General features: G+C 60.3%; 57 protein-coding genes, 1 tRNA gene and 1 riboswitch (2 of these 59 running past the window's edge). Of the genes, 33 read left to right on the top strand and 25 right to left on the bottom strand.

The window, feature by feature from the left end:
* The 4 genes in view from GOX63_RS12405 to GOX63_RS12390 are tightly spaced (each overlapping or abutting the next) and all read right to left on the bottom strand, a layout consistent with a single transcriptional unit that may run on beyond the window.
* A protein-coding gene (locus GOX63_RS12405; protein WP_170545855.1) for a hypothetical protein crosses the window boundary here: on the bottom strand, positions 1–1,132 show its 5' portion. It extends 911 nt beyond the left edge of the window; the window shows 1,132 of its 2,043 coding nt (coding positions 1–1,132); the start codon lies at positions 1,130–1,132; its stop codon lies off the left edge, out of view.
* Positions 1,129–3,891, bottom strand: a complete 2,763-nt coding sequence (locus GOX63_RS12400; RefSeq protein ID WP_170545852.1) for a DUF4159 domain-containing protein — start codon at positions 3,889–3,891, stop codon at positions 1,129–1,131. Before GOX63_RS12400 ends, GOX63_RS12405 begins: the two co-directional genes overlap by 4 nt.
* Positions 3,888–4,763, bottom strand: a complete 876-nt coding sequence (locus GOX63_RS12395) for a DUF58 domain-containing protein (RefSeq protein ID WP_170326285.1) — start codon at positions 4,761–4,763, stop codon at positions 3,888–3,890. Before GOX63_RS12395 ends, GOX63_RS12400 begins: the two co-directional genes overlap by 4 nt.
* Entirely contained in the window at positions 4,760–5,767 is a 1,008-nt protein-coding gene (locus GOX63_RS12390; RefSeq protein WP_170326284.1) for an AAA family ATPase, read from the bottom strand. The genes GOX63_RS12395 and GOX63_RS12390 overlap by 4 nt, the downstream gene beginning before the upstream one ends.
* Positions 5,768–5,831: 64 nt before the next feature.
* Here GOX63_RS12390 and GOX63_RS12385 point away from each other — a divergent pair, with 64 nt between their 5' ends.
* On the top strand, positions 5,832–6,410 hold the full coding sequence (locus tag GOX63_RS12385) for a DUF1285 domain-containing protein (RefSeq protein ID WP_170326283.1): 579 nt from the start codon (positions 5,832–5,834) through the stop codon (positions 6,408–6,410).
* On the opposite strand, the gene GOX63_RS12380 is transcribed toward GOX63_RS12385, so the two are convergent.
* Entirely contained in the window at positions 6,407–7,342 is a 936-nt protein-coding gene (locus tag GOX63_RS12380; protein ID WP_170326282.1) for a DMT family transporter, read from the bottom strand. The genes GOX63_RS12385 and GOX63_RS12380 overlap by 4 nt on opposite strands.
* A gap of 182 nt (positions 7,343–7,524) precedes the next feature.
* Between GOX63_RS12380 and GOX63_RS12375 the strand changes: the two genes are divergently transcribed.
* A complete protein-coding gene (locus tag GOX63_RS12375) occupies positions 7,525–8,280 on the top strand; it encodes a hydroxypyruvate isomerase family protein (RefSeq protein WP_170326281.1) in 756 nt (251 codons plus the stop codon).
* A 62-nt stretch (positions 8,281–8,342) separates the two neighbouring features.
* A complete protein-coding gene (locus tag GOX63_RS12370) occupies positions 8,343–8,573 on the top strand; it encodes a DUF2798 domain-containing protein (RefSeq protein ID WP_170326280.1) in 231 nt (76 codons plus the stop codon).
* Between the two features lie 43 nt (positions 8,574–8,616).
* On the opposite strand, the gene polA is transcribed toward GOX63_RS12370, so the two are convergent.
* A complete protein-coding gene (gene polA, locus GOX63_RS12365; RefSeq protein ID WP_170545850.1) occupies positions 8,617–11,421 on the bottom strand; it encodes a DNA polymerase I in 2,805 nt (934 codons plus the stop codon).
* A 27-nt stretch (positions 11,422–11,448) separates the two neighbouring features.
* Here polA and GOX63_RS12360 point away from each other — a divergent pair, with 27 nt between their 5' ends.
* Positions 11,449–11,940, top strand: coding sequence for a hypothetical protein (locus GOX63_RS12360; RefSeq protein ID WP_170326278.1), 492 nt, complete (start codon positions 11,449–11,451; stop codon positions 11,938–11,940).
* 7 nt (positions 11,941–11,947) lie between these two features.
* Here GOX63_RS12360 and GOX63_RS12355 read toward each other — a convergent pair whose 3' ends face one another.
* Positions 11,948–12,124, bottom strand: a complete 177-nt coding sequence (locus GOX63_RS12355) for a zinc-finger domain-containing protein (RefSeq protein WP_170326277.1) — start codon at positions 12,122–12,124, stop codon at positions 11,948–11,950.
* A gap of 87 nt (positions 12,125–12,211) precedes the next feature.
* On the opposite strand from GOX63_RS12355, the gene GOX63_RS12350 reads away from it, so the two are divergent.
* Positions 12,212–13,201, top strand: a complete 990-nt coding sequence (locus GOX63_RS12350; protein WP_170326430.1) for an ABC transporter ATP-binding protein — start codon at positions 12,212–12,214, stop codon at positions 13,199–13,201.
* Here GOX63_RS12350 and GOX63_RS12345 read toward each other — a convergent pair.
* Positions 13,198–13,662, bottom strand: coding sequence for a DUF1203 domain-containing protein (locus tag GOX63_RS12345; RefSeq protein ID WP_170326276.1), 465 nt, complete (start codon positions 13,660–13,662; stop codon positions 13,198–13,200). The two genes, GOX63_RS12350 and GOX63_RS12345, sit on opposite strands and share 4 nt — an antisense overlap.
* Positions 13,663–13,773: 111 nt before the next feature.
* Here GOX63_RS12345 and GOX63_RS12340 point away from each other — a divergent pair, with 111 nt between their 5' ends.
* The 3 genes from GOX63_RS12340 (at position 13,774) to GOX63_RS12330 (ending at position 18,236) form a co-directional block, all read left to right on the top strand.
* The gene (locus GOX63_RS12340; RefSeq protein ID WP_170326275.1) at positions 13,774–16,692 is read left to right on the top strand and encodes an error-prone DNA polymerase; all 2,919 of its coding nucleotides are present in this window, start codon (positions 13,774–13,776) and stop codon (positions 16,690–16,692) included.
* Between the two features lie 49 nt (positions 16,693–16,741).
* Positions 16,742–17,155 carry a group III truncated hemoglobin gene (locus GOX63_RS12335; protein WP_170326274.1) on the top strand — a complete coding sequence of 138 codons (414 nt, stop codon included), beginning with the start codon at positions 16,742–16,744 and terminating at the stop codon, positions 17,153–17,155.
* Between the two features lie 142 nt (positions 17,156–17,297).
* Entirely contained in the window at positions 17,298–18,236 is a 939-nt protein-coding gene (locus GOX63_RS12330) for a DMT family transporter (RefSeq protein ID WP_170326273.1), read from the top strand.
* A gap of 52 nt (positions 18,237–18,288) precedes the next feature.
* Here GOX63_RS12330 and GOX63_RS12325 read toward each other — a convergent pair whose 3' ends face one another.
* Positions 18,289–19,401 carry an S-(hydroxymethyl)glutathione dehydrogenase/class III alcohol dehydrogenase gene (locus tag GOX63_RS12325; RefSeq protein WP_170326272.1) on the bottom strand — a complete coding sequence of 371 codons (1,113 nt, stop codon included), beginning with the start codon at positions 19,399–19,401 and terminating at the stop codon, positions 18,289–18,291.
* Positions 19,402–19,531: 130 nt separating this feature from the next.
* Between GOX63_RS12325 and GOX63_RS12320 the strand changes: the two genes are divergently transcribed.
* Positions 19,532–19,822, top strand: a complete 291-nt coding sequence (locus GOX63_RS12320) for an I78 family peptidase inhibitor (protein ID WP_170326271.1) — start codon at positions 19,532–19,534, stop codon at positions 19,820–19,822.
* A gap of 61 nt (positions 19,823–19,883) precedes the next feature.
* Positions 19,884–21,536, top strand: a complete 1,653-nt coding sequence (locus tag GOX63_RS12315; RefSeq protein WP_170545847.1) for a DUF6504 family protein — start codon at positions 19,884–19,886, stop codon at positions 21,534–21,536.
* 17 nt (positions 21,537–21,553) lie between these two features.
* Here the strand turns inward: GOX63_RS12315 and GOX63_RS12310 are convergent, their stop codons facing one another.
* Positions 21,554–22,279, bottom strand: coding sequence for an SDR family NAD(P)-dependent oxidoreductase (locus GOX63_RS12310; protein ID WP_170326269.1), 726 nt, complete (start codon positions 22,277–22,279; stop codon positions 21,554–21,556).
* A gap of 164 nt (positions 22,280–22,443) precedes the next feature.
* On the opposite strand from GOX63_RS12310, the gene GOX63_RS12305 reads away from it, so the two are divergent.
* Genes GOX63_RS12305 through GOX63_RS12285 form a run of 5 tightly spaced genes read left to right on the top strand, consistent with a single transcriptional unit; the run spans position 22,444 to position 26,650 of the window.
* Entirely contained in the window at positions 22,444–23,778 is a 1,335-nt protein-coding gene (locus GOX63_RS12305; protein ID WP_170326268.1) for an NAD(P)/FAD-dependent oxidoreductase, read from the top strand.
* Positions 23,729–24,274: a hypothetical protein gene (locus tag GOX63_RS12300; RefSeq protein ID WP_170326267.1), complete on the top strand. Its 546-nt coding sequence runs from the start codon at positions 23,729–23,731 to the stop codon at positions 24,272–24,274. The genes GOX63_RS12305 and GOX63_RS12300 overlap by 50 nt, the downstream gene beginning before the upstream one ends.
* Positions 24,274–25,497, top strand: coding sequence for an MFS transporter (locus GOX63_RS12295; RefSeq protein ID WP_170545844.1), 1,224 nt, complete (start codon positions 24,274–24,276; stop codon positions 25,495–25,497). Before GOX63_RS12300 ends, GOX63_RS12295 begins: the two co-directional genes overlap by 1 nt.
* Entirely contained in the window at positions 25,494–26,111 is a 618-nt protein-coding gene (locus GOX63_RS12290) for a DUF3833 domain-containing protein (protein WP_170326265.1), read from the top strand. Before GOX63_RS12295 ends, GOX63_RS12290 begins: the two co-directional genes overlap by 4 nt.
* Entirely contained in the window at positions 26,108–26,650 is a 543-nt protein-coding gene (locus tag GOX63_RS12285; protein WP_170326264.1) for a DUF3833 domain-containing protein, read from the top strand. The genes GOX63_RS12290 and GOX63_RS12285 overlap by 4 nt, the downstream gene beginning before the upstream one ends.
* 12 nt (positions 26,651–26,662) lie before the next feature.
* On the opposite strand, the gene GOX63_RS12280 is transcribed toward GOX63_RS12285, so the two are convergent.
* The 9 genes from GOX63_RS12280 to GOX63_RS12240 all read right to left on the bottom strand — a co-directional run bounded on the left by GOX63_RS12280 (position 26,663) and on the right by GOX63_RS12240 (position 32,702).
* Positions 26,663–27,823, bottom strand: coding sequence for an energy transducer TonB (locus GOX63_RS12280; protein ID WP_170326263.1), 1,161 nt, complete (start codon positions 27,821–27,823; stop codon positions 26,663–26,665).
* Complete coding sequence (locus GOX63_RS12275) at positions 27,820–28,197, bottom strand: ExbD/TolR family protein (protein ID WP_170326262.1); 378 nt, start codon at positions 28,195–28,197, stop codon at positions 27,820–27,822. Before GOX63_RS12275 ends, GOX63_RS12280 begins: the two co-directional genes overlap by 4 nt.
* Positions 28,194–28,520, bottom strand: a complete 327-nt coding sequence (locus GOX63_RS12270; protein ID WP_170326261.1) for an ExbD/TolR family protein — start codon at positions 28,518–28,520, stop codon at positions 28,194–28,196. The genes GOX63_RS12275 and GOX63_RS12270 overlap by 4 nt, the downstream gene beginning before the upstream one ends.
* A gap of 31 nt (positions 28,521–28,551) precedes the next feature.
* Positions 28,552–29,217, bottom strand: a complete 666-nt coding sequence (locus tag GOX63_RS12265) for a MotA/TolQ/ExbB proton channel family protein (RefSeq protein WP_170326260.1) — start codon at positions 29,215–29,217, stop codon at positions 28,552–28,554.
* A complete protein-coding gene (locus GOX63_RS12260; RefSeq protein ID WP_170326259.1) occupies positions 29,214–29,642 on the bottom strand; it encodes a hypothetical protein in 429 nt (142 codons plus the stop codon). Before GOX63_RS12260 ends, GOX63_RS12265 begins: the two co-directional genes overlap by 4 nt.
* 163 nt (positions 29,643–29,805) lie before the next feature.
* The gene (locus tag GOX63_RS12255; RefSeq protein ID WP_170545841.1) at positions 29,806–30,756 is read right to left on the bottom strand and encodes a glycosyltransferase family 2 protein; all 951 of its coding nucleotides are present in this window, start codon (positions 30,754–30,756) and stop codon (positions 29,806–29,808) included.
* Positions 30,746–30,976 carry a hypothetical protein gene (locus GOX63_RS12250; protein ID WP_170326257.1) on the bottom strand — a complete coding sequence of 77 codons (231 nt, stop codon included), beginning with the start codon at positions 30,974–30,976 and terminating at the stop codon, positions 30,746–30,748. Before GOX63_RS12250 ends, GOX63_RS12255 begins: the two co-directional genes overlap by 11 nt.
* A gap of 30 nt (positions 30,977–31,006) precedes the next feature.
* On the bottom strand, positions 31,007–31,702 hold the full coding sequence (locus GOX63_RS12245) for a hypothetical protein (protein ID WP_170545839.1): 696 nt from the start codon (positions 31,700–31,702) through the stop codon (positions 31,007–31,009).
* Positions 31,703–31,937: 235 nt separating this feature from the next.
* Complete coding sequence (locus tag GOX63_RS12240) at positions 31,938–32,702, bottom strand: DUF3299 domain-containing protein (protein ID WP_170545836.1); 765 nt, start codon at positions 32,700–32,702, stop codon at positions 31,938–31,940.
* A gap of 143 nt (positions 32,703–32,845) precedes the next feature.
* A riboswitch (cobalamin riboswitch) is annotated at positions 32,846–33,046 on the top strand.
* A 102-nt stretch (positions 33,047–33,148) separates the two neighbouring features.
* On the opposite strand from GOX63_RS12240, the gene GOX63_RS12235 reads away from it, so the two are divergent.
* Genes GOX63_RS12235 through GOX63_RS12220 form a run of 4 tightly spaced genes read left to right on the top strand, consistent with a single transcriptional unit; the run spans position 33,149 to position 36,269 of the window.
* Positions 33,149–33,505 carry a DUF1636 family protein gene (locus tag GOX63_RS12235; RefSeq protein ID WP_170326254.1) on the top strand — a complete coding sequence of 119 codons (357 nt, stop codon included), beginning with the start codon at positions 33,149–33,151 and terminating at the stop codon, positions 33,503–33,505.
* Positions 33,502–34,287, top strand: a complete 786-nt coding sequence (locus GOX63_RS12230) for an ABC transporter ATP-binding protein (protein ID WP_170326253.1) — start codon at positions 33,502–33,504, stop codon at positions 34,285–34,287. Before GOX63_RS12235 ends, GOX63_RS12230 begins: the two co-directional genes overlap by 4 nt.
* A 19-nt stretch (positions 34,288–34,306) precedes the next feature.
* Entirely contained in the window at positions 34,307–35,254 is a 948-nt protein-coding gene (locus tag GOX63_RS12225; RefSeq protein WP_170326252.1) for an ABC transporter substrate-binding protein, read from the top strand.
* A 1-nt stretch (position 35,255) separates the two neighbouring features.
* A complete protein-coding gene (locus GOX63_RS12220; protein WP_170326251.1) occupies positions 35,256–36,269 on the top strand; it encodes a FecCD family ABC transporter permease in 1,014 nt (337 codons plus the stop codon).
* On the opposite strand, the gene GOX63_RS12215 is transcribed toward GOX63_RS12220, so the two are convergent.
* Positions 36,244–36,852, bottom strand: a complete 609-nt coding sequence (locus GOX63_RS12215; RefSeq protein WP_367646714.1) for a UbiX family flavin prenyltransferase — start codon at positions 36,850–36,852, stop codon at positions 36,244–36,246. The two genes, GOX63_RS12220 and GOX63_RS12215, sit on opposite strands and share 26 nt — an antisense overlap.
* On the bottom strand, positions 36,849–38,357 hold the full coding sequence (locus GOX63_RS12210) for a UbiD family decarboxylase (RefSeq protein WP_170545833.1): 1,509 nt from the start codon (positions 38,355–38,357) through the stop codon (positions 36,849–36,851). The genes GOX63_RS12215 and GOX63_RS12210 overlap by 4 nt, the downstream gene beginning before the upstream one ends.
* 140 nt (positions 38,358–38,497) lie before the next feature.
* On the opposite strand from GOX63_RS12210, the gene ubiT reads away from it, so the two are divergent.
* From ubiT to GOX63_RS12155, 11 genes are all read left to right on the top strand, one after another.
* Positions 38,498–39,040 (top strand): ubiquinone anaerobic biosynthesis accessory factor UbiT, encoded by a 543-nt coding sequence (ubiT, locus tag GOX63_RS12205; RefSeq protein ID WP_254435939.1) that lies wholly within the window; start codon positions 38,498–38,500, stop codon positions 39,038–39,040.
* Positions 39,040–40,017 (top strand): ubiquinone anaerobic biosynthesis protein UbiU, encoded by a 978-nt coding sequence (gene ubiU / locus GOX63_RS12200; protein WP_170326428.1) that lies wholly within the window; start codon positions 39,040–39,042, stop codon positions 40,015–40,017. Before ubiT ends, ubiU begins: the two co-directional genes overlap by 1 nt.
* A 3-nt stretch (positions 40,018–40,020) precedes the next feature.
* Complete coding sequence (gene ubiV / locus GOX63_RS12195; RefSeq protein WP_170326248.1) at positions 40,021–40,932, top strand: ubiquinone anaerobic biosynthesis protein UbiV; 912 nt, start codon at positions 40,021–40,023, stop codon at positions 40,930–40,932.
* Complete coding sequence (locus tag GOX63_RS12190) at positions 40,929–42,149, top strand: NnrS family protein (RefSeq protein ID WP_170545831.1); 1,221 nt, start codon at positions 40,929–40,931, stop codon at positions 42,147–42,149. Before ubiV ends, GOX63_RS12190 begins: the two co-directional genes overlap by 4 nt.
* 390 nt (positions 42,150–42,539) lie before the next feature.
* The gene (locus GOX63_RS12185; RefSeq protein ID WP_174826770.1) at positions 42,540–43,061 is read left to right on the top strand and encodes an RNA 2'-phosphotransferase; all 522 of its coding nucleotides are present in this window, start codon (positions 42,540–42,542) and stop codon (positions 43,059–43,061) included.
* A 359-nt stretch (positions 43,062–43,420) separates the two neighbouring features.
* The gene (locus GOX63_RS12180; RefSeq protein ID WP_170545828.1) at positions 43,421–44,605 is read left to right on the top strand and encodes a site-specific integrase; all 1,185 of its coding nucleotides are present in this window, start codon (positions 43,421–43,423) and stop codon (positions 44,603–44,605) included.
* A gap of 811 nt (positions 44,606–45,416) precedes the next feature.
* Positions 45,417–45,782: a hypothetical protein gene (locus GOX63_RS12175; RefSeq protein ID WP_170430813.1), complete on the top strand. Its 366-nt coding sequence runs from the start codon at positions 45,417–45,419 to the stop codon at positions 45,780–45,782.
* A gap of 287 nt (positions 45,783–46,069) precedes the next feature.
* The gene (locus GOX63_RS12170; protein ID WP_170545825.1) at positions 46,070–46,738 is read left to right on the top strand and encodes a hypothetical protein; all 669 of its coding nucleotides are present in this window, start codon (positions 46,070–46,072) and stop codon (positions 46,736–46,738) included.
* Positions 46,739–46,841: 103 nt separating this feature from the next.
* Positions 46,842–47,066: a helix-turn-helix transcriptional regulator gene (locus tag GOX63_RS12165; RefSeq protein WP_170545822.1), complete on the top strand. Its 225-nt coding sequence runs from the start codon at positions 46,842–46,844 to the stop codon at positions 47,064–47,066.
* Between the two features lie 133 nt (positions 47,067–47,199).
* Complete coding sequence (locus tag GOX63_RS12160; protein WP_170545819.1) at positions 47,200–47,424, top strand: hypothetical protein; 225 nt, start codon at positions 47,200–47,202, stop codon at positions 47,422–47,424.
* A gap of 181 nt (positions 47,425–47,605) precedes the next feature.
* Positions 47,606–48,757, top strand: a complete 1,152-nt coding sequence (locus GOX63_RS12155; protein ID WP_170545816.1) for a hypothetical protein — start codon at positions 47,606–47,608, stop codon at positions 48,755–48,757.
* A 314-nt stretch (positions 48,758–49,071) separates the two neighbouring features.
* On the opposite strand, the gene GOX63_RS12150 is transcribed toward GOX63_RS12155, so the two are convergent.
* Positions 49,072–49,572, bottom strand: coding sequence for a hypothetical protein (locus GOX63_RS12150; RefSeq protein ID WP_170328717.1), 501 nt, complete (start codon positions 49,570–49,572; stop codon positions 49,072–49,074).
* Between the two features lie 657 nt (positions 49,573–50,229).
* On the opposite strand from GOX63_RS12150, the gene GOX63_RS12145 reads away from it, so the two are divergent.
* Complete coding sequence (locus GOX63_RS12145; protein ID WP_170545813.1) at positions 50,230–50,829, top strand: hypothetical protein; 600 nt, start codon at positions 50,230–50,232, stop codon at positions 50,827–50,829.
* A gap of 727 nt (positions 50,830–51,556) precedes the next feature.
* Here GOX63_RS12145 and GOX63_RS12140 read toward each other — a convergent pair.
* A tRNA-Lys gene (locus GOX63_RS12140) sits at positions 51,557–51,632 on the bottom strand.
* Between the two features lie 212 nt (positions 51,633–51,844).
* Here GOX63_RS12140 and dapF point away from each other — a divergent pair.
* Together dapF and mtaB are read left to right on the top strand one after the other, a co-directional pair.
* Complete coding sequence (gene dapF, locus GOX63_RS12135) at positions 51,845–52,687, top strand: diaminopimelate epimerase (RefSeq protein ID WP_170326239.1); 843 nt, start codon at positions 51,845–51,847, stop codon at positions 52,685–52,687.
* Positions 52,684–53,940, top strand: coding sequence for a tRNA (N(6)-L-threonylcarbamoyladenosine(37)-C(2))-methylthiotransferase MtaB (gene mtaB, locus GOX63_RS12130; protein ID WP_170326238.1), 1,257 nt, complete (start codon positions 52,684–52,686; stop codon positions 53,938–53,940). Before dapF ends, mtaB begins: the two co-directional genes overlap by 4 nt.
* A gap of 138 nt (positions 53,941–54,078) precedes the next feature.
* Here mtaB and GOX63_RS12125 read toward each other — a convergent pair whose 3' ends face one another.
* Complete coding sequence (locus GOX63_RS12125; RefSeq protein WP_170326237.1) at positions 54,079–54,864, bottom strand: cytochrome c1; 786 nt, start codon at positions 54,862–54,864, stop codon at positions 54,079–54,081.
* Positions 54,865–54,881: 17 nt separating this feature from the next.
* On the bottom strand, positions 54,882–55,932 hold the 3' portion of the coding sequence (petB, locus tag GOX63_RS12120) for a cytochrome b (protein ID WP_170326236.1). The gene runs 281 nt beyond the window's last position; only the last 1,051 of its 1,332 coding nucleotides appear in the window; its start codon lies off the right edge, out of view — the gene reads right to left on this strand; its stop codon occupies positions 54,882–54,884.

Raw genomic sequence — 55,932 nt, 5'->3', positions numbered from 1 at the left:
CAATCAGCACCGCGCCACCTTCGTTGATATAGTTGGTGACGTTGTCCAGATAGATCGCAGGCAGGATGCCGCGGCGCTTGTAGCGGTCGAAGATGATCAGATCGAAATCGTTGATCTTTTCCAGAAACAGCTCGCGCGTCGGGAAGGCGATCAGCGAAAGTTCGTCCACCGGCACGCCATCCTGTTTCTCGGGCGGGCGCAAGATGGTGAAATGCACCAGATCGACTGAACTGTCGGATTTCAACAGGTTGCGCCATGTTCGCCCGCCTGGATGCGGCTCGCCCGAGACCAGCAGCACCCGCAGCCGGTCGCGCACGCCGTTCATCTGGATCAGCGCGGTGTTGTTGCGGTCGGTCAGTTCGCCCTCGGCCTGCGGCACCGTGAACTGGATGACGTTGCGGCCGCCATGGAGCAGCGTGATCGGCAGTTCGACATCAATGCCGATGGGGATATTCAACTGCTCGGGCTCGGCTCCGTCGACCGAGAGCTCCAGCGGCGCGGTCACGGCCCCAGCAGGCACGGCCCCGCTGTCCTCGATCCGCAGGGTCAGGGTCACGGGCTCACCAATGATGGCAAAGGCGGGGGCGTTGCGAACGATCAGGCGGCGATCCCAGTCGCTGTCGCGCCCGGTCTGCAGCAAGTGCAACGGCGCGGGGAGGTCCGGGGCCTGATCGACGTCATGCACGATGCCGTCCGACACCACCAGGATACCGGCGATCCGGGCGCGCGGTTCCTCGGCCAGCGCCTCGTTCAGCGCGGCCATCACTTGCGTGCCTTCGTCACCGTTACCATCACCCACCCTGATCCGGCGCAGTTCGGTATTGTCGCGGGATTCGATCTCGACGGCCAGTTCTTCAGCCGCTAGCGCGGTCTGCTCGGCCCGGTCCGAAAGGGTCTGGCTGGCGCTTTCATCCTCGATCATCAGCACGATGTCGGTCAGCGGCGCGCGGTCTTCGACCTGATAGACCGGCCCCGCCAGCGCAGCGATCACCACCAAGGCCGCCAACCCGCGCAAGGCCCAGCCGGACAGGCCGCGCCACAGGGCCAGAATGACACCCGTAACCGCAATTACGGCAACGATAGCCAGAACCGGCCACGGGATCAGCGGATCGAATATGACGGTTCCGGTCATTGTCCCAACCTGTCCAAAAGCGCAGGCACGTGCACCTGATCGGATTTGTAATTCCCGGTCAGCACATGCATCACCAGATTGACGCCAAAGCGATTGGCCAGCTCGCGCTGACGTTCACCCGCGTAACCACGCCCCACCGGCAACAGCGCCTGCCCGTTGCGGTCCACCGCCCAGGCCGAAGCCCAGTCGTTGCCGCCGATCACCACCGGGGTCACATTGTCATTGAGATTGCGGAAGGGCATCCCTTCGATCTGTTCCGCATCCAACGGAGCGGCTTCGACCCAGACCTCAGTGCCCGCGTAACGGCCCGGGAAATCCTGCAGCAGATAGAACGCGCGGGTCAGCACGTGGTCGCGGGGAACAGGCTCTAACGAAGGAATATTCAGCGGCCCGGCCAGTTGTTGCAGCTTGCGGCCATTTGGGCTGGCAGCGCCGAACCGCGCCACATCCGCATCCCGCGTGTCGAACAAGATCATGCCGCCCGAGCGCAGATAGGCGTTGAGCTTGGCATAGGCCTCAACCGAGGGCTGCGGCTGATCCGGTGTGATCGGCCAGTAGAGCAGCGGGAAAAAGGCCAGCTCATCACGCTCCAGATCCACACCAATGGGTTCGATCGGCTCCACCGAAGTACGGTAAAACAGCGTTTGCGACAGGCCGCGCATCCCCGCGCCCGCCACATCGTCGACCTGCGCGTTGCCGGTCAGCACATGGGCCAGCACCAGTTCCTGTGTGGCGTTCAGGGCGAACTCGGTCTCTTCGGGCGTCTGCGCCTGCGCCTCGGGCACCAGTAGCACCGCACCCAGCGCAACCGCTGCCGCTTTGGCCAGACCCAGGCGGCCCGACAAGGCCAGCGAGGCGATCACGTCCACGGTCAGCAGCAGCAGCGCAAGGCTGAGCAGGATGCCTCCGATCGGCGTCTCATTGGTCACTTCCTGCCCCTTGATCGGCACATCCGAGGGCCAGGTCACCGGTGACAGCACCGCGTCCTCCGACAGGACATTCAACGCCAGCTTCTGCTTGCCGCTTTCATAGAGGCCAGGCTGCAAGTCCGGACCGATAGTGCCCGAAACCAACTCGGTGCCTTCCACCCCGGCAAGGTTACCTGCATCCGACAAGGTTCCAAAGCCATCCATGACCTGGATCGGCTCCCACGTAGTGCCCTGCAACTGAGCCTCCTGCCGGGATTTGGCCGCTGAAGCCACGGCCAGACGATCCAACATCTCAACAAACAGGCCAGACAGCGGCAGGCTGGACCATTCCGCATCCGCAGTCACGTGGAACAGCACCACCTGCCCCAGCCCCAGCGCTTTGCGCGTGACAAGAGGCGTGCCGTCCGACAGTGAGGCGATCACACGATCCGCCAGATTAGGGTCTGGTTGTGCCATAACCTGCGTGGTGACCGTGACATCACCCGGCACCTGCAAACCGTAGAAAGGCGAGTTTTCCGGGAAAGGTGCCAGCCCCTTGGCCTCACCCCAGCTCATCGCGCCGCCGACCGATCGGCCACCGCTGCGCAGGCGAACGGGCAGTAGCGTATCCTCAGCGTCTCGGCCCATATCACTGGCGGCCATGCGCGGCCCGGCAAAACGCAGCAGCAACCCGCCCTGTTCCACCCATTCGACCAGCGCGGCCTGTTCACCGTCGGACAGTTTCGCCACATCGGCCAAAACGATCACATCCGGGTTGGCGGGCAGAACCTCAAGCAACCCGCCTTCGACGAAATCCGCCGTAGGTTTCAGAACCTGCGTCAGGTAATGCAGGGGCGAGAGCAGCTCCAGCCCTTCGCGGTTCAGGGTTCCAGCGATCAGAGCGACCTCGCGCCGACGCAGGCTGTCATCGGTCAGCGTCACCGCTCCGGCAGAGCGCTGGCCTTGAATTTCGAACCGAGTGATCCGGGCGCGCAGCTCGGATGGCAGGGCCAGATCCACCTGCGCCAGGGTTTCTCCGCTGGGGAATTCCATCTCGGCGGATTGCAGAATACGCATCGCACCCGCCGGATCGCGGCCTTGCGCCAGCACGGTAATGCGGTCGGCGGGCCCCGGCGCCGCGCGTTGGGCGGTCAGCTGAATCACACCATCCTGATAGGCAGCAGGCAAAATCGCAACCACGGGTGCCGCGGATTGATACACCGTCACCGCGCCCCGCGCCTGCAGCGCCGCCAGAACCCGGTCATGGCCGTCATAGGCCAGACGGTCGCTGAACCAATGGGTATCAAACCCTCCGTCCAGTTGACCCAGCGCGGCCAGCGCCTGATCGATCTGAGTTTCTGTCGGTTGCCACGGGGTTGGCGTCAGGCCCGGCAGGCGTCCGCGCCATGCCTCGGCCGCCTGAAACACCGGCACTTCGGGTTCGGTCAGGCGCAGGATGGCCACGGTGCGCCCCGCCCGCCCGGCCTCGGACAGTTGCACGTCGATCTGATCCAGCGTCGAAGACCACCGCGTTGCCCCCGCCCAACTGGCATCCAGCACCAGCAAGAGCGGCCCCGTCCCGGTCTCATCCCTCGAAGGGTTCAGAACCGGACCGGCCAGCCCGATGATGATCGCCGCCGCAGCCAGCATCCGCAGCAGCATCAACCACCATGGGGTACGGTCCGAGACGCTTTCGTCATCCTTCAGCCCCAACAGCAGCGTCACCGCCGGGAACAGACGGCGCATCGGTGCGGGCGGCACCGCGCGCAGGATCAGCCACAGGATCGGCAAGGTCAGCAGACCCAGCAGCACCCATGGGGCGGTAAAGCCGATGCCCGCCAGAACCGTCATCGCGTTCCCCCATCCAAGGCCCGGTAGAGCCACAACAAAGCTGCTTGCGCGCTGTCACCGGTATGGTGCAGGCCCAGCTGCCAGCCCGTCGCACGACACAGTTGTGTCAGCGCATCTTTGCGTTTCGCAAGGCGCTCCAGATAGCGGTCGCGCAGGTCCCCAGCCTTGAGCGTTTCATGCCGGACCGAGCCGCCGACGCTTTCAAAGATCGTCCGACCGCGATAGGGGAAGGTCTCTTCGCCCGGATCAAGGACCTGCAGCAAAACGCCCCGCACCCCGCGGTCGGCGGCTTTGGTCAGAGCCAGCTCGACCTCGTCCAAGGGGCCAAGGAAATCGGATATGAACACGGCGCGGGCATGTGGGATCATCGCGCGGTGTTCTGGCGGGGTATAATCTGAGGCGGAATCCTCGGACCAAGCTTGTGCCAGACGGATGACCTGCGCATTGCCGCGCCGTGGTGGCAAGGTGGTTCCGGTCAGGCCGACCCGCTCGCCGCCGCGCACCAGAAGGATCGCCGTGGACAGGCCCAGCAGCCGCGCGCGGTCGGCTTTGGTGGGCAGAGACTTGTCGGACGCAAACCGCATCGACGCCCCCTGATCCACCCAAAGCATCACCGACTGCGCAATCTGCCATTCGCGTTCGCGTACAAACTGCTGATCCCCGCGCGCCGAGCGCCTGTGGTCGATCATCCGGCGGCTGTCACCGATCTGCGCCGGGCGGTATTGCCAGAAATCGTCACCAAGCCCCGAGCGTCTGCGCCCATGATCGCCCAGCAGCACGGTTCCGGCCAGATGTTCGGCCCGCGCCAAAAGGGGCGGTAGCCGGGACGCCTCGGCCTCGGATCTTTCGCGAAGGGTCAGCGCGGCATTCACGCCGCAGCCTCGGTTCGGATCAGACCGGCCGCGGTCGAGTCGATCAGATCGGCCAAGCTGTCACCACGCGCCCGTGCCGCGAAGTTCAGCGCCATCCGGTGGCTGAGCACCGGACGGGCCATGTCCAGCACGTCCTCGGCATTGGGCGCCAGCCGTCCTTGCAGCATCGCCCGTGCCCGCACCGTCATCATCAGCGCCTGCGCCGCGCGGGGACCGGGGCCCCAGGCCACGGTTTCGGCCACGCGTTCGGACACGCCCGCCTCTTCGGGACGGAAAGCGCGGACCAGATCGAGGATCAGTTCAACAACCGAATCTCCTACCGGCATCCGTCGCAGCAAGACCTGTGCGGCCAACAGTTCCTCTTTGGTGAAAATCTCATGCGCGTCATCTTCTTCGACGCCTGTGGTCGCCAACAGGATATCGCGCTCGGTCTGACGATCCGGGTAGTCCACGTCGATCTGCACCAGAAAACGGTCCAGCTGCGCCTCGGGCAGCGGATACGTGCCCTCTTGCTCAATCGGGTTCTGCGTGGCGAGAACATGGAAGGGTTCACCCAACGACCGATCCTCGCCCGCCACGGTCACGGTTCGTTCCTGCATCGCCTGCAGCAGCGCCGATTGCGTTCGCGGGCTGGCGCGGTTGATCTCATCCGCCATCAGCAGCTGACAGAATATCGGGCCGGAAATGAACCGAAAATGGCGGCTGCCGTCATCGGCGGTGTCCAGAACCTCGGACCCCAGAATATCCGCGGGCATCAGATCCGGCGTGAACTGGATACGGTTGCCGTGCAGGCCCATCACGGTCGACAACGTCTCGACCAGTCGCGTCTTACCCAGACCTGGCAGACCGATCAACAACGCGTGACCACCGCACAATAACGCGGTCAGGGTCAAATCCACGACCCTTTCCTGCCCGATAAAGCGGCGGGTGATCGAGGACTTGGCCTCTTGCAGCTTATTTTCCAGCGCTTCGATCTCGGACACGAGGTCGGCAGGTTCGGTCATGACTTTCCCTTCCGTGGACTATTATAAGTTGAGTGTATCGCGCTGAGAGGAAATGGCAAAAGCAATGAGCGGACAAAAACCTGTGACACCTTCACCTGATGGCCTGGCTGCATCAGTCAAAGCGACCAAAACCAAGGGATTGCCCCCCGTTCACCTGTGGAATCCTCCGTTTTGCGGCGATCTGGACATCCGGATCGCAAAAGATGGTACTTGGAGTTATTTAGGCTCGCCCATCAACCGGTTCGAGCTTGTGAAGCTTTTTTCCTCAATTCTTAAGAAAGAAGACGGGAAATACTATCTGGTGACTCCGGTCGAAAAGGTGGGAATCACGGTCGAGGATGCCCCCTTTGTGGCCGTCGATTTCGAGATCGAGGGCGAAGGTGAGGCGCAAAACCTGAGCTTCACCACCCATGTCGGCGACACAGCGGTGGCCGGGCCGGACCATCCGATCCGCATTGTCATCGATCCCGAAACAGGTGAGCCATCACCCTACATATTGGTTCGCGCGAACCTTGAGGCACGGATCGACCGCAAGAGCTTCTATCGCCTCGTGGACATCGCCGAACACAGTGGCGACTGGTTCGGTGTCTGGTCCGGGGGGCAGTTTTTCCCCCTGATCAAGTCAGACGACCTGCCCGATTAAGCAGACTGCGCAACCTTCCGGTCCTGCGCCAGCACAACCGCCATCGCCACGATGCCCGCGCCCAGCGCGCGGGTCCAGTTCCATTCCTCCCCCAGCACCAGCATGATCAGCATCACGTAAAACGGCGCGATGTTGATGTGGAACGAGGCCAGCGCCACACCCAGCCGTCCGACGGATGAGATGAACAGAACCTGGCTCACGCCCATCGCCACCAGCGCGTAGATCCCCAGCATTCCGATCTGCTGAACGTCGATCGGCGCGGTTGGCATGACCTCCATCCCCATTTGGCCGGCAATAAAGAACAGAAATAGCGCCGAAACCAGCGCGCCCGTAAAGGTAATAGTGCTGCGCCCGGTCTGACTGAGCTCGGGAAAATCGCGTGCGGTCGCCATGCACGCCCAGCAGAACAAGCCGGTAGACACGATGGCGCAAGCCGCCCCCAGCCCCAGTTGTGCCGGCGCCACAGCGCTGGTGGCGATCACGCCGCCAATGATCGAAACGATCACGCCCAAGGCAAAGTTCCACCGCAACCGCCGTGTTCCTGTCGCCAGCTCAATCAGCGTCGCGAACAACGGCGCGCATGAGGCGATGATCGCCACAGTCACCGGATCGGTCATCTTTTGCGCTAATATGAGCAGGAACATGCCCGCACCCAGCGTTGCACCAACAAACAGCGCATATCCCCAGCGCGCCCGCAACACGCGGTCCGACCCGTCGATCAGGAACCAGATCGGCAGCATGACCACCACCGCCACCGCCAGCCGCGCGGCAAACAACGCGACCGGGGGCCAGCTCTGCAGCAACACCTCAGCCGCCGGAAACCCGGCCGCCCATGTCAGCATCGAGGCAACCGCCAAGCCGTTGCCGGACAAGGCGGAATTGCCGCCACCAGACACAGAGAGAGTGTTCCCGCGCGCGGGGTCAGGGCTCATTGCCATGGGGTTCATACCTTCTGTTGGCACGGCGCCGTTGAAATGATTCGCCGTATTATTCGGAACGTCCCTGATTTGCGCGGGGCGTTCTGGCCGATTTTCGACAATCTGTCGTTTTTGATCCTCTTTCGCTGAAAACGCCTCGCCGCTAATCTCCGCGCAGAAACTGACCGAGACCGCCCATGCCCAGATTTGCCGCCAATATTTCCCTGCTCTTTACCGAGCTTCCCTATCTTGAGCGTTTTCAAGCAGCAGCCGAGGCCGGGTTCAAAGCGGTCGAGATTCTGTTTCCCTATGAGCTGGCCGCCAAGGAAACCCGCCGTGCGCTGCTGTCCAACGGCTTGGAATTGGTCCTGATCAACGCCCCGCCGCCCAATTACACCGGGGGTGAGCCCGGCTATGCCGCCATTCCGGGCGGCGAGGCGCGGTTCCAATCCGATATCCGCCGCGTGCTGCGCTATGCCGATATCCTGAGGCCGGGGCTGATCCACATCATGTCCGGCTATGCCTCCGGGCCGGATGCGTTGGAGAGCTTCGTGCGCAACCTACAATGGGCCGCTGATTTCGCCCCGCAGCAGCAGTTCACGATCGAGCCGCTTAACCCGGTGTCGCAGCCCGGCTACTTCCTGAACGACTATGAATTGGCGGCGCAGGTATTGGACCGGGTGGACCGCCCGAATGTCGGCCTGCAATTTGACAGTTTCCACGCCCATATGATCCACGGCAATGCGCAGGCGATCTGGGATCGTTTTCACCCTCGGGTCGCCCACGCCCAGATCGGTGCAGCCCCGGATCGCAGCGAACCGGGACGCGGTCCGACGGATTTCGCTCGCCTGTTCACCGCGATGGATGCCGCAGGCTATGCCGGTTGGGTCAGCGCCGAATACACGCCCTCAACACCCCGAACGCCCGACAGTCTTGGCTGGATGCGGGTCTAGCTCTGGCCTTTTGATTGAAAATACAGCACATCAGAAACATCTCGACCATCAGGATGCCCAAAATGATTTCTGCCCGCTATGCCCGCGCCGTGTTCAGCCTGATCATGTCCGGCCTGATGTCCTGCATCGTGACCGGCATCGCGACCGTGAAAGCCATTGGATTTGGCCCCAACACCTTCGGTGACTGGATGGCGTCCTGGGCCTTCAGCTGGCCCATCGCCTTCACCGTCATCCTGCTGTTTGGCCCATCAGTGCAACGGCTGATCAACCGCTTGGTCAGACCGCAGGACTGACCCGCTGCGAAGAGGGCCCGCCGGGCTTGATGAGCAGCGCGCCTTAGTGCGCCTCGGCCCAGTTTGCCCCCTGCCCGGCATCCACGCTCAGCTTTACATCCAGCTTCACGGCAGGATCAGAGGCGCCTTCCATGACGTCTCGCGCCACGTCGATCACCTGATCCACCGCGTCTTCGGCCACTTCGAACAGCAGTTCGTCATGCACCTGAAGCAGCATCTTGGCGGGCAACCCGTTGATGGCATCCGGCATCCGTACCATCGCGCGCCGGATCACATCCGCCGCCGTGCCCTGAATCGGCGCGTTGATCGCCGCCCGGCGCGAGAAGCCCGCATGCGGCCCCTTGGCATTGATCTCGGGCGTGTGGATTTTGCGACCGAACAGCGTCTGTACATAGCCATACTCTTTGGCGAAGGCGACCGTGTCGTCCATATAGCGGCGAATACCCGGGAACCGTTCGAAATAGCGGTCGATGAAGCCCTGCGCCTCGGCCCGTGGGATGCGCAGATTGCGCGCCAGACCAAAGCCCGAGATGCCGTAGATTACACCAAAGTTGATCGCCTTGGCCTGACGGCGGATATCGGGCGTCATCTCGTCCAGCGGCACATCGAACATCTCGGACGCGGTCATTGCGTGAATGTCCAACCCATCCGCAAAGGCCTGTTTCAGGGCGGGGATATCGGCGATATGTGCCAAAATACGCAACTCGATCTGGCTATAGTCGAGGCTGACCATCACATTGCCCGGCTCGGCAATGAACGCCTCACGAATACGTCGCCCTTCTTCGGTCCGCACCGGGATATTCTGCAGGTTCGGATCGGTCGAGGCCAGACGCCCCGTGTTCGCCCCGGTGATCGAGTAAGACGTATGCACCCGCCCCGTATCCGGGTTGATATGGGTCTGCAGCGCGTCGGTGTAGGTCGATTTCAGTTTGGAAAGCTGCCGCCAATCCAACACCCGGCGGGGCAATTCGTGCTCGGTCGCGAGGTCTTCCAGAATATCAGCGCCAGTCGAGTATTTCCCGGTCTTGCCCTTCTTGCCGCCCTCAAGCCCCATCTTGTCGAACAAGATTTCACCCAGTTGCGCGGGCGATCCGACGTTGAAGTTTTCTCCGGCCAGTTCGTGGATTTCAGCCTCTAACCCGGCCATTTTCTGGGCAAACGCGTTCGACATGCGGCTCAGCACATCGCGGTCGACCTTGATGCCGTGCATCTCCATCTCGGCCAGAACCGGGACCAGCGGGCGTTCCAGCGTTTCATAAACCGTCGTCACCTGCACCTGATGCAGTTGCGGCTTGAACAGCTTCCACAGGCGCAGGGTGATATCCGCATCCTCGGCGGCATAGGCCGCGGCTTCATCAATCGGCACCTTGTCGAAGGTGATCGCCGACTTGCCCGAGCCCAGCAGTGGTTTGATCGGGATCGGCGTGTGGCTCAGATAGCGTTCGGACAGCGTGTCCATGCCATGCCCGTGCTCACCGCCATGCATCGCGTAAGACATCAGCATCGTGTCGTCGATCGGGGCCACGTCGACGCCGTATCGCTTAAAGATCTTGGCATCGTATTTCATGTTCTGCCCGATTTTGAGGATCGACGGGTCCTCAAGCATCGGTTTCAACAGGGTTAGAGCCTCATCCAGCGGCATCTGTCCTTCGGCCAAAGCATCCGAGCCGAACAGGTCATCTGCTGCGCCATCGCGGTGTGTCAGCGGGATGTAACAGGCCTCACCAGCCTCTACACACAGCGAGACACCCACCAGATCGGCGATCATTTCGTTCAGGCCGGTGGTTTCTGTGTCCACCGCGACCCAGCCGCGCTCATAGGCCTGATCGATCCATTTCTGCAGCGCACCAGCATCGCGGACGCATTCGTACTTCGACGCATCGAAGGGCAGCGCCTCAGCTTCTTCGACCTCGGCAACCGGCGCGGGCGCGTCAGCAATCACCGGAGCTTCGGCCCCCAGCTTGTCCGCGATGCGCTTGGTGAGGGTGCGAAACTCCATATCCGCCAGAAAACCCAAGAGGGTGTCGGGATCGGGATCCTTCACCTCCAGATCGTCCAGGGTGAAATCCAGCGGTGTCTGCTCATCCAATTGCACCAGCTTCTTCGACAGCTCGATCTGCTCGCGCTTTTCGATCAGGGTCTGGCGGCGCTTGGGCTGTTTGATCTCTTCCGCGCGGTCCAGCAGCGTTTCCAGATCGCCATATTCGTTGATCAGCAGGGCGGCGGTCTTGATCCCGATCCCCGGAGCCCCCGGCACGTTGTCCACCGAATCTCCGGCCAAGGCCTGCACGTCGACCACCCGTTCGGGGCCAACGCCGAATTTCTCGAACACACCATCGCGATCAATGCGCTTGTTCTTCATCGCGTCCAGCATCTCAACACCGCCGCCGACCAGCTGCATCAGGTCCTTATCGGAGCTTACGATGGTCACGCGCCCCCCGGCCTCACGCGCCTGAACGGCCAGCGTGGCGATGATGTCGTCGGCCTCGTAACCCTCAAGCTCTTTGCAGGCGATGTTGAAAGCGCGCGTCGCTTCGCGGGTCAGCGGCATCTGCGGGCGCAGATCCTCGGGCATCGCCTCGCGGTTGGCCTTGTAGAGATCATAGAGATCGTTGCGGAACGTGTGCGAGCCCTTGTCGAAAATCACCGCCACATGGGTCGGCGCATCCGGTCCGGCGTTTCCCTCGACATATTTCTGCAGCATGTTACAGAACCCCGACACTGCACCGATCGGCAGCCCGTCCGACTTGCGCGTCAGCGGAGGCAGTGCGTGATAGGCCCTGAAAATAAAGGCCGATCCGTCGATCAGATGCAGGTGGCACCCTTTTCCGAATTCGCTCTTGCTCATGGTGGCGCGCCTCATAAGATCGTGGTCATGTTCAGTCTGCACGTTTTATCGGCCATCGCGCCTGTAACCGCAATCGCTCTTGTCGCCACCACTGCACAAGCTGGCCCGAAATTGCCCGCAGACTGCTTGGCGCATCAGGGCACATCTGCCAATTGCGTACCGATTCTGGCCTGTTTGGGCGACAGCGGGATTTACTTCACAGGCCGCGCGATCGGTTGGAGCAAGGGCACTTACGCCGGGCGCACAAGCGCAGAGTTCAGTTGCCACGGAGAGTGGCGCGCCCAGGGCCGTCTCGGGTTCGGAGAAGCCACGCTTGAATGTGACAACGGGCTGACGGGAAGCGCGTTCTTCACCTATCAGCACCCAGAGACAGGCACAGCCAGCGGCCTGGGGCGGCTCAGCAATGGTGACACATTTCACGTGTGGTCCGGCGCCAATGTGGATCAGTTTCTGATCACCAGATATGGCGATGTCGACGCGGGTGCGCTGTGCCGGACCTTTGCCAAACCCGGCACCTGACGAACAATCAGCCCTGTTCGGCACCTTTCAGGGCGTATTTGCAATCGCAATAGGGGCACTCGACCCAGCCGGTATCCTCGGGGATTTGCAGCCAGACGCGCGGATGGCCCAATGCGCCTTCGCCGCCGTCACAGGCAACTCGGGCGGTTTCCACGATCTTGGTTTCCGGCGCTTCGATTGTCACGGCTTGCGATCCTTCTTCGGTTGTCGGCCTCGCGGGCATGTAATAGGTGCGTTTATGAGCGATGAGCAAACCGGGGGCAAGGGTCACATGCGTGATGCGGCAATCAGGATCGAGGGGCTGCGCAAGACCTATCGGGGCAGCAAGGGTCAGCCTGAGAAACACGCGCTGAAAGGCATCGACCTGACGGTGCCGCGTGGCTCGGTCTTTGGCCTGCTGGGGCCGAACGGGGCCGGAAAATCGACGTTGATCAATATTCTGGCCGGGCTGGTGGTAAAATCTGCGGGCAAGGTGTCGATCTGGGGCTTCGATCAGGACCAGAACCCTCGCCAGTCCCGCGCCGCCATCGGCGTCATGCCGCAGGAGCTGAACCTGGATCCATTCTTCACCCCGCGTGGCGCGTTGGAGGTTCAGGCCGGCCTTTATGGCGTGCCCAAGGCTCAGCGCCGCAGCGATGAGATTCTGGAACTGGTCGGTCTCAGCGACAAGGCCGAGGCCTATGCCCGCACCCTGTCCGGCGGCATGCGGCGGCGTCTGCTGCTAGCCAAGGCGCTGGTACATCACCCCAAGATTCTGGTTCTGGACGAACCCACCGCGGGCGTGGATATCGAGCTGCGCCAGATGCTCTGGACCAATGTGCGCAAGCTGAATGAACAGGGCATGACCATCATCCTGACCACCCATTACCTGGAAGAAGCGCAGGAGATGTGTGACGAGATCGCCATCATCAATCACGGCGAAAAGATCGCACAGGACAGCACCGCCAATCTGCTGGGCCGCATGGACAGCCGCACCATGGTGATCGCCCCGGACAGCCCGGTCAGCGATCTGCCCGTGACCGAAGGCGTCGAGGCCACCCTGCGCGATGATGGCAGCCTTGTTCTGCAATACCGCAGCGCCCAGACCAGCGCCGAGCAGGTGCTGGAATCCGTCCGCGCCGCCAACATCCGCATCCGCGACGTTCGCACCGAAGAGGCTGACCTGGAGGATGTGTTTCTCGCGCTCACGTCCTCTCGTGCGGATGAACCTGCCGAGGATCAGGACCAACCGCGCCGGGGCATGCATCGGATCAAGCTTTAGGCCCGGTCGATCCGCACCTGATAGCAATTGTTCCGGGCCGAGCGGATATGGATATAGGCCACATCCGGCCGTGCAAAAATATCGCTGACCTTTGCGTCGATCTGATCCGTTGGTGTGATAGCTCCGGTGCCGTAAACGATCCGGTCATCCTGCCCATAGCCCTTGATCAGATAGTCCGGGGACGTGGTCAAAATCTCGGGCATCTCAGCGCCGTGATACCGCTCACATGGTGCAGCGCACAGGAATATCGGGCCGGTTTCGGCGTAGGGATGTGTCTCTAAAAAGGGGCGATGTGCCAAAATCAGCATCTCTTCGCCTTCGGGGATATTCTGCAAGCAATGGCGGCAGGGATTGCCGCCCCCCGTGGAAACGGCACGCTCTGGCGCGGCGCCATAAGCATCCGGGTGACCACCCTGAAGGGCGCGCACCTCGTCGGTTGGCAATGCGGTGATCTTGAACATATCGGGCCTCCTTTTTCGCCGACTATGCCCATCCGGCAAACCCCAAGCGACCCGTTTCCTGCGCAAAGGACTCGGAAAAAGAACAAAACGTGAATATAATATGGAATCGCCATGTATGCCGAGCTATCGATCACATCGAATTTCACCTTCCTCACCGGGGCCTCACACCCCGAGGAGTATATGGAACGTGCCGTCACCCTGGGCCTGCCCGCCATTGCGATTGCTGATGACAACTCGGTCGCCGGGATCGTGCGCGCCCATACTCAGGCGCGCGAGATCGCCCGCAAAGTTCGTGAGCGGCTGGAGTGGGAGGCGCAGAACACCTCCATCGGCCCACCCTGCCCCGATCACATCCCGAAACCGCCCTCTTACCCCATCCACACCGTGCCACGCCTGATCCCGGCCGCACGGCTGATTTTCACCGATGCACCCACCGTCACCGCCCTACCCCTGAACCGGCAGGGCTGGGCCAATCTGTGCCGTATCCTGTCGGCGGGCCGCCTGCGCGCCGAGAAAGGCGACTGTATCCTGCACCTGTCCGACCTGTTGGAGTTCTCAGACGGTCTCCACCTGCTGCTCTGGCCACAGGCGACCCACTCTCTGGGCGGCGCGGACGGATGGCGGACACAGGCGCAACAGCTGACGCGCCGCTTTGCCGGGCGGATGCATCTGTTGATGCACCCCCGGTATGATGGTGCGGACAGCGTATATTTCTCTGTGTTAGAGGCTGAATCACGGCAACTTGGCATCCCCACCCTCGCCAGCGCCACGCCGATGATGCACCACGGGGCCCGTCGTAAACTGGCCGATGTGGTGACCGCCATCCGCCTGCGCCGCAAGGTGGATGATCTGGGCCGAGACGCATTGGCCAATGGCGAACAGCGCCTGCGGTCCGAATCTGAGATGCTGCGTATCTTCAAAGGTCATGAGGGTGCCGTTGCCCGCGCGCATGAGCTCAGCGAACAGCTCACCTTTTCACTTGATGAGCTGCGTTATGAATACCCTAGCGAGGGCAGCGAGCAGGAAACCCCGACCGAACGCCTGCACCGTCTGGCGCATGAGGGGTTGAAATGGCGCTATCCGGCGGGCGCGTCGGAGAAGGCCAAGAAGATGCTGGCCCATGAGTTGACCCTGATCGGCAAGCTCAAATACGAACCCTATTTCCTGACCGTCCGCGACATCGTCAGCTTCGCCCGCTCGCGCGGCATCCTCTGCCAAGGGCGCGGCTCGGCGGCCAATTCGGTGGTCTGCTTCTGCCTCGGCATCACCGAGGTCAGCCCCGAGATGGGCACAATGGTCTTCGAACGCTTCGTTTCCGAGGCCCGCGATGAGCCGCCCGATATCGACGTCGACTTCGAACATGAACGGCGTGAAGAGGTCATCCAGCATATCTATGACCGCTATGGCCGCCACCGCGCGGGGCTGTGCGCCACCGTCATCCACTATCGCGGCAAGCGCGCCATTCGTGAGGTTGGCCGCGCCATGGGACTGACTGAGGACACCATCTCGGCCCTGTCTTCGCAGCTGTGGGGCTTTTTCTCAGCTGCCGGGCTCGAAGCCCAACGGATGCGCGAGATTGGCCTCGACCCCGAGGATCGGCGCCTGAAACAGACTCTAATGCTGGTTTATGAGATTGACGGCTTCCCCCGCCACCTGTCCCAGCATGTCGGCGGCTTCATCATCACCGAGGGGCGCCTGGACGAGCTTGTCCCCATCGAAAACGCCACGATGGAGGATCGCACGGTCATCTGCTGGGACAAGGACGATATCGACAGTCTGGGCATTCTGAAGGTCGATGTGCTCAGCCTTGGGATGCTCACCTGCATTCGCAAGGCGTTCGATCTGATCAGCCAGCACCACCAGACTAGCTATACGCTGGCCACCCTGCCACCCGAGGACCCGGCGGTTTATGACATGCTGTGCAAGGCCGACAGTATCGGCGTGTTTCAGGTGGAATCACGTGCACAGATGAACTTCCTGCCCCGGATGCGGCCCCGCAACTTCTATGATCTGGTGATTGAGGTCGCCATCATCCGCCCCGGCCCCATTCAGGGTGACATGGTCCACCCCTATATCCGCCGCCGCAACGGAGAGGAGGAGGTCAGCTTCCCCTCGGACGAATTGGGTGAGGTGCTGGGCAAAACGCTGGGCGTGCCGCTGTTTCAGGAACAGGCAATGCAGATCGCCATTGTCGGCGCGGGCTTCACCCCGGAACAGGCCGACCGGCTGCGCCGGTCACTGGCGACCTTCAAGAAACACGGCAATGTCAGCGAGTTCCGCGCATTGTTCCTGCGCGGCATGAAACGCAACGGGTATGAGGACGACTTCGCCGAACGCTGTTTCTCGCAGATCGAAGGGTTCGGTTCTTACGGCTTCCCCGAAAGCCACGCGGCCAGCTTTGCGCTGCTGGTCTATGCCAGCGCCTGGATCAAATGCCACCACCCGGGGATTTTCGCCTGCGCGCTGCTGAACTCTCAGCCGATGGGGTTCTATGCACCGGCCCAGATCGTGCGCGATGCCCGCGAACACGGCGTGCAAGTGCGCCCGGTCTGTATCAATGCCAGCTTCTGGGACAACGTGATGGAACCCGACGGCCATGGTGGGCTGGCCCTGCGGCTGGGCTTCCGCCAGATCAAGGGGCTCAGCGAAGAAGATGCCAGCTGGCTCACTGCCGCGCGCGGCAACGGCTACCATCAGGTCGACGATGTCTGGCGCCGGGCGGGGCTGGGACCGTCGGTGATCGAACGGCTGGCCGAGGCCGATGCTTTCGCCGCCTGCGACCTGACCCGGCGCGAGGCGCTGTGGCAGGCCAAGGCGATTGCGACCGCGAAACCGCTGCCGCTGTTCTCGCAGGATCTGGAGGGCGAGGCACTGGATGAACCCGAAGCCTATCTGCCGCAGATGACCTTGGGTGAGCAGGTGGTCGAGGATTACGTGGCCACCCGTCTTAGCCTGAAGGCGCATCCGGTGGCCTTGATACGGCACCTGCTGACGCCGGAGCCGCGCGACAAAACCACCCCTGTCGGGTGACGATCAAACCGAGTATTGCCCCAAAACAGAGTCGAAACCCGGAACCTTCATGACCAGACCAATCCTGCCGCCGCGCTTTCCGGCCACACCAGACCAGATCAACGCACAGGTCCGCGCCTTTTACGCCCGCGTGCGTGAGGACAAAGTCCTGGGACCGGTCTTCAACAAACATGTCCACGACTGGCCCGCGCATGAGGAAAAGATCGCCGCTTTCTGGCGCAACGCTATCCTGTTCGAGCGCAGCTATAACGGCAACCCGCAGCGGGTCCATATCGAACGACACGACGTGAAACCCGAGTTCTTCGCCCACTGGCTGGATCTGTTCGAAGAGGTCGCCACCCAGACCCTGCCTCCGGAAACTGCCATCCCGTGGGTTACTTTAGCCCGGCGCATCGGCGTGGGTATGAGGGCCGGCGTTCAGTCCGCTCGCCAACCCAAAGACGCCCCGCCGATCCTGCGTTGATCCCACGACATGGCGGCCTTGCGATGTTAGCGGTAAAATAGGGGCTATGCGGACCGGCCAAATAGGTTTACTCAAGGGCAAGACAGCCCTTTGCGCTGCGACGGCATAGCGCCACCACACCGACATCACCCGAGGCCGATCCATGAGCACTCAGAACACCACCCTCCGGGGCCTTGGCTATGCGTTTGCGGGTTTTGCCGTCTTTGCCAGCCATGACGCGCTGATCAAAGTGCTGGGCGGCACCTATTCGGTGATGCAGATCATCTTTTTCGCCACGCTGTTTTCCTTTGTGCCGATGGCGGTCACGATCCTGACCGACCGGACAACCGGAAATTTCCTGCCACATCACCCGTGGCTAGTGCTGCTGCGCTCGGCCCTGATGGTCACGTCCATGGTCTGCGCCTTCTATGCCTTCTCGGTGCTGCCGCTGGCCGAGGTCTATTCGCTGTTGTTTGCCTTCCCCCTGTTCGTCACCGTCCTGTCGATCCCGATCTTGGGAGAGATCGTGCGCGCCCAACGCTGGGCCGCTGTTGGCGTTGGCCTGATCGGTGTTCTGATCGTTCTGCGCCCCGGAGCCACGGACATCACTCTGGGCCACCTCGCCGCCCTGACAGCGGCGTTTTGCAGCGCACTAGGCTCTGTATTGGTGCGCAAGATCGGGAATGAAGAACGCTCGGCTGTTCTGATCCTCTATCCGATGCTTCTGGCCATCGTTGTGATGAGCCTTTTGCAGCCCGCGGTCTATCAACCGCCCTCGCTGCTGCATCTGGCAATGATGGCGCTGGTCGGCGTGTTCTCGGTGATCGCGCAACACCTGATCATCCTCGCCTACCGCGCTGCGCCTGCGGGGGTCGTGGCCCCCAGCCAGTACAGCCAGATCATCTGGGCCACGCTGTTCGGCATGATCTTCTTTGGTGAGCGCCCGGACGGCTGGGTCGCCGTCGGGGCCAGCATCATCATCGCATCGGGCGTGTTCGTCGTCTGGCGCGAAAGCCGGTCAAACACCACCTCGACCAACACCCCGGTTCTGCGGGTACGGTCACCGCGGTCTGACACCGGGGCATCGACCCCCGGGAAATAAGAAACGGCGCGCCAAACAGCGCGCCGTTCAGGTTTACCCTTGGTTTAGAGCCTTAGTAGACCACAACCGAGCGGATGCTCTCACCCTTGTGCATCAGGTCGAAGCCGTGGTTGATGTCGTCCAGCCCCATGGTGTGCGTGATCATCGGGTCGATCTCGATCTTTCCTTCCATGTACCAGTCGACGATCTTGGGCACGTCGGTCCGGCCACGGGCGCCACCAAAGGCTGTGCCGCGCCACGAACGTCCGGTGACCAGTTGGAACGGGCGGGTCGAAATTTCGGCTCCAGCAGGTGCCACACCGATGATGATGGACTCACCCCAACCTTTATGCGCCGCTTCCAGAGCCGTGCGCATAACGCCAACATTGCCGGTGGCGTCGAATGTATAGTCCGCGCCACCTTTGGTCAGGTTGACCAGATACGGCACCAGATCGCCCTCAACCTCGGTCGGGTTCACGAAGTCTGTCATGCCGAATTTCGTGGCCATTTCCACTTTGGCGGGGTTCAGATCAACGCCAACGATCTGGTCAGCGCCGGCAAGGCGCAGGCCCTGGATCACGTTCAGGCCAATACCGCCCAGACCGAACACGATGGCACGGCTGCCGATTTCCACCTTGGCGGTGTTGATGACTGCGCCGATCCCAGTGGTCACGCCGCAACCGATATAGCAGATCTTGTCGAACGGCGCGTCCTCACGCACCTTGGCCAGCGCGATTTCCGGCAGAACCGTGTGGTTGGCGAAGGTCGAGCAGCCCATGTAGTGCAGGATTGGCGTGCCATCCAACATCGAAAAGCGCGAGGTGCCGTCGGGCATCAGACCCTTGCCCTGCGTCTCACGGATCGCCTGACACAGGTTGGTTTTCGGGTTCAGACAGTATTCGCATTCACGGCATTCGGGGGTGTAGAGCGGGATCACGTGGTCGCCCGGTTTCAGGCTGGTGACGCCCGGGCCGACCTCGACCACGACGCCTGCGCCTTCGTGCCCCAGAATGGCCGGGAACAGGCCTTCGGGGTCGGCACCCGACAGGGTGAATTCATCGGTGTGGCAGATGCCGGTGGCCTTGATTTCCACCAGAACCTCGCCCGCCTTGGGGCCTTCAAGGTTCACATCCATCACTTCCAAAGGTTTGCCGGCCTGAACGGCGACGGCGGCACGGGTACGCATGGTGCTTGTCTCCCAGTCAAATTTGCCCCGACCCTGCGTCAATTGCAGGGTGTTTTCAACTGCCGTTTCGTGACAGATTGGCTAATGACTTGATATTGCAGAAACGACATTGCCGGAAAGAGGAACGCCAATGCGCCGTTTTATCCCGATCCTGATCCTGCTGGCCGCCTGCGCCCAGACCCCGACCGCCCCCGAGGACGCCCGTCTTGCCCCCGAAGCGGCACCGGTCGATCTGGCGTTTTGTGAGGGCGACGCCTTTGCAAGTTCCGTTGGTCAGCCCGTTTCGACCATTCAGGCCGCGCTGCCCGAACGCTCGCGGGTGCTGGGGCCCGATGGCTTGGCCACGCAGGATTACCGCATCGACCGGCTGAACGTGTTCGTCGATGAGGGTGGGATCATTCAGCGCCTGACCTGCGGGTAAGCGTGGACTCTGCAGGCGATTCTACGGTAAGAACAAAATGGGAACATTTTGATGTCTGCCGATGCCCAAACGCCGAATACTCTCACTGTGGTTCCCCCGTCTGGGGGCTGAACGGCTGGTCCGCGCCGCGCGGGGCCTGCAGGATGGGCCTTTGGCCGTGGTGGTCGAACAGTCGAACATGCAGGTCATCACCTCTCTGAATACCGAGGCCCACGCCGCCGGTCTGCGCGTCGGTCAACCGGTGCGTGACGCCCATGCCATGTGTGCGGCGCTGGTGACGCGCCCCCGCAACGCCCCGGCAGAGGCCACGTTTCTGACCGCTTTGCGCCGTTGGGCGGGCAAGTTCAGCCCATGGGTGGCCGAAGAAGCTCCGGACGGGCTGATCGTCGATCTGTCCGGCTGTGCCCATCTGTTCGGCGGCGAAGAGGCGTTGCTGAACGTGCTTGAGACCGACTGCGCCGATATGGGGCTGAGCGTGCAGATGGGTATTGCCGACACGCTGGGCGCGGCCTGGGCATTGGCGCGGTATGCGGGGCAAGAGGCTACATCGGATCGCAACGGCGACGCCATCAGCCAAGAGGCCCGCGCCACCCGCGCCCGGGCCACCAAGCGTCGGCACTGGATCAAGGGCGGGGCCGCGCCACAGGTGATGGCCTTGGGCGGCGGCGCGCGGATTGCAGCACCGGGGCAATCCTATGGCGCGCTCAGCCCGCTGCCGATCGCAGCGCTGCGGTTGGAGGATCAGGTGGTCGCGCAGTTGAACCGCCTGGGCCTGCGCCGGATCGGCGATCTGCTGGGTCAGCCGCGTGCGTCATTGGCGCGGCGGTTCGGGCGTGGGCTGGTGCTGCGGCTGGATCAGGCGATGGGCAGCGCGCCCGAGCCGGTCTCGCCCGCCCGCCCGCCGCATCACTTTGCGGTGCGGATGACCCTGCCCAACCCCATCGGTCTGACCGAGGACGTGATGGCCGCCATCGACCGGGTGCTGCCGACGCTCTGCGCCAAGCTGGAAGAGAAAGGCCGCGGGGTGCGTACCCTGCGGCTTGAGGCCCATCGCGCCGATCAGGCGGCCGAGATCATCGAGGTCGGGCTAGCCCGTCCGACCCATGACAAGCATCGCATTCGCCCCTTGTTAGAGATGAAGATCGACAAGATCGACGCAGGCTATGGCATCGACATGCTGCGGCTCGAGGCGATCCAGACCGAGCCCATCCACGCCCGCACGGTGGCAGGCCATGCCGAGGCCCGCCGCGTGGCCCGTGAGCGGCTGGAGGGCAACACCGCCGTCGATGATCTGATCGGCAAGCTGGGCGCGCGGGTGGGGTTGGAGGCGATCACTCGGCGCCATCCGGCGGCCTCACATATTCCCGAAAAAACCGCACAAACGCTGGCGGCGGCGTGGTCCGAACCGGCGCGCGACTGGCCTGCGCCTCCGCGTCCGCGCCCCTTGCAGATGTGGCAGCCTGAGCCGGTGATGGCCCCGGAAACCCCAGACGTTCCAACCGCCTTTCGCTGGCGGGGTCGCGACTGGCAACTGGCGCAGGCCACCGGCCCCGAACGCATCGCCCCGGAATGGTGGCTGGACGACCCCAACTGGCGCAGCGGCGTGCGTGATTACTGGGTGGTGGTGACCGAACAGGGGGAGCGGTTGTGGCTGTTCTACGGCCATGGCGGAACACTGTCGGCGGGCTGGTTCTGTCAGGGACAATTTGGGTAAACTGCCTTGATTAGGATCTATTTTCCACGATAGATCAGCCAATCTGGCAGATAGTCAATCAACCGGATAAACCACGAGAACGGGGCCGGGAAATCGGTGCGGAAGCGGCGGCGCGACATTGCTTTGACCACCCGTTCCGCCGCGTCCTCGGGGCTCATCAGCATCGGCATTTTAAAGTTGTTCTTCTCGGTCAGGCGGGTCTTGATAAAACCCGGATTGACGATCCGCACCGTCACCCCGGTGTCCTTCAGATCAAACCGCATGGTTTCCGCCAGAGAAATCAGCGCCGCCTTGCTGGACGCATAGCCCACCGCAGCCGGCAACCCGCGATAGCCGGATAGGGACCCGATCAGCGTGATATCCCCCCGGCCCGCGCGCACGAACCGCGGCACCGACTCTCCCAGAACCCGCAGCGCGCCGGTGTAGTTCACATCGGTCATCGCCAAGACGGCCTCAGTCTCCCAATCACTTGAGCGCATCGGCTCATAGGCTCCGGCGTTGTAGACCAGTCCATCGACCTTTCCGGCCTCGACCGCGGCGCGGCGCACAGAGTCCAGATCGGTCACGTCGCAGGGAACGGCCTGCGCATTGGGCAAAGCGGCGCAAATCTCGGCCAGACGGTCGGCATTGCGGGCAGACAGAACCAGATGCGCACCCTGACGGCTCAGCGCCTCAGCCAGTGCCCGACCCAGCCCTTCGCTGGCGCCGATGATCCAATATGTTTTTCCGTCCAAACTGCTCATGCGCCCATTCCAGTTGCGTTTGATCTGATACGGGCGGGGCAAGGGGCTGGATCACTTCACCAGACTTCACGACATAGTGCGTTCGAGAAAATTTTCTAACCCGATTGATCCACCTTCGCCCATCCTGCGTATCCTATTGTAAAATGTCGCACAAAGAGGATGACATGTTCGACGAAACTCGGGGCGCACGCAAGAAAATCGCAGTGGTAGGGGCAGGTATCGCTGGTCTATCCGCCGCTTACTATCTTTCCGAAAACCACGATGTGACCGTGTTCGAGGCCGAACCCCGCTTGGGTGGTCACGCCCGCACAGTGATGGCGGGCAAGAACGGGGATCAGCCCGTCGACACCGGGTTCATCGTGTTCAACTATGCCACCTACCCATATCTGACGCAGCTGTTTGATGAGTTGAACGTGCCGGTCATCGAATCCGAGATGAGCTTTGGCGCAACCATCGACAATGGCCGCATCGAATACGGGCTAAGCAGCCTGCGCACGCTGACGGCGCAGAAACGCAACCTCGCCCGCCCGGCCTATTACAAAATGATCGCCGACATACTGCGGTTCAGCAAAGAGGCCCCCGAAGCCGCGCGGGATGATGACACCACAATCGGCGAGTTGGTCGACCAACTGCGCTTGGGCTATTGGTTCCGCCACAACTACCTGATGCCGATGTGTGGTGCGATCTGGTCCACCCCTGTTGAGTTCGTGGATCAGTTCCCGGCGCGTTCGCTGGTGCAGTTCTTCAAAAACCATGCCCTGCTGGCCAGCGGCCGCGCCAAACAACATCAGTGGTATACGGTCAAAGGCGGCAGCATCGAATATGTCCGCCGCATCGACGCTGCCCTGCGCGCACGCGGCAGTGAAATCCGGCTGGCCTCGCCTGTAGACCACATCCAGCGCGATGAAACCGGCGTGACTGTTCACAGCCAGGGGCAGGCCGATCTGTTTGATGAGATCATCCTTGCCACCCATTCCGATCAGTCGCTGGCCATACTGGGTGAGGCCGCAACGAACGCAGAAAAAGCTGCATTAGGGTCTATTCGATATCAACCCAACACTGCCATCCTGCATTGTGATCCGCGCCAGATGCCGCGCAGGCGTGCCTGCTGGTCCAGTTGGACCTATCGCTCTCAAGCCGGGAATGTGGGTGTCACCTATTGGATGAACCGGTTGCAGAACATTCCGGACAGCGATCCGCTGTTCGTGACGCTGAACGCGTCGTCGGAAATTCCCGCGGACAAAATCTATGATCAGGTCGAGTTTGCCCATCCGGTGTTCGACAAAGCGGCCCTGAAAGCACAAGGGCAAATCCGCGAGATGCAGGGACAGAACCGAACCTGGTTTGCCGGTGCGTATAACCGGCATGGTTTTCATGAAGACGGGATTGCCAGCGCGATGCATGTTGTCGAGCGCATGAACGGCACCCCGCACACGAACGGAGCTGACAATGGCATTCCTGCAAAACAGCCGGTCCTCCCTGCCCCGGCCGAGTTTTAACATCCTGCGCCCCGCGCTGCTGTCCCTCTGCCTGCTGGTCCCCGGCGGGCTGGCAGCGTCGTCCGGCCTGACGGAACTAGACGACCCGCAACTGCGCGGCACCGCAACCTTTCGCTATCTCGGGCTGCCTCTGTATGACGCGCAGCTGTTTACTCCGGGTGGCGCGGCTTTCAGCTGGAAACAGGATTTCGGGCTGCAACTGCAATATCGCCGCAACGTGAGCCAGAAGGCGCTAGTGAATTCAACGCTGGATGAAATGCAGCGCATTGGCCGCGCCGCGCCTGTACGCGATCAGCTTCAGACCTGCTTCAAGGCGGTCAACAAGGGGGATCGCTATCTGGCGGTGTCCGAGGGGCCGAACAAGGTTTCCTTCTGGCTGAACGGACGCAAGACCTGCACGATGTCGTATCCCGGCATCAAACGCAGCTTCATGTCCGTATTCCTGGGTGAAAACACCCGCTCTGCCGCCTTCACGCAGAGATTGCGCGGGCAGTGATGCTGTATCCGAGAGTCAGTCTCTATGCGTTGATGCTGGCTGCGGCGGGTATCCCGCTGTATATCCACCTGCCGCGCTTTGCCGCCGTCAATCTGGGCATCGGGTTGGGGGTGATTGGCACCGTTCTGCTTGTGATCCGCATCGTCGATCTGGTGCAGGACCCGCTGATCGGATGGGCCATTGACCGCTGGCCGGGGGCGCAGATGCTGTTTGCCGCTGCGGCTGCAATCGGTTTGGCCAGCGGGTTTCCCTTGCTGTTTGGCCTACCTGAAGGGGCAAGTACCACCGTATTAGTGTCTGTTTTGGTACTATTGTTCTCGGCCTACAGCCTTGGCACCATCCTGCTCTATGGCCGTAGCGCGACGCTTGCCAAACAAGCTGACGCGAAAGAGCTGATGACGCTGGCGGCCTGGCGCGAGGGCGGGCAGCTAACCGGTGTGATCCTTGCCGCCAGCGCCCCCGCCCTGTTCGTGGCTTTTGGGGCCAATGCACAAGGCTACCCGGCCTTTGGGGTGTTTCTGAGCCTGCTCGCCGTTCTGACCCTGATCCTGACGATTCCGATGTGGCGTCGCACCCCGATCACCGGCCAGGGGTTGTCTTTCGCCGGGCTGGGTCAGGCAGGAGCGTTGCGCCTGCTGTTTCTGGCGCTGGTCAACAGCCTGCCGGTGGCGATCACCTCAACCCTGTTTCTTTTCTTTGTCGAGGACCGCCTGCAATTGCCCGGAAAAGCCGGACCGCTGTTGATCCTGTTCTTCCTCAGTGCCGGGGCCAGCGTACCGCTCTGGGCCAAGCTCAGCAACCGAATTGGCCCGAAACAGACCCTGATGATCGCCATGCCGCTGTCGATTGCAGGGTTTATCGGCGCGGCCACTTTGTCGGCTGGCAACCTGACTGGATTCGCGGTGATCTGCCTGACATCCGGTGCGGCGCTGGGGGCGGACATGGTGGTGCTGCCCGCCATGTTCTCGGTCGTGCTGACACGTGCCGGGCTGAATGCCTCAGCCGCCTTCGGCATCTGGTCCTTTGCGGGCAAGCTGGGCCTTGCGCTCGCGGCCTTCTTCACTCTGCCGCTGTTGGAACGCAGCGGATTCACTCCGGGGCAAGCTAACTCGGCCGAGGCGTTGCGCACACTCAACCTCGCCTATGCCGTACTGCCCTGCATCCTGAAACTCGGCGCGTTCGGGCTGGTCCTGACGCTGCCTACCGAGGTCTCAGCCAAATGACAGCCATCGCCATCCTTCTGCTCGCCATCCTTGTCCTGATCATCGCCCAGGGCCGGTTCCTGAGTTTCCGGTCGCAGGCGCCAACGGACTACACAGACACCGGACCTGCCTTCAAAATGAAAGAGAACCTGAACGGAGAGATCCTGTCCGAAGGCCTGATCTATGGGCCCAATGGCAAGATGTCGAACAGCTTTGTCGCCCGCATGGTCGGCGAATGGGACGGCAATACCGGCACGCTGGCCGAGTATTTCACCTATTCCAATGGCAAGCAGATGACCCGCAAGTGGTACCTGACGCTGGGCACCGGCAACACCTTCACAGCCACGGCGGATGATATCGTGGGCGAAGGTCACGGCACCATTTCCGGCTCGACCGTCAAGCTGACCTACCGGATCATCCTGCCCAAGGACGCGGGCGGGCACACTCTGGATGTCACCGACTGGATGTACCTGACCGAAAACGGCGTGATCATGAACCGATCCGAAATGCGCAAATTCGGCCTCAAGGTCGCCGAACTGGTCGCCACCATGCGCCCGGCGCCCGAGGCGAAGCCCGCCCATGTCAGCGGCTCAAACGGCTATGACGCCACCGCTGAGACAAGGACGTTGCAATGACCGCGCGCCGCTATCTGATCGCAGTACTCGCCCTTATCGGGCTTGCCGCGCTGGCAGCCTGTTCGGCCAAGCCGCGCGTGCCCAAGACCTTTCTGTCCGACCGTCAACTGAACCTTGAGGAGTTCTTTGAGGGCAAAACCGTCGCCTATGGTCAGTTTCAGGATGTGCTGGGCAATGTACCCCGCCGCTTTACCGTCGAGATCGACGGCACATGGGATGGGAAAACCCTGACGCTGATCGAGGATTTCGTCTATGACGACGGTGCCACCGAACAACGCATCTGGACCCTGACCAAAACCGGCGAAGATAGCTGGACCGGCACCGCGCCGGGTGTGTTGGGCACCGCCAGCGGGATCGAGCGCGGGGATACGTTCAACTGGAAATACAAGATCGACCTGCCCGTGAAAGACGGCACCATGCGGGTGAACTTCGACGACTGGATGTGGCTGCTAAGCGATGATCGACTGCTGAACCGCGCCTATGTCTCACGCTATGGCGTGCGGCTGGGCGAGGTCATCTTGTATTTCGAAAAACTGTAAATCGCCGGCGGTTCAGTTGCTGGAATAGACAAACGACAGCGACCTACTGACACCTCCAGGAGGTTTCGGGAATGGGGAGGCCGCCTGGACCTGCGCCTTGGCCGCCCGTTCCAAATCCCGTGAGCCGTTGGTGTCCACGACTTCGACATAGGCCAGGGTTCCATCCGAGTTGATCACGAAAAACACCACTGCGAAGCCCCGCGCCGACGTGTAAACGATCGGCGCACGATTCAGATGCACCAGTACCTTCCCGGCATAGTTCGTTTTGTCCGAGTTTCCGGGACCCCGCCCGCCCGAACGCGTTCCGCTGTTCCCTGATGTGAACAGATCCCTGCCCTGACGCCGATAGGTGGTCAGGGGCGACTCGACCTCTTGCGTCGGATATTGCAGGTCACTGAAATCCCGTGCCCCGCGCAAAGTGGCCGGAGGCTCTGGCTGCGCACGCCGGTCCGGCAGGCGTGGCCTGATCGACGACGTCAGCGGCTGTTCCGGTTCCTCACTGTTTACATCAGCGTCAGGCACAGGCTCAACCGGAGTGGCAGGGATATCGGCCTCGATCGTCTCACTTTCAGAGGGCACGACCGGCGCCACCGACGGCACTGGGTTTTCCGCTGGCTCGGGCAGAGCCGCAATCTGCTCGGCCTCGGTGGGCTCGGGTGCCGTCGGGGTTTCTTCTACCGGTTCCGTGGCTTCGGGACTGCCTTCTGGTGCTTCGGCAACCTCGGCTGCCTCGGCCGGCGGAGTCTCCTCGACCTCATCGCTGGCGGATTTGTCGCCATCCGTGGTGTCCCGCGTTTCGGGGGCCTCGGCCTCGACCGGATCGGGCGCGACCGGTTGCAGGATTTCGGACGTGCCAGTGTCAGGGGAAAAGGTTTTCTGCGGATCGTCCGAGGCCACATGCACCTCGCTGGTCGGAATCTCGGCCGGTTCCGGAGCGGGATCCGGGGGCTCTTCCACCGGGGGTTCCGGTGCCTCGGGCGGTTCGGGTTCCACCGGTTCGGCGACCGTGTCCACAAGATCCTCGAAACTGTTGCTCAGCTCAACCGAGTCACTCCGGCCTGCGGCATCCGGCTGCTGTACCAGTCTGGGTGCGGTCAGGCCCAGCCCCATCAGGTGCAGCAACAGAGACAGCAGCGCGGCAAGGGCCGCGATAACGATCGAGCCCCGGATCATTCCAGCGCCTTTTCGGTCACGACAAAGACGGAATCCGCCCCCAGGCGGCGCAATTCGCCAGTGACCTCGATCAGCCGCACGCCCGAGGCTTCGCGATCCGGCACAATCCGCACCGGCCCGGATTCGCGCCCAGCCATATAGGCTTCCGGTTCTATAAGCGCACCGCGAAAGCTGAGCGTGCCGTCCCGGTGCAGCACCAGCGCGTCCGGCGGCTCGCGCCCCTCTAGTTCGGAGGTGTCGACCAGATTCAGATCAGGGTCCAGCGGCGTGGCCACCGTGCCCGCGATCAGAAAGAAGATCAGCATCAGGAACACGACGTTGATCAGCGCGATGGTCGAATCGCGTTTGCGGCGGGGGTGGCTATGGCGGATCATTCCAGCACCAGCACGCTCAAGCCCTCACGCCCGCGCAGCAGGACCAGCAAATCCACCAGTCGCTGCGCCGTTGTGTTCGGATCAAGGCTGACCAGTACCTGCCCGGTGGTCACTTGTGTCGTCAATTCGTCCAACGTGACAGGCGTACCGTTCAACACCAGCCCATCTTCGCTCAACTGGACAAAGGCGCGGTCTTGTGGCGCCTCCGTCGATGCGCCCCCCGTCGTGGCGTTGCTCAGCTCAATCTCGCCGTACTTCGAAAAGGTCGAGGTCAGCATGAAGAACAGCAACAGCAGGAAAATCACGTCGATGAGCGGCGTCATCGCCATGGGCCGCCTGACAAAGGGGGCAGGGTTACGCATGTCCGGGCGTGGCCGCCATGGGTTGCGCATCCTCGGCCAGCGGAACGGCTTGTCCCGGCACCAGTACCGTGCGCAGGGCCTTGTCGGCAAACACCCGTTCGCGCGCGGTGCGGCTCTCGAACCACGACAATACCATCGAGGTCGGCATCGCCACCGCCAAACCCACAGCCGTGGTCACCAGGGCCACCCAGATACCGCCCGCCAGCAGCGACGGATCAACCGAAGAGCCAGCGGATTGCAGGCTGCGAAACGCCTCGATCATGCCCAAAACGGTGCCGAACAGACCCAAAAGAGGCGCGAGCTGCGCCACCGTGTCCAGCAGGCGGAAACCGCGTTCCAGACCGGCCAGCGCCAGCCCGGCCTCGGCATCCAGTCTCTTGTCCAAACCCGGTGCATCCGGTGCGTCCATCGCGACCCCGACTAGCGGCGCTAGGTAACTGTGGCTTTTGGCCAGACGCGCGCGGGCGGTCTGTTCGTCGCCCGCGTCCCAGGCCTCCAATGCTTGCGACAACACCCGGTGCCGCCCGACACCCGAAGCGGCGAATTGCCAGAGCTTGTACAGCGTCACCGCCAGCGTCACCACGGACATGGCGATCAGGATGGCGACCACCGGCCCGCCAAGGGCCAGGATTTCGCGCAGGGCGTCAAGAATACTCATCCCAAAAGCTCCACTTCTGTTCGGCTGTTCAAGGTTGGTGTCTGGTCGCAGATATCGCTTTCAGCGCCGCCGACGGTGCAGCTGCTGACACCATTGATCAGAACACGCCCGATGTTTTCGCAGGTGGTGCCCCGGATATCAAACTGACGCACCCGAGGGCGCTCTGCCGGCAGGTCCCGAAATCCGAAAAGCGTGATCCGTTCGAATACACCTGCGGCATCGAAAATCACCACCTGATAACTGGCACTGTCGATCGAGGTTGAGGTTTGATTTTCAACCAGAAAGGTCAGGCGGCAGGCCCCTTCGACCTCTTCCACCGCATTCAGTTCGACCATCAGGCCCGGCGCATCTTGCGGGGTTTCGGCCAAAGCAGCAAAAGGCAGCGCGCAGAGGATGGCGGCAAGGGCCGGACGGCGAAACTTCATAGATGCGCTCCCGATTGTTCAACGCAGGCAGGGTTTTGGCGGTACCACTCCCGTCATATCCAAGACCGTTGGGGCGCGAAAGGCTTGCCGACACCATTGTGATAAAGGGCGATTTGCGGCCTGTTCAACCCTGCCGCCGCGTGAGCTCCATCGTGGGTACGCGCTACTGCGAGGGCTCAGGGCTGGGCTGATTGACCAACGCACAGGCCACCAGCCACTCCAAAGCGTTGGACTTGATCCCATGTTCGGCGCAGATCGCGATGCTTCGGCTTTCGAATATCTGCGCATAGATAGGCCAGTGATCCTGCTCGGCCGGGAACATTGCGTCGGCTGTTTTGCGCTGCTCCCATTGGTGCATCTTGCCGCCCGCCACGCCAAAGCTGATCTGCCCCGGGATCGGAATGTCCTCGACCCGATCCTGCAACAGCGGGTCCGAGAAATCCCGGTGCCCCAATCCCTGAACGAAACTGGTATTGGACGGGTTGCAGCCCAGCCCGAACCACATCCCTTCGTTTACGGCATCCACCATCTGTGGAGGCAACTCGCCGTTTACTGCCCGATACAGCGCGAAGTTGCCGGCCCGCCAGTTCGACCCGGGCCCAAACCGCAGCCATCCGCGCCCCCAGGGGTAGGTGTCGGTGCTGTGCAGGCCGTAATCGGCCCCCATCCGATCGCGCTTGGCGCGGTAGCCAATCCAGCCTTCGATGGCCGCGACAATCTCGGGGTCTGTCAGCCTGCCATCCCGCGCGGCCAGCACGTATTCGGCAGAAGCGTGCGGGTAGTGCCCCTTTTTGATCCCCTGCGCCAGCGTGTCGGATCGCGGCACAAAAGCGTTGTGGCCTTCAAACACGTCGCGGGCCGCCACGATGCCGCGTTCGGATTCGGTCACGTAGATCAACGGCCAGCGGGACAGTTGTTGGATGTCGCCCAGACTGGCCGCAGCAGAGGCATCGGGCGCGTTATCGGCAATCACCAGTGTCACGTGCACCTGATCCGGCCCCAGCGTCTGAGCGTTGAGGCTTTCGATCAAAGACCACAGCCCTTGGGGGCGCAGATATGTGGCAACGCAGATGGCAATACGCGGCCCGGAACTCATGGCACGATCACCGCTCATACCCGGCAAGGTCCAGTGCGCGTCCGGCCAGCTTGTCGAACCGCGCCTTTTGCGCATCCGACCACGCGGCCCAACGCTTGACCGGGTTGAAATTGGAGGGCTTGGCCTGCGGCTGCCAGCGCGCTTCGTTCGACGCGGATGACCGTGACGACCCGCGCACCGGCATATGGTCAACCTGATCCCAGGGGAAGGTTTCCGGTTTTGAGGTTGAAGATTGCATTCGCCACGTGCCCCGAAAGGCCTTTCTCGATCAGAAAGGTCTCATGGCCATCGCAGAACGCCTGCGCTGCCGGTTGCGCGGCAATGTCAGAGCCATAGACCAGCGCGATGACCGCCGGGCATGGGCTGCGATCCCGCCTGCGGTCAGGCTATCCATCTCATCCGGAACTATACCCGGCAATCCGTCCAGCGCGCGCTGCAAGCCGCGACAGGCAGGGGGGTGGTGCCCGGTCCATTCGATCACTGAGGCGTCCTCCTCAAGCAGCACCCGGTTTTCGGCGATGGGCAAATCCTCAGCCACAAGGGTCAGAACATGGCGGTTGGTCCACTTGCCTGGATCCTCGCGGATATTGGGGGGCGCGTTCGAGCTTTCGATCAGCACCGCTGCCACCTCGGACCAGTCTATGTCGTGATAGAAATGGTAACCGTGGCCGATTTCTGACGTACCGCCAAAATAGTTCTTAGCGTGGCCGTGTCGACTGGGACGGATTATGAGGGCTCTGCGTGCAGGTACCGCCCCAGCGCGGATGAGGTAACGCCCGACCGCAGCTGGATCGCCGCTTTGAAAAGCGCGTTGGCGCCCGGCGCAAACACGGTGCCTCCGACCGTGATCTCTTGCCCGTCCGGCCCGCCAGCCATCGCGAAGCTGCGCCTCATGCGGGTGGATTCCGCCCTTTTCAACGATGAGAATATCCAAATCCTGCGGCAGGGCGTGCGCAAAGAACATAGATGCGAAGCTGCTGCCGACAAGCACCACGTCCCATTAACGGGCGGCTGCCTCTGCAAGGTCAATGCGTTCCAAATATTCACCCTTGGCCTCAGAAGCGGCTCAAACAGACAACACTGATACACTCAAATAAGATACCTCAGCGCACCCCGAAACAGCAGTTTGTCAAATCGCCAAAGACGACCTGCTCCAAACGGCAAGGTTGTCCGGGGGTATTGCTGATCCAGCGGCAACCTCACTCTGACGCCTTGCTCCCGCCGGTTTTGCGGTTGCCTGCGGCACGAATACGATCGGCAATGCCTTGCGTCCACTCCAGCCGTTCGCCCTGAGTTTCCAGGGTTTCGACGCTGTCGGTGTCCAATAGGAACGTCGCGCGCATGGGCAAAAACCCGTCCACCACCATCATGTTCTGTTCGGACGGATCGATGGTCAGCTTTCCGGTCAGTCGAACGGGCTCGTGGACATAGCTGGGCGTCCAGTCCTCATTCAGCCGCACCCGGATCATCTGATTGGGCGGCGGAGGCGGCATGTGGCTGCACATCCCACGCTGAGGCACCAGATAAGCTATGGCATTGCCGTCCGCATCCGGTGGTGCCGGAATGGCAAACCCTGCCAGCGTCACAGTCTGACCATCGAATTCGGGGTTTCCTGCAGTCCCGGCCCGCTCTCGGTTCTGGGCCACGACATTCCGCTGGTCCAGCAGCCAGTCGATATCGATTCCATCCGACGCCAGGGCGTCCTCAGTCTCAATCAGAAGCTCCTGCCATTTCAGCCGTTCTTCGGGGCTGCCCACATCCTGATGCAGCCTGCCGCGCAGGCGTACGGCGAAAAGCACGTCGTCGAACTGTTCGGGGCTGAGATCGCGATACGGGTCGTCGAAGACCTGGACGGACGGATCCGGCAGATCGGACCAGTCCAGCGCAACCCCCTGGGCTACAGCTGCAGACGGGCCGCACAGAGCCAACGCCAGAATCGTCATAAGAGGAAACCAATATCGCATGATCGGACTTTATCGCCCTGCCCGGATCATTCCAGTGGGTTTCTGCAGATGTCGTCTTTGCAAGGCGCTCGGTCGCTGTAGGGCTGCGCCGGAAAACAAACCTCCAAGAATCAAATTTATGATTGACGCATCGGACCATCTCGGGCAGTCAATCTGGTGATGGTTCCCCCAAAAAGGGGATGAAAAGGGAATACGGTGCGGCCCTGTCAATTGGCCAACTCCGTGACTGCCCCCGCAACTGTAAGCGGTGAGTGACGCCATACACCCACTGGCCTTTTGGGCCGGGAAGGATGGCCTAGCATCGACCCGCAAGTCAGGAGACCTGCCATCATATGTTCAACCAACCCGGGGCGGGGCGTCCTGGAAGGAGGCTATGATGACACGTCTGACACGTGTTCCTATGATTGGCACCTTCTCTGCGCGTTTGAAAACGAGCGGAGCGGGCAATGCCGGAAACACCTGATCATTTCCTACTGATCTGCGAGACCTGCAAGGGGCCAGAGAATGCTGATGCCTTGCGCACCGCGTTGGAGGGCAATCTGCCTGCGGGCTTTGCGGTGAGGACTGTCGATTGCATGGCGGGATGCGAAAGGCCGACAACTGTTGGATTTCAGGCCGTTGGCAAAGCGCAGTACCTGTTCGGTGATATTCAATCAGAACGCGACATCAACGCAGTGACCGAGTTTGCACGGCAATTCCACGACAGAGCCGACGGCTGGACCAATGCCACCGACCGTCCGCGCGCATTGTTCACCAAAACCTTGGCCCGTATGCCCTGCCTGAACGTGGAGGAGCACCCATGACAAACCCCGCGTTTCTGGTCGCACGTGACCTAGAGTACTTTGCGCTCAACGGCGATGTCCTGCTGCAGGGTGCATCATTTGAACTGGACAAGGGCGCAATCCTGGCCATTGCCGGGCCAAACGGGGCCGGAAAAACAACGCTTCTGAACCTTCTGTGCGGTGCCGCTGAGATGGTTCTGGGTGATGTCCTGATCAACGGGCGTAGCCTGAAACAGATGTCCGCATCAGAACGTGCGCGCATGATCGCCGTGGTCAGCCAGCAGGAGTTTCCGGACGGTCGGTTGCTGCTGCGCGATTACGTTGCGCTGGGTCAGATTCCGATCCGCTCCGACCGATCTGCTGACGCTCACGCGGCTGAGCTTGACCGGATACTGGACCTGACCGGGCTGGGCGCGTTGGCAGGCAAGCGGATGGCCCTGCTGTCCGGCGGCGAACGTCAGCGGGCCCATATCGCGCGGGCGCTGGCGCAGAACCCGTCGCTGCTGTTCCTAGATGAGCCCACCAACCATCTGGACCCGGACGCCAAGGGCCGGATGCTGTCGCTGGTGGCCGAGCTGGGCATTACGGTGGTGATGATCGTGCATGATCTGGTCATGATCCCCGAATTCGCCACCCATGTGGCACTGATGAAATCCACGCGCCTGACCAGCTTTGGCCCCGTGGCCGAGGTTCTGACGCCCGCGCATGTGCGCGACACGTTCGGTGTCGACTACCTGTGTTTCCAGCACGAAGGCCGGGTGATCCCGGCGCTGGATATTCGAAAAACACCCGTTTCAAACTAAAGCAAGGAAACTCCCCCCAATGAAACAAATCTGGTCTGCGGCCCTGATCACCGCCTTCGCAGGCGGCGCCTTTGCACATGAGGTGACGGTCGACAATTGCGGCGCGCCACTGGTTTTCGAAACTCAGCCCGAGCGGCTGGTCGTGCATGACATGAACATGACCGACATGGCCTTTGCGCTGGGTCTGCAGGACAAGATCGTGGGCCTGACAGGCATCACCGGCTGGTACAAGACCAGCCCCGAATTCGACACCCTGCGCGGTGACATCCCCGAGCTTGCGCCGAAATACCCGACCGTTGAAAACCTCGTCGCGGTTGAACCCGACCTGTTCTTTGCCGGTTGGTATTACGGCATGAAACCCGGCGGCGACGTGACGCCGGATACGCTTGAGCCCTTTGGCATCAAGACCATGATCCTGACCGAAAGCTGCGTGCATCTGGACAAGGAACGCCCCGAGGCCAGCATGGATCTGCTGTTCGACGACGTGCTGCGTCTGGGCAAGGTGATGCATGTCGACGACAAGGCCGAAGCGCTGGTGGACAGCTGGAAAGACGAATTGGCAGCCATCGAAGCCCAGACCGCCGATCTGGCCAAACCCCGTGTCTTCCTTCTGGACGGCCCGGCGGACGCGCCCTTCACCGCTGGTAAATTCGCTATCCCCGACGCGATGATCGCAGCTGCGGGCGGCGAGAACGTCACCCATGACATGGACACCAGCTGGGGCCGCACCTCGTGGGAGGCCGTTGCCGCATCCAACCCGGAGTTCCTGGTGCTGCTGGACTATCAGACCGGCAATGGCGCAGCGGATACGTTCAAGTTCCTGCAGGACCATCCGGTGATGTCGCAGACGGACGCTGTCAAGAACGAGCGCTGGATCGGCCTGCGCTACGAGGAGCTGACCCCCGGACCGGCAAATATCGAGGCTATCTCGAAAATGGCTCAGGCCATGCACCCAGGCCTCAACTGAAATGGGCCGATTGGGCCTTGTGCTGATATTGGGGGCGGTCATTCTGGCCGCCCTCTTACTGATTTCGACTGTTTACGGCACCACGCCCATCCCTGCGCGGGATGCGTTTGACGCTGTGTTGCTGGGCACTGGCCTGACGGATGGGGACATGTCCCCCCTGCACCGGATCGTCTTCGACCTGCGCCTGCCCCGCGCCCTGTTCGCGGCTGTCATTGGCGCCGGGCTGGGTATTGTTGGCGTGGTTCTGCAAACCACGACGCGCAACGATCTGGCTGACCCTTTTCTTTTCGGCCTGTCCTCGGGCGCAGCCGCCGGAGCCGTATTCGTCATCACTGTGACCGGAGACATTCTGGGGTTCTGGACCCTGCCACTGGCGGCGTTTTGCGGTGGCCTTGTGGCCTCGGGCATCGTGCTGGCTCTGGTGCATGGGCTGCGCACAAGCGCGCCGGAAAAACTGATCCTGGCCGGTTTGGCAGTGTCATTCCTGTTCTCGGCCATTACCAATTACCTGATCTTCGCAGGCGACAGCCGCGCCGCGCATTCGGTCATCTTCTGGATGCTGGGCGGGCTGGGTCTGGCCCGGTGGGAAACCTTCCCGCTGGTCTGCGCCGGACTGCTGCTGATCCTGTCCTATTCGCTGTATCGCAGCCGCTGGCTGGATGCCCTGCTGACCGGAGACCTGACCGCCGCAACGCTGGGCGTACCTGTCCAGGGCCTGCGGTTCAGCATGTTCTTCACGGCGGCCCTTGCAACCGCCGTTTTTGTCTCGGTCGCGGGGGTGATTGGCTTTGTCGGCCTGATGGTGCCGCATATCGCCCGCGGTATCGCTGGACCGCTGCACAACCGGCTACTGCCCACCGCTGCGATTGTAGGCGCTGCCTTGCTGACGGGGTCGGACATCCTCAGCAGGCTTCTTCTGGCACCACAGGAATTGCCGGTGGGGATCGTGACGACCTCGATCGGTTCGGTGTTTGTGTTTCTGCTGCTATTCAGAACCGCACGGGCACGGCACTAGAGCCAGACATCAACCCCTCTTCGGCCCATTGTCTTGCCACCGGGGCAGAAACCCCCAACAGATCGATCGCACGACCTGCAATCTGAGTGACGATATCCGACACGCATTGCGGCTTCAGATAGAAGGCCGGGACCGGCGGCAGAACAATTGCGCCCATCTCGGTCACGGTTGTCATGTTCCGAAGATGCACCAGTGTTAGCGGCGCCTCGCGGGTCAGCAGGACCAGCCGCCTGCGCTCCTTGAGTTGCACGCTGGCGGCGCGGGTCAGCAGGTTGTCATCCAGGCCATGCGCAATGGCTGCCAAAGATCGCATAGAACACGGCGCGACGATCATTCCGGAGACCGGGACCGACCCTGAGGCGATACTGGCACCAATGTTGCTGATGGAATGATGGCGGGTGGCCAATCCCCTGAGGGTGTCAAACGCATCGCCCCCACATTCTTCAAGCAGCGTGCGCCTTGCCGCGTCGCTGGTGACAAGGTCGATCTCAACACCCAGATCCGACAACTGCCGGGCCACCGACAGCCCGAGCGCTGCACCCGACGCTCCGGCCACGCCCAATATCACACGGTGTTGGCTCACGACGCTGCTCCCCCCATCAGGCGCGAAACAAGATTGGCGGCAAACTCCGCGTCCTTGTCTGCCGTTTTCATCACGGTTCCCCATTCCCGGCTGGTTTCGCTTTCGATCTTGGTCGTAGCATCGATGCCCATTTTTCCGGACAGCCCCGGTTGCGGAGAGGCAAAATCCAGATAGTCCATCGGCGTGTTTTCCAGCGTCATCACATCCCGCCCCGGGTCCATGCGCGTGGCAAGCGCCCAGGCGATGTCATCCCAGTTTGCGGGGTCGATATCGTCATCCACGACCACGATCATCTTGGTATAGCTGAATTGCGGCAGCATCCCCCACAGCGCCATCATCACCCGCCGCGCCTGACCGGGATAGCGTTTGTCGATGCTGACAACGGCCATGCGGTACGAGCACGCGGCGGGCGGCAGCCACAGATCGCGGACCTCGGGTATCTGAGCGCGAATGGTGGGCAGCGCGAGGCGGTTGAAAACCTCGCCAACGATCGCGGGCTCGTCCGGCGGGCGGCCGGTATAGGTGGACAGGTACAGCGGGTCCTGCCGATGGGTCACGGCCGTGACTTGCATGACCGGGAAAGGCTCGGCCCTATTGTAGTATCCGGTGTGATCCCCGAACGGCCCCTCGGGTGCGGTTTCGGTGGGGGAAACCCAACCTTCAAGGATGATCTCGGCCTCGGCCGGAACCATCAGGGGCACCGACTTGGCGGCCACCATGCGGGGCCGGGCGCCGTTGAGCGCGCCGGCAAAGGTCATTTCCGAAACGGTCTCGGGCAAAGGCAGCGCGGCCGACAACAGCGTGGCCGGGTCCGCCCCCAGAACAACTGCGACCGGGGTCTTTTCCCCTTGTTTGGCCCAACTTCGGTGATGGGCCGCGCCACCACGATGGGGCAGCCATCGCATGATCAGCTTGTCCCGGTCCAAGACCTGTGCGCGGTAGATGCCCGCATTATAGGATGTGACATTGCCCGCCTCAGACCCATGCGGTCGGGTGATGACCACCGGCCAGGTCACAAGCGGCGCCGCATCGCCCGGCCAATGCGTTTGCACCGGGATGGCGGCCAGATCGATATCCGACCCTTCCAGCACGACCTGCTGGCTGGGGCCGGACTTGGTGATTTTGGGCCGCGTCGCCAGAGCGGCCTTCAACATTGGCCAGCGCGACAGGGCATCCCGCAACCCGTCCGGAGGCGTCGGGGTTTTGAGCGCGGCAAGAAACGCGCCCATCTCGTCCAGCTCCTCCGGTTTGATCCCAAGCCCGGCGCACACGCGTTCGGTGGTCCCGAACAGGTTCGCGACAACCGGCATTTTTGAAGTTATACCTCCGTCCAACACCGGAAAATCGAACCGCAACACCGGGCCAGCCCGTTCCAGCACGTTGCGGTGAACCGCCGTCATCTGGTGAAGAACAGAGACGGGTTCCGATACTGTCAGCAACTGATTGGTGTCCCCGCACCAGTCAAGGAAACTGCGCAGGCTGGGGAAAGAGGGCAACGATCGCACGAGAGATCCTGTTCAAGAAAGCCCGGCCTGCCTATCAGCGAAAATCCACCTCGAAATTGACAATCGTCAACTTGCGACAGCGTGCAACCCCTTATGTCTGCCCGGCAAGAGACATGTCGACCGTGCCAAAGGAGCCCTGCTTGTCCCAATCGCCCGCTATGATTCCGCGCTTTCCGCAGGTGGCCACCTTTCCGTTGCGCGTTTTGCCGTTCACCCCCTTGTCGGCCATCCTGTCCGCCTTTTCCCGCAAAATCGCTCAAAAGCACCCGGGCATGTTCCGTCGGCTAGGTGAGTATGATCACACGCGATTTATCCTTGATCCGACCGACCTGCCTTTTGTGATCTGTCTTGATCCGAACGGCGGCAACCCGCGGGTGACGGTCACGCGCGGCCGCGGCGACGGTGCTGCACGGATCGCCGGACCGCTGGCCGCCCTTTTGGGGCTTGTTCACGGCGCCTATGACGGCGACGCGCTGTTCTTTTCGCGCGATCTGGTGATCGAAGGCGATACGGCCGCAGCGCTGGCCCTGCGCAACGCCGTCGATGATGCCGAGCTGGACTTCGCCCAGGAACTCTCGGACCTGTCCGGCCCATTGGCGCATTCCATGCAGAGGGTTCTTGCACTGATCGAGCGAAGAACCGGCGTTAACCTGAGCAGACCTGAAGAGGCAGAACTATGGTAATGGAAATTGTCTGCCCCGCCGGCACCCCCGCCGCGTTGCGTGCGGCAGTAAAGGCGGGCGCGCATACGATTTACTGCGGCTTTGCCGATGAAACCAACGCCCGGAACTTTCCCGGCCTGAACTTCGACCGCGCGGAAATGCGCGAGGGCGTAGCCTTTGCCCATCAGCACGGAGCCAAGGTTCTGGTCGCCATCAACACATTTCCGCGCGCCGGGCACGAGGCCATCTGGCACAGCGCCGTGGCGGATGCGGAAACCTGCGGCGCCGATGCGGTGATCCTGGCCGATGCCGGCCTTCTGGCCCACACTGCACGCCATCATCCCACCCTGCGCCGTCACCTCTCGGTACAGGCCGCCGCCGCCAATGCGGATGTCATCAACTACTATGCCGAGACCTTTGGCGTGAAACGTGTGGTGCTGCCGCGCGTGCTCTCGGTGCCGGAAATCGCCGCGATCAACGCCGAAACCGAGGTCGAAACCGAGGTGTTCGTCTTTGGCGGCCTGTGTGTGATGGCCGAGGGCCGCTGTTCACTCTCGTCTTATGCCACCGGCAAATCGCCCAACATGAACGGCGTCTGCTCTCCGGCCAGCCATGTGGAATACCGTGAGGAAAACGGGGTGCTGGATGCGCGGCTGGGCGGCTACATCATTCACCGCGTCAACAAAGGCGAAGCCGCCCCCTATCCGACCCTTTGCAAAGGCTGCTTCAGCGCTGGTGAGAAAACCGGCCACCTGTTCGAAGACCCGGTCAGCCTGAACGCTGAAAAGCTGATCCCGCAGTTGCAAAAGGCAGGCGTCACCGCGCTCAAGATTGAAGGCCGCCAGCGGTCGCGTTCCTACGTCGCGCAGGTGGTGCGCAACTTCCGCGCCGCCGTGGATGCGCTGGATGCAGGCCGCCCGCTGCCCGAGGGCATGTTGGCCCGTCTGTCCGAGGGTCAGGCCATGACCACCGGCGCCTACAAGAAAACCTGGAGATAAGCCATGGATCTCACCGCTGGGCCGACCCAGTTCTTCTGGTCCAAAGACCGTTGGCTGGAGTTTCACACCTCACTGGCCGATACGCCCGTTGCCCGCGTCGTTCTGGGTGAACTGGTCTGTTCCAAACGCCTGCCGTTTTATCAGGAGCATATCGCCGAGGCGATCGAAACGCTGCAAAACGCAGGCAAAGAGGTGGCCCTGACCAGCCTTGCACTGGTCACCCTGAAGCGCGAGCGCAAGCTGACCGCCGATCTTGTCGAAATGGGACTGCCGGTCGAGGTCAACGACCTGTCTGCCCTGCCCCATCTTTCCAAGGGCACGCCGTTCTGGGTTGGTCCGCTGGTCAATGTCTACAACGAAGGCACGCTGACATGGCTGGCCTCGCTGGGTGCCACTCGGGTCTGCCTGCCCCCCGAACTGCCATTGGAAAGCGTTGAGGTGCTGGCTAAAACCGCCACAGATCTTGGCGTTGCTGTCGAGGTCTGGGGGCATGGCCGCCTGCCCCTAGCGATCTCGGGCCGCTGCTATCACGCACGCATGCACGGTCGTACCAAAGACAACTGTCAATTTGCCTGCGAAGACGATCCGGACGGGCTGGAGGTTAAAACACTGGAAGGTCAGCCGTTCATGACCATGAATGGTGTGCAGACCCTGTCGGATACACATGCAACTTCCGTTTACCAGGCCGACACGCTGGCGCGCGCAGGCGTCACCGCCCTGCGCCTTTCACCGCAATCACAGGGTTTCCCTGCCATCTGCGCAGCCTATCACGCTCTTCTGCAAGGAGACACCACAGCGGAAATGACGGCGGCAGAGCTTCAATCCCTCACGCCGGGTGCCCGCTTTTCCGATGGGTTCCTGCAAGGCGCATGTGGTGCGGACTGGTCCGCCGACCGGGCCGTCCCGGCAGAGTGACCTCGCAATCGTTCTGGGCCGCGCCCTATCGCCCAATGTTCAGCGGCGCGGCGCTTTGGGCGCTGATCTGTATGGGGTGGTGGCCTTTGGGCGTGCGTCTGGGCCTGCCCGCCCCGGCGTTCGAGCCAAGCGTGCTGTGGCATGTGCATGAGCTGCTGTTCGGCTTTGCCGCGTTGGCTGTCGGCGGCTACCTGCTGACCGCCCTGCCCAACTGGGTGGCCAAGCCCCCCGAACAGGGTCTGATTTTGAAACTACTGATGGGGTTCTGGGTCTTGGGCCGTCTCACAACGGCCATGGCTGATCGCCTCCCCCTCAGCCTGATCCTGATCTGTAACGGGCTCTATTTCATCGCGTTGTTTGGCCTGTTGATATGGCGCATCGCGACCGCAGGCGCCTATGTCAAAGCTCCGTTTGCCTTCGCAATGCTGGCTCTGGGTCTGGTCGAAGCCACTTACATGACCCTTGCCGATTCCGGTGATATCGCCGCCAGCCTATCCCTTGCGCGCGCAGTGCTGATCGGCTTTGCCATCCTGATTGCCACTATCGGCGTTCGTGCCGTTCCGGCTTTCACCAACACCTGGCGTCAACACCAAAACCTGCCCGTGCTGGACTTGCCCTACAACGAAGGGCTGCGCGTGATCACCATCGCCACGTTGTGCTGCAGCGCAATTGCCTTGTTTCTGGACGCTGCCGATTTCGCAAATGTCTTGTTGATCCTCGCCGCCCTTTCCCTGCTTGCCGCGATGCCCCGCTGGCGCAGCTTCGGCACATGGCGAAACCCGTTGCTCTTCGGGCTACACGGGGCCTTTCTCTGGCTTCCCCTCGGGCTTTTGCTGATGGGATCACTGTGGTTTTATCCAGCGGCCTACCCCATGCAAGACGCCCTGCACGCCCTCACCATTGGGGCGATTTCTGGCATGATCATGGCCTTCACCGGCCGCGCCGCCTCCCACACATCAGAGGGTTCGCTACGCGCGCCGCGCAGCCTGACCTGCGCCATGATGTTACTGTGGTGCGCCATCGCAACCCGCCTTACCGCACCGCTTACCGCCCATGGCGAATACCTGGAAAACTCCGCGGCCCTGTTCTGGTGCATCAGCTGGATGTGTTACTTGATCGCCCTGCGTCCTGCTCTCTTGGGTCCAGCGGTCCGACCTGTGCTCAGCGGCAAAAGCCCCAAGACCCGGATCACGCCGACACACGGGGCAAGAGGATAGACAGGGGCCCCTGTGGGGGCCTTTGGAAAACACAAATTGAGTTCGCCTTGCAGCCAACCTTTGATGATCAAAAAGCCCAAAACCGACAGCGGCTCGGTCATTGCTCGTCAATTGCGCAGCAGGAGCCGTAGTATCGTCCACGACGCCAAAAACTACAGCGCCGGGAATTTTTTCATACGACGTCAGTCTCAACGCATCATCAAAGGGGCTACGTCTCGCCGGTCGAATGCGCGGGCGAGAGAACTCTCCAATCAATACGAGTCCGCCTTTCATAGCGGCTCAAAGACTTTTCTGGGTTTCATCGAGATTTCGTACTGGCAGGCTCCATAATAAGCGTTTTATAAATCAAATTTTGTGAGAAGTTCATTTGTGAGTAGAGAGAGTAAATTCTTGAGTTTGGTGCTTCGGCACAAACCCGAAGAGATCGGTCTTCGGCTGGATCAGCATGGCTGGGCTCGAGTTGATGACCTGCTGAAGAACTTGAAAAAAGCCAACCGAAAGCTTAGCCGCGATGAACTTTTTCAACTGGTTGAGAGCAGCGACAAAAAACGCTTCACTCTGTCTGAGGGTCGCCTACATATCCGAGCAGCTCAAGGTCACTCAATTGACGTGGATCTGGGTCTGGAAGCCCAATGCCCGCCCGACGAACTCTACCATGGAACGGCCAGCGCAAATCTGGACTCGATTTTCTCTGACGGGCTGAATCCAGGGCGTCGTCGCCAAGTTCACTTTTCTTTGGATCCCGACACGGCCGAGAGCGTTGGCCAGCGGCACGGAAAACCAGTCGTCTTGCGCGTCGATGCGCTGAAAATGTTCAAGGACGGCTTTGATTTTTTCCAGGCCGACAACAGTGTTTGGCTCACGAACAAAGTACCAGCAGTCTACTTGGGGTTCGGCATTACCGCTGAGTGATGAGCAGTAAATCAAAACTCAATGATCCAAGGTTCGAACATGGACCTTTTCAAGTGGTCACTGAGCAAAAACCAGACCTGCAGACCTATGCTCCAAATCTGTATTCTTTTGCTTCATTCGCAGTACTAAAAGGTGGTGAGCCGTGCAGGATTCGAACCTGCGACCCACTGATTAAAAGAACGGCCAGAGCCATTTCTCCGCATTTCGCCAGATTTCGCCACATTGACAAAAATGAAGTGAAAACAGTAATTTAAGTTGACCTTCGTTGCGCCTTGAATTCATGAATTACTCCAGAGTTCGCCGCCATTTGCTTCCGTATAGCTTCCGGAAGCAGGCCGGAAGCAAGGAGTGTTCTGGGTATGTTCAAGCTGACCAAGCGCGCCGTTGAGGGGCTTGCCGTTGAGGCCAAGGAATACCTTGTCTGGGACCGGGACATGCGCGGCTTTGGGCTGCGGGTCTATCCGTCCGGCAAGAAGACCTATCTGGTTCAGTACCGGGCCGGACGCCGGACGCGACGGATCACCATCGGTCAGCACGGCGTTCTAACCGCTGAGGAAGCGCGGACGCAGGCGAAGCAGCTTTTGGGCGATGTCGCGCGTGGGTCGGACCCTTCTGCCGAGAGACAGGCCAAAAGGCGCGCGCCAACCGTGGCGGGTCTTTGTGACCGGTTCCTAGAGGAATATGTCGACCAGCATTGCAAGCCGACCACCGCGCGCGACTATCACAGTGTCATTCGCCGGTTCATCCGTCCCAAACTTGGCCCAATCCCGATTGCTGAGGTGACTAGCGCCGATGTGGTCACCTTTCATCACGGGCTGCGGGAAACGCCCTATCAGGCCAACCGGGCGGCGGCGATGTTGTCGAAGCTGTTCAATTTGGCCGAGGATTGGGGATTGCGGCAACCGGGATCGAACCCCGCGCGCCGGATCAAGAAATTCCGCGAAGAAGAGAAGAAACGTTACCTATCGGACGCTGAACAGATACGGCTTGGTGAAGTGCTGGCAGAGGCGCTGGAAGAGGGCTCGGAGACTGTCTACGTGGTCTCAGCTCTCCTGCTGCTGATTTACACTGGATGCCGCCTCAGCGAGATTCTGACGCTGCGCTGGGACTATGTAACCTCGCATCATCTGGAATTGCCAGACAGTAAGACTGGTCGCCGCCGTATTCCCCTGCCGAGGGAAGCCTATGACATCCTGATGGACCTCCCCCGCCAACCGGGCAATCCCTATGTCATATTGGGCGAGTCCGAGACCGGACCGCTCAACAACCTGCAAAAACCGTGGCGACGAATACGTAAGTCTGCGGGTCTGGACGATGTCCGTATACACGATCTCAGGCACACTTATGCCTCAGTGGCGATGAAAGACGGGATCGACCCGTTCACCCTTAAGGAGATTATGGGTCACAAGAACCTGACCACGACCCTGCGCTATGCACATCTCGCAGATGATGCCGTACAACGGGCAGCGGGATCGGTTGCAGCCCGTCTAGCACGTGCCGTGCGTAAAGAGGTACGGACCACCCCTTTGCGGGTTGTTCAATAGCCTCACATTGCTGGGACCCGCTGCGTTAGCGGTAAAGTCGCAAGGTGAGACTTGCTGACGGGTATTAGGCTCAGGTGCCGCTAGGTAAGGTTGTACACCGAATCTCCCGGCCTCATGCGCGTTGCCAAAAAACAACGCGCAACAGCCGTGTTCCTTTTTGACGCGAGAAAAAAAGGCGCAAAAAGTCTTTGTAAAACAAACATGAAATTTGCCGCTTAAATTTTAGGCAAACAGAGCGAAACCTTTAGTTTTTAAGATGAAACGCGTACTCAACACCAAATTATCCGCGTACTTATCCACAAAAGCCGTGGATGTCTTACGTGTTGATTGAAGTCAGCAGCCATGTAAAACAGGTGATTCCAAGAATTTGGGTTACCGCCCTGCATGATTCATCGTTGGACCTCCCCCGCAAATTACCGGAAGTGAACTTGGCTCGGCTTGCTGGTTTCAGCGCCAATTGAATCTGCGGTTCGTGTGAAGCAAAGCACGCAGGGCGTCGTGATGATTTGCGCTCCTTGAACTCCGCGCCCCCACTACACCACCAAGGGTTGTTGTGTTCAGCTACATTACATAGGAACCAACTCAGGAGCCGCGACGCCCTACATATAGGTATACCTGATTAGTTGATGGCTCCAACTCGGTCGCGGCGAATCTTTCGACCCTGCGTGGGTTAGCCAGGCAAAAACTGATATGAATCAGTGCCTGCTAGAAAATTCAAATCGGACACCGAAAAAGTCTCAGGTTGCCACTGTTAAGCCTCATTTTCGTAGTCAGTCCGAGCCATAACCGCATGTATGTAAAGGAGTATTTCATGCGCAGGTTTTTCACTGCCGTTGCCCTGTTGCCTTTCGTTGCTGCCTGCGCGCAGTCGCCGGATAAGGTCGGTGCCACGTATGTCAGCCCAGCTATCTTCGATGGGCGTTCGTGCCAGCAGTTGCACGCCGAACGCAACCAGATTGCAAGCAACGTTAACAAGTTGACGGCAGACCAAAAGAAAGCGGCAACGGATGACGCGGTTATCACAGGCGTGACACTGGTTCTGTTCTGGCCTGCCGCGTTGGCTATGGCTGCGACACAGGATCATGCTGACCAATTGGCGGCAGCCAAAGGGAACTACGACGCCATCACGCAGGCCATGCAGACGAAGAATTGCCCCCAAATCGGTGTGACTGGCTAAAGCTTCCAAACAACAACAAGGAAAGGGGAGCATGAAGGTGTGTTCCCTTTTCTTACGGCGCTGTGCCACCATCTACTTCTTGAGCAATGCGGCACGCCTCAAGGGCCGTGCCCAAGAAGCTCAGTGTTCGCTGCCTAAAGTAAGAGAACCTCAGTTCTGCGGGTTGTTCAGTAACGTTACCTTACATAGGGAAAGCAGCAAGGGATTAAGCGCCCTACGTATAGGTTACGTTACATAGGGCACCACACATCAACCATACGTTAAATAACAATACAGGCTCAGGGTTTATGCTGGATAACCAGGACGAGAAAAGCGAATTGGATTTCGAAAACATGTGGAAGCAGATGCAACTCCCCTTACCAATCGCGGAAGGGTTTGTTGCGGACATTGGTTGGATTGCTCAGCACTACCACCCCAAAGACCGGCGCATAACACCACTGCCCGCGAAAGAGCGCAAAGCGATCTACAGCAAATTGGACAAGACCATCAGTTCTTTGCTGGAGCAGCTTTCCAACCTGCCACCTTCCATCCAATGGGAATTTGACGAGGTGGGTATGGGTAACGAGCCGGAAAACTACTTTGAAGACTCTTTGGGTTCTGGTCACGAAGGTCTTGGCTACAGCGAACATCTCGTAGATGCGGTTCAAGAGAAATTGCCGAACATTCAATTCCTGATCGGCGAGGCACTGGAACAGCACAAGCGTCCGCGTGCCAGACCGAAGCAAAATGAAAATCTAGAAGATACAATTCAAAGGCTCGCGCAGGTTTTCCAGCACTATACTGGCCGGGATCCGATGGAGAAGCACCGCTACGACGAAACCGACGCTGACCAACCTTACAAAAGCGATTTCTTCAGTCTCCTATATGCTTTCTTCTGGGTTGATCCCAGCCACAGGTTCCCGACATCGCAAGCCATCGGCAACGCGGCATTGCGCGTGTTTGGCCTTAAAAAATAGGGGATGTCATAAATGGACAAGTTTTGAGCCATATATGACATTAGAATAATCCGCGCCTACGCTGCATTCTGGTTGCAACGAAACGAAATGCAGCGAGGCGACCATGCAAGCACAGATTGATCCTGACTACTTAGACCGGCTTATCGACGAAAAAGAGGCCGCCAGTTACCTTTGCTACTCCGTTCGTGCCTTGCAGAACTGGCGGGTGCGTGGCGGTGGACCATTGTTCGTAAAAGTGTCCGGTCGCTCTGTCCGATACACGCGCCGCGATCTGCAAAAGTGGATTGCCGAAAAGCGCGTCGCCAACACCAGCACCGCACCTTCCTAACATTCGAGTTTTGCCCGCTCAGAGTTGGCAGCGCTGAGCGGGATTTTGGGGCCGGATGGCTCTCAGGGGCGTGGGGTGTCGCCACCCTGCGCCCCTTCTGTGTCTGCCAAACAATTCAAGCAAGGAGTTCACCATGACACAGCAATCCACCTTCAAATTTAAAATCGGGCTTATCACAGCAACGATCTGGGACAATGACGGTTTCTTCTCTGTCGATATCTCACGGTCCTACAAGAACGGGGAAGGCGACTGGCGCACCACCAGCGCGTTTTCTCACAATGATCTACTGAACGTCGCCAAATGCGCTGAACGAGCAGAGAATTGGATTTCTCGGAAGCAGGCCGCAGCCAGCCAATGAAATCCGCCGGGCGTCCAGCCCGGCCCCAAAACAATAGCTGCCCCGCCGGAGGCACTATCGAAGGGCGCGTAGCGCCCGCCCCTTTTCCAAACCTCAACCAAATCGCGCGGCATTCGCCGAAAGAGGGGGGTGATTGTAGCACCCCCCTCTGGAAATACCGGAACCCAAGGAGACCCCAATAATGCACGTTGTACATCGCGGATTCGATACCATCGCACTTTCGATTCAGGCGAATATCTCTCAGGAACTGTTCGACTTACTGAACACCGAACGGGAACGAGCCGAGGAAGAGCGGCATCCCGTTCCGTTCAGCTATGGTGGCGCGGACTTTGATTTGTTGCCTCACGGTGGCAACGGATATCGCTTTATCCTCAAAGGCGGGCCCCTGGACGTCACTTGGTTTTTCAAGAAACCAAATGCACGCGACCCGTGGGGTATCCGAATTTCCGTAGGCTCAACACTTCTTGCGACACAAGGGCTTGGGTACGCGCGCTCCTATGTTGACAAGACCCTAACAAGGCTAGGAATTCGATTCGAGGCGCATCAAGTCAGTATCGGTCGAGCCGATTTCTGCGTTGATATCCTTGCGCCAGAGTTTGAACTCGTTCCTGAAAACTTCGTCATTCACAGCCACACGAACCGCACCGACTATCTTACTGCTCAAGATGATATGCGCAGCAATGGCAAGTCAGGTCAGTTTACCTCAGTCACTGTCGGCAAAATGCCGGGGCGGCAAGTTATCATCTATGATAAACGCCGCGAAGTGATTGATAAGAAGAAACCGCTCTGGTGGGACATCTGGAACGCCAACCTAGAGCGGGCTGGTAAACCCCCTATGGACCATTCTGATGCGTCTCAGAGCCGCGTCTGGCGTGTTGAGGTACGGGCCGGGAAGGACTTGCTCAAGGACCGTTGGCAGATCAGGACATGGCCGCAATTCGATGCTCTGTTCGGCGATGTCATTGCAGAGGCGCTAAAGAAGATACGATATTGCGAACCTGATCACGGGGATGGAAACCGGGCGCGATGGCCCAATCATGAAATTTGGAATTTGGTTACTGGATCGTCAGAGGACGACTTATTGGAAATGCGCAGCCACGTCGCCGCAACAAGCGTTAAGCACGTACACCGCGCCGAACAAATTAGGTTGATTTCGGCGCAAATGGCAGGCCTCGGGATCACGCTTGCTGCACTAGAAGATACTCACGAAAGTGAGTTGAGTGATTTCATGGATAGTGTTGGAGACAGGCTCGCAGAGAACATAAGAGCGGACCCTGAGCGCGCCGCAAACAAGCTGCATGAAGCCAAGAACAGATATCGGTTCATTGCGTAAACCACTGACGAGCACCCGCCTTCTTTTGTGCCGTGTCCATTTGGGCAGTTTGAGCCCTTAGCTGCCTTTAATCCCATTCCAGGTTTTCGCTCATGCAGTGGGCTACGAACCGCGCATTCCGGACGTTTAGAACGAGGTGGCAAAAAGCAGGTGAGCGGACATAAGGTGAATTCGCCGCGCTTGCGCCAATGGCGGCATTACTTGCCCAGTTGATAGCGCAGTTCCGAGTATCTCACCAGTTATTGGAAACAGAACAGCATGCTCAATCGACGCTGGATTCAGAGCTACTGGTAAGGGCCTGACCGAGCGGGACGCTAGTCGATGTCCGGATCATACTGGCACCAGCATCCATCGTCGTCACACCAGCCAGTGCCATTCAACCCCCCAAGACAAACATCGGCAAAGACATCGCAACCGCCCGGGTCGTCATTGTCCCAATCACACTTGTCCAGACCGTCGTCAACCGGATACTCGGCGTCCCCAGGTATGTGCGCGACCAATATCTGCGGAAAGAACCGAATAGGAGGCAACCCTTCCTGACCGCTGCAATAACGCATGAGTTTCTCGCGGTTGTGCATTGCTTTGTGAGTGTAGGCATTTCGCTCAAGTTCCGCGCACATGCTTTTCAAGTACCAGCGTTGGAGCGCTTCATTTTCTATATACTCGCGGTCATCCGGCTTCTCCTCAGCAGTGACAGAAGAGGCACTGAAGATTGCAACTGTGACACAAACTGTTGTTAGAATTGCAGAGGCGCGCTGAGGTCGAACATTCGCCAATATACCTCGCAAAATCCCTATCGGTATTTGTTTGAACATTTTAAAGAACCTCAAAACTTATGTGTTTAGAATATCAGAAACGTTGTCGATTCTCAAATAGTTGGCTGATGGTGCCGAGGTTCCTCTCAGCCTATCAAACGACAGTGTCTGAGAGCCGCTTTCCTGACCACATGTGTTCAATGGCACTGGAGGGATATGCCCCAAACGACTTCGGGCGGGGGGGCGAGTCGTTTGGATACTCTGATACGAAGGTTCGTCACTCTGGGCATCTTTGTCGGCCTATTGTGCATGATCCAAGCGTTCTGCGGTAGCGAAGCTGACGTTCGTGGCTGCCGCAGCATTCGGCAAGATGGGCTCGTAGCGGTCGTTTTCTGCGGTGAGACAGAACAGGTCCTTTTGAGCCCTGAGCGGACCTTGACCGATGTTTTGAGCTTGGCTCGTGCAGCAAGTCGCGAATGACGCAAACCGGACATTGGACGAACTGCATAATAACGGCGAGTTTGCGGACGTAGCGTTCTCGTCATCTATTGGCTATGAGTCCTGAGCCTAGGCGGCCCGACCTATGCGGTCGGGCTTTCTTTGTTTTGCCGGTGATTATTGTCTGATGCTCAAAGGACGCACGGCAAATCCGCAAATATTGTAAAAATATGGTATAATTCCAAAGTCTGAATTTTCTTCAAAAATAGGAGTTAAGTCATGACCATAACAAATACTCTTAAAAGTATAGCTTCGATCTTTGCCCTCTACGCTTTCGTTTTTGGCAATGCGTCGACCTCTCAAGCAGCGGAGTTTGTTGATGGTGACAATGAGCCACCGACTCAACAAAACGGAATGCATAGCTGCCCTCCAGGGTTCCTGGTTGCCGGAGTGCACGTTGATCAGAACTTATTGCTATGTACAGGGCCTCTGGAATGGGCGCTGGATTTTCCGGCACGTCAAAGTTGGGGTATCAGGACGGACAATCAGTTCGCGTTTCCTGGCGGCTCGATGCATTGGTGCGGTCCAAGTGAAGCAGTAGTGGGTGTTCACGTCGATGGAAATGGGTTCAACTGTCAGTCTTATGATGTTGTCACACAGTCCTATTTTGGCGATTTCGGCACACCGGAAATCGACACTTCAACCCAAAGAAGCGGTATGCATGCTTGCCCGATCGGGAAAGTACTCGTAGGAGCGCATTTTGACTCGAATACATTCTTGTGCGCAGAGTTGAATGTTTGCGTTCAGGATATTCACTGTGTGAGCGGGAAAAGCTGCGTGTTTCGCACACCCAACTCCATTCTGGGTCGCTGCGAATAATTGCGATTTGGTTAATGCCGTCTTTTATTGAGTGGTCTTCGTAAGTTCCACACTACGATTTTCCGTATGAGTGTCCGTTGGATAGTAACGTCTAAACGCCAAGGATGTTGAAGATCACGAAGGACGACGCGCCATCCACATTGGCCCCTTGGGGAAGAATTAGGTCATAAAAATAAGGCGCGTCGCCCCATTTCATCAGGATGACACTGTTTCACCCTGAGGGCGAATCCCCATTGGTGGAAACACTGTTTACCTTTTGGAAACAGATCCGCAACCATTTGAAGAGCCTTAGAGTTTGGTGTGCCTCACCGCTAGGCGAAAGGAATACCGGCAAGAAGGCCAACTGATACATACGCCAAAGAAATTGAAAATGTCATCAAATAGTCTCGCACCCGGCTCTCCGAACCTACGCGTTGTCTGCTTGTCGCGGCATCGCCGCCACTACGACACATTTCCACCATAATGCTGCCGTTCGATGTGCTGGGTGCTGCAGCCGCAGTGAACGACAGCTGTGTGGCCTTATATGACCTGTCCGGAATGTTGTGTCCCTGCGTTCCAAAGGTTGCGTCCGGCTACTACCACTGCCAATAGCCGCGCCGCGTCATAGTGATCCAATAGGCACACTTAAATCTTTGTCACAGTGCTTCCGTATTGCTTCCGGCAAGCCGTACGCCACGATACGCGCTCTAAACGAATCCTCGTAAGTGCTTGTTATTAATGAAAAAAGTGGTGAGCCGTGCAGGATTCGAACCTGCGACCCACTGATTAAAAGTCAGTTGCTCTACCAACTGAGCTAACGGCCCACTCTTTTGTCTGGATCTTGTCGATCCGTGGCGCTCTCTAAGGCATTTTCCCGACCGGGTGCAAGTCCTTATTTTGCGCCTCGTTTCGCCTTCACTTAACTTGTTTCCGGCGACCCGATAGGCGGCCTAATTAGGCAGGTGGCGCGGGGGGGTCAACCCCTTTTTTCAGGAATCTTCACCACAGGGTGGATTCCTTTCCAACGCAGGGTTATATGCGCGCCATGCAACGAATACTGACCTCCGGTTTGCCCTTCATGAAGATGCACGGGCTGGGCAATGACTTTGTCATTGTGGATGCGCGCGCGCATAGCGTTGAGATTACGCCTGACCTGGCAAGAGGAATCGGGCACCGGCAGTTTGGTGTCGGGTTCGATCAGTTGGCGGTGATCGAAAACGGCGAATCGGATGCGCATCTGGTGTTCTACAACGCTGACGGATCGACCTCGGCCGCATGTGGGAATGCGACGCGCTGCATTGCGCGTTTCCTGATGGAGGAAACCGGCAAGTCCGACCTGACGCTGACCACCGAACGCGGCACGCTGTACGCACGCGATGCGGGCGACGGGCTGACCTCGGTTAACATGGGGCCGCCGCAGCTGGACTGGCACGAGATTCCGCTGGCCGAAGAGGCGGACACACTCGAGCTGCCGATCGAGGGCGGGCCAACCGCCACTGGGATGGGCAATCCGCACTGCACTTTCTTTGTCGAGGACGCCGAAGCCATCCCTCTGACAGAATTTGGCGCGCGCTATGAATACCACCCGCTGTATCCCGAACGTACCAATGTGCAGGTGGCACAGGTCATAGGCCCCGACCACATCCGGATGCGTGTGTGGGAGCGGGGCGTGGGCATCACGCTGGCCTCGGGATCATCCTCCTGCGCAACCGCCGTGGCCGCTGCACGGCGCGGCCTGACTGGGCGCAAGGTGCAGATCGATCTGGACGGCGGCACCATCTGGATCGACTGGCGCGAGGATGGCGTGTGGATGACCGGACCCACCTGCCACGTATTCTCAGGTACTCTGACGCCGGAATTCCTGAGGACACTGGGATGAGCGCGCCGAAATTCACCACGCTGGGCTGCCGCCTGAACGCCTATGAGACCGAGGCGATGAAGGAACTGTCGCAACAGGCGGGCCTGACCGACGCGGTTGTGGTGAACACCTGCGCAGTCACGGCTGAGGCGGTGCGCAAGGCACGGCAGGAGATTCGCAAGCTGCGCCGTGAAAATCCCAATGCACGGCTGATCGTGACGGGATGCGCAGCACAGACCGAACCCGAAACCTTTGCCGGAATGGAAGAGGTTGATGCGGTCATCGGAAATACCGAGAAGATGCAGCCTGACACCTGGAAAGGCATGGCGGCGGATTTCATCGGCCAGACCGAAGCCGTACAGGTCGATGACATCATGTCGGTTACCGAAACCGCCGGTCACCTGATCGACGGGTTTGGCACCCGTTCCCGCGCTTATGTGCAGGTCCAAAATGGCTGTGATCACCGCTGCACCTTCTGCATCATTCCTTATGGCCGCGGTAACTCTCGCAGCGTCCCTGCAGGAGTTGTAGTAGACCAGATCAAGCGGCTGGTGGACCGGGGTTATAACGAAGTGGTTCTGACCGGCGTTGACCTGACCTCGTGGGGCGCGGACCTGCCTGCTCAGCCCAAGCTGGGCGATCTGGTGATGCGCATTCTCAAACTAGTGCCCGATCTGCCGCGCCTGCGGATCAGCTCAATCGACTCGATCGAGGTGGACGAGAACCTGATGCAGGCCATCGCGACCGAGCCGCGCCTGATGCCGCATCTGCACCTGTCACTGCAGCACGGGGACGACCTGATCCTGAAACGGATGAAACGCCGCCACCTACGCGACGACGCCATCCGCTTCACTGAAGAAGCCCGCAAGCTGCGCCCCGAGATGACCTTTGGCGCTGACATCATCGCGGGCTTTCCCACCGAGTCCGAGGCGCATTTCGAGAACTCGCTGAAACTTGTCACCGACTGCGATCTAACCTGGCTGCACGTCTTCCCCTATTCCAAGCGCGAAGGCACCCCGGCGGCCCGCATACCGCAGCAGATCAACGGCACCATCATCAAGGACCGCGCCGCCCGGCTGCGCACTGCGGGCGAGGCTCAGGTCGTCAAACATCTGAGCGACCAGATCGGCAAAACCCATCACATCCTGATGGAAAACCCGCATATGGGCCGTACCGAGCAATTCACCGAGGTGTCGTTCGGAACCCCTCAGACCGAAGGGCAGATCGTGACCGCCACCATCACTGGCGCAACCGAAACCCAACTCACAGCCTGATCCACTCTTCATCTGGCCCAAAATACCTCAAGGTTGATTTGGTCGCAGGCCAAGAAGGGGCTGGCCACTTCACCCCCCAAACAAAAAACCCCCGCAGCCAGTGGCGCGGGGGTTCTTTATTCTAAGGAAGATCAGCGCTTAGTGCTTCTTCTTCCCCTTTACAGCGGCCCACAGGCGTTTGTTGACGAGGTACAGCAGCACCGACAATAGCGACAGGAAGATCACGCCGACGAAGCCCGAGTATTTGCGCTCCATCATCTTCGGTTCGGCCGTCCACATCAGGAAGGCAGCGACATCCTCGGACATGGCCTCAACCGTGGCCGGGTGGCCATCGGCAAATTCAACCTGATCGTCGGACAGCGGCGGTGCCATCGAAATCCAGCCACCGGGGAAGGCGGTGTTTTCGTACAAGACCGCGCCGGCCTCTTCCTTTTCATGGCCGGTATAGCCATCCAGCAGCGAGGCGATGTATTCCGCGCCGCCCATGCCTTTGAACAGCTGGTTGATACCCAGACCGTAGGGGCCGTGGAAACCGGCGCGGGCCTTGGCCATCAGGCTCAGGTCCGGCGCGCCAACACCGTTATTGGCCGGGAAGTGATCGGTCGGGATGGCCGGGCGGAAATCATCCAGCTCGGGATCGAACACTTCGAAGTTGCCCGCCGCATAGGCGATAACTTCTTCTTCCGAATAGCCCAGGTCTTCCAGCGTCCGCAGCGGCACGTATTGCAGGCCGTGGCAGGCTGCGCAGACCTCGGTATAGATCTGCAGACCGCGCTGCAGCTGGCCCTTGTCCCAGGTGCCAAACGGCCCCTCGAACGAGAAGTCGAAATCCTCGATATGCTGCTCGCCGCCGCCTGCTGCGAAAGACGCAGCAGGAGCAAGGGCCAGAGCAAACGCGGCACCGATTGCAAGTTTCTTGAACATGTTTCCGGTCCCTCTTCTTACTCGGCCGGCGTGGCGTCGGCGTCAGCCTTGCCATAATGCGCGTTGAAGTCTTCTTCGATGGTCTCGGGCTGTGCCAGAGGCTTCTCGATCACGCCGAGGATCGGCAGGATCACGAAGAAATAAGCGAACCAGTAGGCAGACGCGATCAGCGAGAAGGTCGCATAGGGCTCTTCCGCGGGCATCGCACCCAGCCACATCAGGGCAAAGAAGTCGATGACCAGCAGGTAGAACCACCATTTGAACATCGGACGGTACTTGCCCGAACGCACGCTCGAGGTGTCCAGCCAGGGCGCCAGGGCCATGGCCAGGATCGCACCGAACATCGCGATCACACCAAAGAACTTGGCGTCGACGATGCCACCGGTAATGAAGCTGGCGAACTGAACAACCCAGACCTCACCGGTGAAGGCACGCAGGATCGCGTAGAACGGCAGGAAGTACCATTCGGGCACGATGTGTGCAGGTGTCACCAGCGGGTTGGCTTCGATGTAGTTGTCCGGGTGGCCCAGATAGTTCGGCATGAAGCCGACAACCGCCCAGAACACAACCAGGATCACGGCCAGCGCGAACAGGTCCTTGATCACGAAGTAGGGCCAGAATGGCAGCGTGTCTTTCTCGGCCTCGGCTTTCGAGCCACGGCGCACTTCAACACCCGTGGGGTTGTTGTTGCCGGTGGTGTGGAAGGCCCAGATGTGCACGATTACCAGCGCCGCGATAACGAACGGCAGCAGGTAGTGCAGCGAGAAGAAGCGGTTCAGCGTGGCATTGTCCACCGCGGGTCCGCCCAGCAGCCAGGTCTGGATCGCGTCACCCACAAACGGGATCGCGCCAAACAGGCCGGTGATCACGGTCGCACCCCAGAAGGACATCTGACCCCAGGGCAGAACGTAGCCCATGAAGGCGGTGCCCATCATCATCAGGTAGATCAGCATCCCGATGATCCACGTGATCTCACGCGGGGCTTTGTACGAGCCGTAGAACAGGCCGCGGAAGATGTGGATGTAAACCGCAACAAAGAACAGCGACGCGCCGTTCATGTGCAGGTAG

The sequence above is a fragment of the Ruegeria arenilitoris genome (assembly GCF_013031355.1).
Lineage (GTDB): Bacteria > Pseudomonadota > Alphaproteobacteria > Rhodobacterales > Rhodobacteraceae > Ruegeria > Ruegeria arenilitoris_C.
The sequence above is the reverse complement of the archived record's forward strand: the minus strand, read 5'-3'. Positions and strand labels throughout refer to the sequence as shown.

What these genes read in the sequence shown, in the direction of transcription:
- GOX63_RS12400 (WP_170545852.1), bottom strand. Translation starts at nt 3,891, where the DNA reads ATGACGGTTCTGGCGGGCATCGGCTTTACCGCCCCATGGGTGCTGCTG.
- GOX63_RS12390 (WP_170326284.1), bottom strand. Translation starts at nt 5,767, where the DNA reads ATGACCGAACCTGCCGACCTCGTGTCCGAGATCGAAGCGCTGGAAAAT.
- GOX63_RS12385 (WP_170326283.1), top strand. Translation starts at nt 5,832, where the DNA reads ATGAGCGGACAAAAACCTGTGACACCTTCACCTGATGGCCTGGCTGCA.
- GOX63_RS12380 (WP_170326282.1), bottom strand. Translation starts at nt 7,342, where the DNA reads ATGAGCCCTGACCCCGCGCGCGGGAACACTCTCTCTGTGTCTGGTGGC.
- GOX63_RS12375 (WP_170326281.1), top strand. Translation starts at nt 7,525, where the DNA reads ATGCCCAGATTTGCCGCCAATATTTCCCTGCTCTTTACCGAGCTTCCC.
- GOX63_RS12370 (WP_170326280.1), top strand. Translation starts at nt 8,343, where the DNA reads ATGATTTCTGCCCGCTATGCCCGCGCCGTGTTCAGCCTGATCATGTCC.
- polA (WP_170545850.1), bottom strand. Translation starts at nt 11,421, where the DNA reads ATGAGCAAGAGCGAATTCGGAAAAGGGTGCCACCTGCATCTGATCGAC.
- GOX63_RS12360 (WP_170326278.1), top strand. Translation starts at nt 11,449, where the DNA reads ATGTTCAGTCTGCACGTTTTATCGGCCATCGCGCCTGTAACCGCAATC.
- GOX63_RS12350 (WP_170326430.1), top strand. Translation starts at nt 12,212, where the DNA reads ATGCGTGATGCGGCAATCAGGATCGAGGGGCTGCGCAAGACCTATCGG.
- GOX63_RS12345 (WP_170326276.1), bottom strand. Translation starts at nt 13,662, where the DNA reads ATGTTCAAGATCACCGCATTGCCAACCGACGAGGTGCGCGCCCTTCAG.
- GOX63_RS12340 (WP_170326275.1), top strand. Translation starts at nt 13,774, where the DNA reads ATGTATGCCGAGCTATCGATCACATCGAATTTCACCTTCCTCACCGGG.
- GOX63_RS12335 (WP_170326274.1), top strand. Translation starts at nt 16,742, where the DNA reads ATGACCAGACCAATCCTGCCGCCGCGCTTTCCGGCCACACCAGACCAG.
- GOX63_RS12330 (WP_170326273.1), top strand. Translation starts at nt 17,298, where the DNA reads ATGAGCACTCAGAACACCACCCTCCGGGGCCTTGGCTATGCGTTTGCG.
- GOX63_RS12325 (WP_170326272.1), bottom strand. Translation starts at nt 19,401, where the DNA reads ATGCGTACCCGTGCCGCCGTCGCCGTTCAGGCCGGCAAACCTTTGGAA.
- GOX63_RS12320 (WP_170326271.1), top strand. Translation starts at nt 19,532, where the DNA reads ATGCGCCGTTTTATCCCGATCCTGATCCTGCTGGCCGCCTGCGCCCAG.
- GOX63_RS12315 (WP_170545847.1), top strand. Translation starts at nt 19,884, where the DNA reads ATGCCCAAACGCCGAATACTCTCACTGTGGTTCCCCCGTCTGGGGGCT.
- GOX63_RS12310 (WP_170326269.1), bottom strand. Translation starts at nt 22,279, where the DNA reads ATGAGCAGTTTGGACGGAAAAACATATTGGATCATCGGCGCCAGCGAA.
- GOX63_RS12305 (WP_170326268.1), top strand. Translation starts at nt 22,444, where the DNA reads ATGTTCGACGAAACTCGGGGCGCACGCAAGAAAATCGCAGTGGTAGGG.
- GOX63_RS12300 (WP_170326267.1), top strand. Translation starts at nt 23,729, where the DNA reads ATGGCATTCCTGCAAAACAGCCGGTCCTCCCTGCCCCGGCCGAGTTTT.
- GOX63_RS12295 (WP_170545844.1), top strand. Translation starts at nt 24,274, where the DNA reads ATGCTGTATCCGAGAGTCAGTCTCTATGCGTTGATGCTGGCTGCGGCG.
- GOX63_RS12290 (WP_170326265.1), top strand. Translation starts at nt 25,494, where the DNA reads ATGACAGCCATCGCCATCCTTCTGCTCGCCATCCTTGTCCTGATCATC.
- GOX63_RS12285 (WP_170326264.1), top strand. Translation starts at nt 26,108, where the DNA reads ATGACCGCGCGCCGCTATCTGATCGCAGTACTCGCCCTTATCGGGCTT.
- GOX63_RS12280 (WP_170326263.1), bottom strand. Translation starts at nt 27,823, where the DNA reads ATGATCCGGGGCTCGATCGTTATCGCGGCCCTTGCCGCGCTGCTGTCT.
- GOX63_RS12275 (WP_170326262.1), bottom strand. Translation starts at nt 28,197, where the DNA reads ATGATCCGCCATAGCCACCCCCGCCGCAAACGCGATTCGACCATCGCG.
- GOX63_RS12270 (WP_170326261.1), bottom strand. Translation starts at nt 28,520, where the DNA reads ATGACGCCGCTCATCGACGTGATTTTCCTGCTGTTGCTGTTCTTCATG.
- GOX63_RS12265 (WP_170326260.1), bottom strand. Translation starts at nt 29,217, where the DNA reads ATGAGTATTCTTGACGCCCTGCGCGAAATCCTGGCCCTTGGCGGGCCG.
- GOX63_RS12260 (WP_170326259.1), bottom strand. Translation starts at nt 29,642, where the DNA reads ATGAAGTTTCGCCGTCCGGCCCTTGCCGCCATCCTCTGCGCGCTGCCT.
- GOX63_RS12255 (WP_170545841.1), bottom strand. Translation starts at nt 30,756, where the DNA reads ATGAGCGGTGATCGTGCCATGAGTTCCGGGCCGCGTATTGCCATCTGC.
- GOX63_RS12250 (WP_170326257.1), bottom strand. Translation starts at nt 30,976, where the DNA reads ATGCAATCTTCAACCTCAAAACCGGAAACCTTCCCCTGGGATCAGGTT.
- GOX63_RS12245 (WP_170545839.1), bottom strand. Translation starts at nt 31,702, where the DNA reads ATGTTCTTTGCGCACGCCCTGCCGCAGGATTTGGATATTCTCATCGTT.
- GOX63_RS12240 (WP_170545836.1), bottom strand. Translation starts at nt 32,702, where the DNA reads ATGCGATATTGGTTTCCTCTTATGACGATTCTGGCGTTGGCTCTGTGC.
- GOX63_RS12235 (WP_170326254.1), top strand. Translation starts at nt 33,149, where the DNA reads ATGCCGGAAACACCTGATCATTTCCTACTGATCTGCGAGACCTGCAAG.
- GOX63_RS12230 (WP_170326253.1), top strand. Translation starts at nt 33,502, where the DNA reads ATGACAAACCCCGCGTTTCTGGTCGCACGTGACCTAGAGTACTTTGCG.
- GOX63_RS12225 (WP_170326252.1), top strand. Translation starts at nt 34,307, where the DNA reads ATGAAACAAATCTGGTCTGCGGCCCTGATCACCGCCTTCGCAGGCGGC.
- GOX63_RS12220 (WP_170326251.1), top strand. Translation starts at nt 35,256, where the DNA reads ATGGGCCGATTGGGCCTTGTGCTGATATTGGGGGCGGTCATTCTGGCC.
- ubiU (WP_170326428.1), top strand. Translation starts at nt 39,040, where the DNA reads ATGGAAATTGTCTGCCCCGCCGGCACCCCCGCCGCGTTGCGTGCGGCA.
- ubiV (WP_170326248.1), top strand. Translation starts at nt 40,021, where the DNA reads ATGGATCTCACCGCTGGGCCGACCCAGTTCTTCTGGTCCAAAGACCGT.
- GOX63_RS12180 (WP_170545828.1), top strand. Translation starts at nt 43,421, where the DNA reads ATGTTCAAGCTGACCAAGCGCGCCGTTGAGGGGCTTGCCGTTGAGGCC.
- GOX63_RS12175 (WP_170430813.1), top strand. Translation starts at nt 45,417, where the DNA reads ATGCGCAGGTTTTTCACTGCCGTTGCCCTGTTGCCTTTCGTTGCTGCC.
- GOX63_RS12170 (WP_170545825.1), top strand. Translation starts at nt 46,070, where the DNA reads ATGCTGGATAACCAGGACGAGAAAAGCGAATTGGATTTCGAAAACATG.
- GOX63_RS12165 (WP_170545822.1), top strand. Translation starts at nt 46,842, where the DNA reads ATGCAAGCACAGATTGATCCTGACTACTTAGACCGGCTTATCGACGAA.
- GOX63_RS12160 (WP_170545819.1), top strand. Translation starts at nt 47,200, where the DNA reads ATGACACAGCAATCCACCTTCAAATTTAAAATCGGGCTTATCACAGCA.
- GOX63_RS12155 (WP_170545816.1), top strand. Translation starts at nt 47,606, where the DNA reads ATGCACGTTGTACATCGCGGATTCGATACCATCGCACTTTCGATTCAG.
- GOX63_RS12150 (WP_170328717.1), bottom strand. Translation starts at nt 49,572, where the DNA reads ATGTTCAAACAAATACCGATAGGGATTTTGCGAGGTATATTGGCGAAT.
- GOX63_RS12145 (WP_170545813.1), top strand. Translation starts at nt 50,230, where the DNA reads ATGACCATAACAAATACTCTTAAAAGTATAGCTTCGATCTTTGCCCTC.
- dapF (WP_170326239.1), top strand. Translation starts at nt 51,845, where the DNA reads ATGCGCGCCATGCAACGAATACTGACCTCCGGTTTGCCCTTCATGAAG.
- mtaB (WP_170326238.1), top strand. Translation starts at nt 52,684, where the DNA reads ATGAGCGCGCCGAAATTCACCACGCTGGGCTGCCGCCTGAACGCCTAT.
- GOX63_RS12125 (WP_170326237.1), bottom strand. Translation starts at nt 54,864, where the DNA reads ATGTTCAAGAAACTTGCAATCGGTGCCGCGTTTGCTCTGGCCCTTGCT.